Below are 57,307 nucleotides of genomic sequence, written 5' to 3'. Positions count from 1 at the left end.
ATGATATTTTAGATGGTGGAATTGGAAATGATTATTTAGATGGAGGAGTAGGAAACGACACGTATGTATTCGGAAAAGGGTATGGGCAAGATATAATAGATAACAGTTCATCATCAGGTTCAGATATAGATGTATTGTTAATGAAAAATTTGAGTTTTAATGAAGTAACATTAACAATATCAAATACAGACTTAATAATAGAAGTTAATGGAACAAAGGATAGCATAAAAGTAGCAAGATATTTTGAGAACGGATACTTTTCATTAGAAAAGATAAAGTTTTCAGATAATAAGGAATTAGATGTAAAGGGAGTGCAAGATGTACTTGAAAACAATAAAAAGCAGGGTATTAAGGCTTATGCATCAGTAAATAACTATCAAGTAGCATTAGAAAAATCAATAGAAACAATAGGTGGGATTAGTGATAGTAGGATGGTTAATATAAATCAACCTTCTAATATGAATAACTCAAGTAATGATAAATATCTATTTAATTTAAGTAACAATTATTAAAATTTAAGTATGGAGACTCCTTTAGCTTGAATAAAGGAGTTTCCAAAACTTGAAAAATGTTAAGGGGAATTTAGATGATAAATGAGAAAGAAATAAATAATGAGGTTATAGATACTGGATTAGAATCATTAATGTTTACTTTTACAATATTGGGTATCGAAGTAGAGAAGGATGAATTAATACAAAAATATATTAGTCCTAATGAGATGTTTAATGATAATAAGATTGTCAGAGCACTTAAGGATAAGAAGATTAAAGCAAAAAAGAAGAAATATAATTTAGAAAAACTTAAAAATTCATCAACACCTTTTATAGTTAAAATAGATGATGAATATCATTTGGTGTTAAAGATAGTTGGAGATAGTATGGCTTTGCTAAATACTAAAGAAAGGAAAACAGAAAAGTTAGATTTACTTGAATTTAATAAAAGGTGGAGTGGCGAAGTTATAGCTTTAAAGAAGGATATCAATGAAGTTAAGGAAGGCTTGTTTAATATTAAGTGGTTTATACCTACTATTAAGAAATTTAAAAAACCTTTAATTGTTGTATTGTTAGCATCATTAATGATACAAGTACTATCTATTATAATGCCAATGGTTATGCAGGTGATAATAGATAAGGTTTTAATACATAGGACTCAATCAACTTTAAATGTTTTATGTTCTATACTAGTTTTTGTCTTAATATGTGATATAATTCTTAATCTTTCGAGAACTTATATCTTTACACATACTACAAGTAAAATAGATATTATACTTGGTTCAAGACTAGTTAATCATTTATATAGATTGCCGTTAAAGTATTTTGAATCAAGGAGGGTAGGAGATACTATTGCAAGAGTAAGAGAAATAGATAATATAAGGCAGTTTCTAACTGGAGCACCTCTTACTTCTATATTAGATGTATCATTTATTTTTGTATATTTTATAATCATGTTTTTTTATAGTAAATCATTAAGCATAATAGTTTTGTTATCATTACCTGTTTTTGCAGCTTTATCTTTAATCATTACTCCATTACTTAAGAGTAGGATTGATGAAAGGTTTTATAGAGGGGCAGAATCTCAATCATTTTTAGTTGAGTCTGTTAATGGTTCACAAACATTAAAAGCTTTTGCATTAGAAGATGAGTTTCAAAGGAGATGGGAAGGATATTTATCTAAATATGCTAAAGCAAGTTTTAAAACTGTTATATTAGGAAATTATGCATCTAATGTTGCTCAGTTTATACAAAAAATATTGGATGTGATTATACTATGGTATGGGGCGATTCTTGTAATGGATAATAGTATAACTATTGGACAACTTGTTGCTTTTAGAATGTTATCATCTAGGGTTAGTGAACCCGTTTTAAGATTGGTTCAAATGTGGAATGATTTTCAACAGACAGGTGTATCTTTAAATAGAATAGGAGATATATTTAATACTCCAACAGAAGATTCTATAGATACTAAAAAAATAAGGGTTCAGAATATGCAGGGGAAAGTAGAGTTTGAAAATGTATTCTTTAGTTATAATGCTGGACAAGCGCCAGTATTAAAAGATGTTTGTTTTGAGATAAAAAGTGGAGAGATAATAGGTATTGTTGGTAAAAGTGGTTCTGGAAAGAGTACAATATCAAAATTAATACAACGCCTATATATAGCAGATGAAGGTAGAATATTAATTGATAATATTGATATAAATATGATTGATCAATTTTGGTTAAGAAGGCAAATTGGAGTAGTGTTGCAAGAGAATTTCTTATTTACTGGAAGTGTAAGGGAAAATATTGCTATTAACAAAAGAAATGCAACCATGTCTGAAATAGTAAATGCATCAAAAGTAGCAGGAGCTCATGAATTTATAAGTAGATTATCAGAGGGATATGATACTGTTATTGGAGAAAATGGTATTGGATTATCAGGAGGTCAAAAACAAAGACTAGCAATAGCTAGAGCACTGATTACTAATCCTAGAATATTAATATTTGACGAAGCTACGTCAGCATTAGATTATGAATCGGAAAGAATAATTCAGAATAATCTTAAGGAAATATGTAAAGGTAGGACTGTTATAATTATAGCTCATAGATTATCAACTTTAAGTGATGCAAATAGAATCATATCTATAGATAGAGGAAAAATAGTTGAAATGGGAACACATCAAGAGCTTATGCAAAATAAAGATGTATATTATAATTTATATATGCAACAAAGTAGAGGTGATATTAGTGTTAGGATGGACTAAAAGAAAAAATAAGCTAGATTATGAATTTTTGCCTGATACTATTGAAGCTATAGAAACTCCTCCGTCACCCCTAGGAACCTTTTTTATTTTACTAGTATCATTTATTATTGTGGCAGCTTTTATGTTTAGTTATTTTGGAAAAGTTGATAAAGTTGTTTCTGGAACTGGTAAGGTAATTCCGAATGGTGATGTTAAATTGATTCAGCCAATTACTATGGGAAAGATAAAGGAAATAAAAGTTAAAGAAGGGCAGGCTATAAAAAAGGGTGATGTTATAATTGATTTAGAATCTAAAGAATTGGATATACAGGTATCAAAGTTAGAGACAGATATTACTAATGCTAAGATAGAAGAACAAATTCTTTTAAACGATAAGAATGGTAAATATCTTGATGAAGGTATAGATTTTAATAATGTAAGTGAGTCACTAAAAAAGTATTATGATGATTATAAAAATAGCAAAGCTGATTTATATCAAAAGAGTAAAAGTAGTGATGAAAGAAATTTAAATGAAATACAAGATAAATATAATCAAGAAAAAAAGAAGTTAGATGATTTAAAGAATAAGTTAGACAATGATAAGAAAAATAAAGAAACTGAATTGCAAGCAACTTATTCGCAAAAAGAGTATGATCTTCAAGAGAAAGTTGTAAGTGATATACAAAAGAACATAGATGATCAAAAACAAAGAATTAAAGAAAATGAATCAAAAAGACAAAATTCTATATTACAAGAGTTAATAGAAAAGAAAAAAAATATTAAAAATTTAGAATTTCAGTTGGAATCACTAAAAAATCAAAAAACAAGTTCACAAATAATATCTTCTGTAGATGGATATATTAGTACATTAAATTATAATACAGTTGGAATACCTGTTACTCCAGATAAGCTAGTAGCTACAGTTATACCAGAAGAAACTGAAATGATAATGGAAGCCTTTATAGCTAATAGGGATATATCAGAGATTACCGTAGGACAAGAGGTGGCGCTAAAATTTGAGGCATATTCTTATCAGAAATATGGTGTAATAAAGGGTAAAGTTGATTATATTGCTAATAATGCTATGCAAGATCCTAAACTAGGTGGTGTATATAAGGTAAACATAAAACTTAATAAGCAGTATATAGAATTTAAAGATGAGAAATTAAAAATATTACCAGGAATGAATGCACAGGTAGAGATTATGTGTGGTAAGAGACGTATTTTAGATTACTTCTTGGATCCATTTAAAGATGCAGTGAAAAACACATTTACAAAATAAAATAAGAGGAAAAAAGAAGTCTCATTTTTAATAAAAGACTTCTTTTTTTATTTCTATATGATTATATATAAATGTATTACTATATATTTTCAAAGGCAGGAATTGGACATGGCTAATATCTTTGATGTTTTTATATATTTAGATGAAGGCTTAATTAAAAATTTATGTTCTTCTATGTTAGAAGGTTATATAGAGATAAGAACTAGCAAAGTTACATATGACAGAGCATTAACAGGGAGAGTACATCTAGAAAATAGGCAACAGTTATTTGGAGAAGAAAGGAGTGCTAGAGATGAAAGAGAGGGCTATAAAGGGAAAAATACTTCAGAAGCTTGTAGTAATCAACAATCTGTTGATAGAGATACTGGGGTAGAGCAGAGGGATTGTGAGAGGGTTGAGGAGGAAGTAAAAAAGATATATACAATATTCACATTTCATAATAGGATATTAGATGTTCTTTCCAATAATAATATGCTTACAAGGCCTAGTGAGTCCCAGCTTATAAATAGTAATATAATTGTAGGAAGTTTTATAGAAGTAACTGGTACAATAACAACTACTTCAGTATTATCATATTTAGATATAATAATAGATATTATAAATTGTTATGGAGAAGAATACTTAAATAGTTTAATTAAAGAAGATTTTAAGGGAAATATGAATTTTTCGTCAATATTAAATATGGAAAAACGCTTAAGAGACATATTAGCCTTAAATGGAACCCAAGATTTAATAGTAGTAAAAGGGAATACTATAATTATCTTAACGGTAAATACAAAATTTTTTATGAATAATGATGCATATATATATGATAAAGTAAATTGCAATTGCAAGATAATGGGGAAGGTTTTAAGTGTATCAAAAAACATAAGTTTATTTAGGAAGGCTTCAAGCTATGAATATTATGAAAAGTTAATTGCTTCTTTTGAGCCGTTAATGAAGGCTTTGGAAAGTAAAGGGATAATAGTTCCTAAAATGCCTAGGATTAGGTTAGAGGGAAATATAGTAGAGTTATTACCAATAAGTATATGTGTATAGCTAAGTAGCTTTTAGAACCTGAAACTTCAAAGAAAGTAATCTCTAAAATAGCTAAAGGGATTAATTCACTTGAATATATGGAGATTTTTGATAATTCACTTGACAGATATAATATTAATATTATAATATTAATATAAATTTAATATTTGAAATTAGCAGTGAGAAAGAGGAGTAAAACTTAAGTTAAGTATTAAGAGAGGAAAGCACATGGCTGTAAGGTTTTCTATATTTACAAGTTTGAAGGTAGCTTTTGAGCTTCTTTGCTGAATTTTTAGTAGGTAAAGACGGCAGTCGTGTCGTTATAGAATAAGAGCCCATGATTTTGTGGGAATAAAGGTGGTACCGCGAGTCTTCGTCCTTTTTGGATGTAGACTCTTTTTTTATTTCTAGAATAATATTTTTACTTATATATCTATAAGTAAGAATCCAAATTTTAATTTGGTTAATTCGAACTTACTCATACGAATGAAATGAGTAGGAGTTTACTTAAATTTATTATTTTTGCCTAAGTTCACATAGTTAAATCAAATATTTAGATTTTTATTTTAGAGATTATATTCTAACTTAGATAGTTTTGAAGATTTACATCTAAGGATAAGATAAATAATGTTTTAGGAGGAATTTTATTATGGAAAAGAAAAATATTGCAACAACTTATAATCCAAAAGAATTTGAAGCAAAACTTAATAAAATGTGGGAAGAAAAGAAGTACTTTACTCCAGTAATTGATAAGAATAAAAAACCTTATACAATTATAATGCCACCACCAAATATAACAGGTCAGCTTCATTTAGGTCATGCTCTTGATAATGCTCTTCAAGATACACTTATAAGATTTAAGAGAATGCAAGGTTATTGTACTTTATGGCTTCCAGGTGAAGACCATGCAAGTATAGCTACTGAAGTTAAGGTTGAAAATGAGTTATTAAAGCAAGGCTTAAAGAAAAAAGAAATGGGAAGAGAAGCTTTCCTTGAAAAAGTATGGGAATGGACAGATGAATATAGAGCAATAATAAGAAACCAACTTAAGACTATGGGATGTTCAGCTGATTTCACAAGAGAAGCATTTACTATGGATGAAAGATTAAGTAAGGCTGTAAGACATGTTTTTGTTAAGCTTTATAATGAAGGATATATATATCAAGGAAATAGAATAACTAACTGGTGTCCTAAATGTCAAACTGCATTATCAGATGCTGAAATTGAATATGAAGAACAAGAAGGGAGCTTTTGGCATATAAAATATCCAGTAGTAGGATCAGATGAATTTTTAGAAATAGCAACTACTAGACCAGAAACAATGCTTGGTGATACTGCTGTTGCTGTAAATCCTAATGATGATAGATATAAACATTTAGTTGGAAAGATGCTAAAATTACCTCTTACAGATAGAGAGATACCTGTAATAGCTGATGAATATGTAGATCTTGAATTTGGAACAGGTGCTGTTAAGATAACTCCAGCTCATGATCCTAATGATTATGAGGTAGGTAAGAGACATGGACTTCGTGAAATAAGAATCATGGATGATAAGGGAATAATAAATGAACTTGGTCTTAAATATCAAGGACTTGAAAGATACGAAGCTAGAAAACAAATGGTAGCTGATTTAGATGCACAAGGTCTTTTAGTTAAAATAAAACCACATACTCATAATGTAGGTGTTCATGATAGATGTTCTACTGTAGTAGAACCTATAATATCTAAGCAATGGTATGTTAAAATGGAAGAATTAGCAGGCCCAGCTATAGATGTAATCAAGAATAAAGAAACAAAATTTGTTCCAGAAAGATTTGAGAAGACTTATTTTAACTGGATGGAAAATATTCAAGATTGGTGTATATCAAGACAATTATGGTGGGGACATAGAATCCCAGTATTTTATTGCCAAGATTGTGGAGAAATAATGGTATCAATTGAAGATCCTACTTGTTGTAGTAAATGTAAATCTACAAAGCTTAAACAAGATGAGGATGTATTAGATACTTGGTTTAGTTCAGCGTTATGGCCTTTTTCAACTTTAGGTTGGCCAGATAGAACTGATGATTTAGAATTCTTCTACCCAACGTCAACACTTGTAACAGGTTATGATATTATATTCTTCTGGGTAGCTAGAATGATATTCTCAGGACTTCATAACATGGAAAAATCACCATTTGAAAATGTATTAATCCATGGACTTATAAGAGACTCTCAAGGAAGAAAAATGAGTAAATCTCTTGGAAATGGTGTTAATCCATTAGAAGTAATTGAAGAATATGGTGCAGATGCATTAAGATTTATGCTTCTTACAGGAAATGCTCCTGGAAATGACTTTAGATATTATCCAGAAAGAGTAGAAGCTGCTAGAAACTTTGCAAATAAGATATGGAATGCTTCAAGATTTGTTATGATGAACCTTGATAGAGAGGTTATGGATAAATATAAGGATTCAAAAGATTATAGCTTAGCTGATAAATGGATACTTTCAAGACTAAATACTTTAGTTAAAGAAGTAACTGAAAACATGGATAAGTTTGAACTTGGAATAGCTCTTCAAAAGGTTTATGACTTCCTATGGACAGAATTCTGTGACTGGTATATAGAACTTGTTAAACCTGTTTTATATAGTGATGATGAAGCTAAGAAGGGTGTAGTATTTAACGTGCTTTACAAAGTATTAACTACAGGACTTCAATTATTACATCCAGTAATGCCATTTATAACAGAAGAGATTTATACTCACTTAGATGCAGAATATGAATCAATAACTATATCAAAATGGCCAGAATATGATGAAAACTTAAATAACGAAATAGCTGAAAAAGATATGAGCTTTATAATGGAAGCTATAAAATCTTTAAGAAACTTAAGAGCTGAAATGAATGTACCACCTTCAAGAAAAGCTAAGATAATGGCTTATGTATCAGAAGATGCTAAGGCTGCATTCGAAAATGGTAAAGCTTATTTAGAAAAGTTAGCTTCAGCTTCAGAAGTTGTATTACTAGATAGTAAAGAAAACTTAGAAGAAAACTTAGTTTCTGTAGTAGTTAAGGGCGGAGAATTATTCTTACCACTTCTTGATTTAGTTGATAGAGAAAAAGAACTTGAAAGATTAAATAAAGAAAAAGCTAAATTACTTTCAGAAATAGATAGAGTAGAAAAGAAGTTAAATAATGAAAGATTCGTATCTAAAGCTCCAGAAGCAGTAGTTGCAGAAGAAAAAGCTAAGGGTGAAAAGTATAAAGAAATGTATAAAGCTGTTGAAGAAAGAATAAATGCTTTAATGAAATAAAATATTAAATTATTAGTTTTGAACCTCTTAATGTTGGTAATTATCAACATTAAGAGGTTTTTTATAATAATTTGATAAACAAAATACGGTCGTTATGGTATAATTTTGAATATATAATATTTTTTGAGGTGATTAAATGAATGATCTTGAAATACATAAATTAAAAAAGATAAAAAAGATTTATGATAAGAAAAATATAAGAGATAAAAGCTTAATTAAGTTGCTTTCAAAAATTATAATAGGGCTTATTATATTTTCAGCTATAATTTTATATTTAGGGGCTGATAAAATAGAAACCATAGTACAAAAGGTTATTAAAATTTAAAGAGGTGATTAAGATGAAAAAAGAAATTTATGTAGATGATGAATTTAAAAAAATTAAAAGATATTATAAAATTAGAAATTTTAAAAATAAATTAATATTATCTATAATGTTAGTTTTAGTTATTACGCTTACGTTTTCTATAATCACTTTTTTAATTATTTTTAACTATGAAAATAATTATAACACAGGGGTAAAGGGAGGAAGATATAATTATTTAAAACTTTAAAAAGTATTAATTTTTAATTAAATAATATAAGTGTACTTGAATTTTAAAATAAAGGAGATATAATTTTACTATATGGAAACTGAAAATAAAAAAATAGTTTCCAAGGAGGTATTTATGACAAACAAAGGTTTCAAAAAATCAGAAATAATCTTTATTTCTACATTAGGTTTTGCACTTGGTATAAGACAGATGGCTATGACTATGGTTATGCCTTTTATAAGTATATATAGTGAAACTTTAAGCTATAATACAAAGTTTTTAGCAGGAGTAGCATTGGGTATTTTTGGATTAATGCAAGCTATATTTCAAATACCTTATGGCATTTGGAGTGATAAAAAGGGAAATAAGTTAGTAATGCTTATTGGATTAATGCAGGTAATAATAGGTCTTGGAATTGCTTATTTTGCTACTAATATTTATTTTTTAATACTAGCGAGAGCTATGCAGGGAAGTGGCGCAGTTATCGCAATAGGGTATTCATGGATAGCTAGCACTGTAGATGATGAAAAAAGAACAAATGCATTAAGTATAATTGGAGTTATAATAGGTGTGGCAGCATCGGCATCCTTTGCTTTTGGACCATTAATTCATAGATATATATCAGTAAAATATATGTTTTTATATTCAGGACTTTTAATTACTCTAGCATGGATTATTATCCTAATATTTTTAAAAGATAATAGAAACAAGAAAGAAATAAATGAAATTAAAGTAAAAAAAGCTTTAAATATATTAATTAAAGATAAAAACTTTATAGCATTAAATATAATAGCTTTTTTTAATAATTTCATTATGACAGCAGTTTTTTTTGCTATTCCAGAGTATTTAGAGAAAATAACAGGAGTAGATGGAATGTGGAAGGTATTTATGCCAGCTGTTATTATAGCTATAGTTATTATGAGAATTACAGCTAAAAATTCTAAAAATGAACAATCAATAAATGCAATAATATTGTCTTTTATAATAATTAGTATAGGTATTGTATTTTATTTTAATAAAAATTCATTTATAGCTATTTTTGTAGGAACAGTATTTTTTATGGTAGGATATATAGAGATAAGCACCTTAGCCCCTTCACTTGGAAACTTTATATTAAAAGATAGTTATAGAGGAATTGGAAATGGGTTTATAAATAGCTTACAATATGTAGGTTCGTTTATGGGAGCGGTAGTTACTGCTGCAATTTGGGCAAAAAGCGAATTGTTAGCATTCATTTTAATTATAATTATTGCAATTGCTGGAGCGTATATATCAAGGAAATATATAAATAAGGAGGATTTCTATGAAGGAGAAGATATTGCAAGCCTTAGCTAATCAAATAGATATTCATGGGATAAGAAAGTTTACATTGGATTCTATAGCTAAGGATATTAAAATAAGTAAGAAAACAATTTATAAATATTATAATAGTAAGGAAGAGCTTATAGAAGAATATTTTCATGAAATAATAGAAAGTGATAAGGAAAGCGTAGAAAAGATAATTAATTCAAATTTTTCTTTAGAAAAAAAATTATATAATGTAATTCATAGTTATCATAAATATAAGTTGCCATCTAGTGTGTTGAATGATGTGAAGATATTTTATCCTAATGAGTGGAAAAAGATATTAGAATTTAAAAATTTTAAAGTGGAAGTAATAAAGCAATTATTATTAGTTTCAAAGGAAAAAGGTGAAATAAAAAAGGATATTAATTTAGAGATACTTTGCTTAATAATAGAGAAGGTTAGTGAAGAAATTTTAGATAATGAAATTATTGATAAAGCTATTTCAGTTAATTGTAAAATGGAAGAAATGCTTAAAATTATAATGAACGGAATATTAGATAGACAATAATTATTGACGTATAATAAGGATTTATGAGATTATTAATAGTCATAAACTTAATTATATAAAGGAGATTTTTTAAATTAAGTAGTTGGATAAAAGTTATATTAGCTATATAATATATTTATTGCCGGTTAAAAAGTGAAAAACTTAATCATATGAAACTTATCTTCATATAGGACTTGAATTAAGATTAAGTTTAGAAATTTTAAGGTAATATATAAGGTTGGGATGGTGAAAGATGAATTATAATGAAGCTATAAAATATATACATAATACAGCTAAGTTTGGAATGAATTTTGGATTAGAGAGAACTGAAAAAATATTAGAGCTTCTAGGTAATCCACATAAGGAATTAAGGTGCATACATATAGCTGGAACTAATGGAAAGGGATCTACCACAGCTATGATTACTTCTGTATTAAAAGAAGCAGGGTATAGTGTTGGAATGTATACATCTCCATTTTTGGAAGAGTTTGAAGAACGTATACAAATTAATTTTTGTAATATAGATAAAGATGAACTGGCTAGTGTTATTACAAAAGTAAGTGAGGCTGTAAATAAAGTTATAGAATTAGGCTATGATAGTCCAACTGAATTTGAAATAATAACTTGTGCTATGTTTTATTATTTTAATTTAAAAAATGTTGATTTTGCAGTAATTGAAGTTGGATTAGGGGGAAGACTTGACTCAACAAATGTTTTAACTCCACTACTTACAGTTATTGCATCAATAAGTTTAGATCATATGAATATATTAGGAGATACAATAGCTAAAATAGCATCTGAAAAGGCTGGAATCATAAAAGGTGGGATAGTTGTTTCGTATCCACAAGTAGAAGAAGCTAGAGAGGTTATTAGAGAAAAAGTCAGAATAACCAATAGCTCACTTATAGAAGTAGATAAAGAAAGTGTGAAGCTCATAAATGCAAAAAGTGCTGGTTTTAAACAAGAAGTAGACATAACTTTTGAAGATAATAATATTAAGGTTAAGTTACCTCTATTAGGAAAGCATCAATTATTAAATACAGCTGTAGCTATAAGGAGTGTTTATGAACTGAAAAAACTGGGGGTTAATATAACTAATGAAGCTATTAAATCTGGAATAGAAAATGTTAGATGGAAGGGAAGACTTGAAGTATTAAAGGATAAACCAGTAGTGGCAATTGATGGTGCCCATAATTTAGATGGTATTAAAAAACTTAAAGAAAGTGTTTTAGAATATTTTGATTATAAAAATTTAGTTTTAATAATTGGAATGCTTGGAGACAAAGAAGTTTATAAAATGGTTGATGAGATAAGTACTTTAGCTTGCAGGGTTATAGTTACAGAGCCACATAGTTACAGAGCTGAAAATCCAGTTAAACTTTATGATATTATAAGAGATAAAGGAATTTCTTGTGAGATTGTAGAAAACTATGAGGATGCTTATAAAAAATCATTAGCTTATGTTGATAAGGATGATATGATACTTATAACAGGTTCACTTTATATGATTGGAGACATGAGGAAAATTATAACTAGGATAGAAGCTTAAAATTTAACATTAGACAATAAATTTTAAGCTGATATAATGAGAGATAGCTTCTTTTAGAAATGGAGGATGTACTTAATGTTAAATTATAATAGAGCAAATAAAAATAGAGGCTTTTTAGGTTTAATTACAAATGGGTTTTATAATATATTAAACTCAAAATTTTTTAAATTTACGTTTTTTGTGATACTTTTAAAGTCTATATTATTTATAGCACTAATATCAGATGATAAGGCAAATGGGATAAATACTGCGAGAGTATTTTATAGTATGCCACCAATACTTGTTTATTTTAGCTTTATAGCTTTAATAATCTCTTTTGGATTTATATTTAAGGGGAGAGGGCAAATAGTTGCCTTTTTTATAATAAATCTATTAATAAGTATATTTTATATAGGAGATATATGGTACTTTAGAAGTAATAGTGCATTTTTAAGTCTTCACATGCTAAAAATGACATCTAATCTTGACAATCTGGGTAGCAGTATATTTTCAATGATAAGATTAGTAGATTTACTTTTTATTGTGGATATATTTATTCAAATATTTATAAGTGTAAAAGAATGGAATGGATATAAAAATATTAAAAGTGGATTTTTTAGCTTTTTAATATTATTTGTAGGGAGTACCATTTATTTAACCTATGCTCATATAAAAATAGATAATTACCATAGAGGGTATATAAATCAAATAATATTCCAAAAAAGCTGGGCACCTAATCAAACTATATCAAACTTAACACCAATAGGGTTTCATATATTTGATGCTTATAATTTTTATGTGGATTCAAAGCCATATAATTTATCGGATACTGAACTTAAGCAAGCAAAAGATTTCTTTGATGGCAAAAAAGAAAATTTACCAGATAATGAATATAAAGCTATGTTTAAAGGAAAAAATTTATTGCTTATTCAATGGGAATCTTTGGAGAATTTTATTATAAACCAAAAAGTTAATGGACAAGAGATAACACCAACTTTAAATAAGATACTGAATCAAAGTTTTTATTTTGATAATTTCCATGAACAAACATGGAATGGTACAAGCTCTGATGGAGAACTTATTTCAAATACTTCTGTATTTCCAGTAAGAGAAGGTTCAACTTTCTTTAGATATCCATCTAATACCTATAAAAATTCATTGCCTAATATTATGAAAAGTTTAGGCTATAGTACATTAGCTTCCCATCCAGATAAGGGTTCTTATTGGAACTGGATGCCGTCACTAAAATCTATAGGATATGAAAAATGTATAGATTCAAATGATTACAATACAGATGAAAAAATAAATTTAGGTGTTAGTGATAGAAGTTACTTAAAACAATTAGGAGAAAAGATAAAAGCGCAAAAACAACCATTTTTCACATATACAGTAACATTATCAAGTCATGCGCCTTTTGATCTTCCGCAAGAATATAAAGAAATAAAACTACCTTCAAATTTAGAAGGAACAAAACTTGGTGGATATTTTCAAAGTATACAATATACAGATAAATATATAGGCGAGTTATTAAGCTATTTAGATAAAGAAGGTCTTTTAGATAATACAGTGGTTGCTTTTTATGGTGATCATGAGGGTGTTCATAAATTCTACGAGGATGAAGTTCAAAAAGTTAAAAATCCAGAAAGCTGGTGGCTAGAAAATGATAGAAAAGTACCTTTAATAATATATTCAAAAGGTATTGAAGGTAAAAAAATATCAATAAATGGTGGACAAGCAGATACATTACCAACATTAGCTTACCTTTTTGGAGCTCAAAAAGAACAATATGAAGATCAAGCTATAGGAAGAAACTTATTAAATACAAATCAAGATTATACAGTGTTATCTACAAGAAAATATTTAGGGAAAGAAAGTAAACCAGGACAAAAGGAAGATATGCTTTCTATAATAGACTTAAGTGATAAATTGATAAGAGGAAATTACTTTAAGTAAGCATCCAAATCTTAGATTTGGCTAATGCGAACTTACTCCTACGAACGTATGTGAGTAGGAGTTTCCTTAAAAAATAAGTCGGTATTACTTTAATGCTATTGTTTTTTAAAAGGATTTTTATTTAAATAAGTAGTTTAGAATTTAGAAATGAAAATTATTTGTAAATAATACTATTACAGAGTATTCCTGAGTGTCCTCTTAAAAAATAGTTTTATTTTAAAGAATAAGTGTTTTTTAAAATGTAGTTTCTATTATTAAAATATTAAATTATTTTTATAATAATGTTTTATTTAGCGATAAGTAATTTCAATTTCGGGATATAAATTATTCTAAAAATACTCTGAAGAGTTAGAGGTGAAAAAATGGGTTCAAGTATATTTTATAAAGAGAAGAGTAAAATATTATATTTTATTTTAATATTAAATATAATATTTCCAATAATATCTATAGAAGGATTAATTCCTTGGACTATATGTATTTTCTTTATGTATAGCACTAAAAGAGCTATAAATGAAGAGGTAAATCCTATGAAAAAAGTAATTATATTTTTTATATTAAATGCTTTATCAATAGGGGCATATAATGTAATTGTAAATTTGGTATCAAATAATTTAGCAAAAATGCTTTTATAAAAAATAAGAAGTGGAAAATTTCCACTTCTTATTTTATTTCTTTTAAAGCTTTAGCTAGTTGATCAGGACAAGACGTAGTTTTATTACCACACTTAATGCCTTCTAATCTTTTGATTACTTCTGAAACTTCCATTCCTTCTAGTAGACTAGATAAGCCTTTTAAATTTCCATCACAACCGCCTAAAAAGCTAACATTTATAAGTTTGTTATCAACAACATCAAAGTTTATCTCTCTTGAACAAACACCATTAGTTTTAAAATTAATCATATAAATCCCTCCAATGTTATAATTAATCAATTAATTATAACATTATTCTTCTATAAGTGCATTTATTATTTTGGTATAAATATCCGAAGGATTTTCCTTCCATTTGTTGCACAAAGCAAGAGCTTGCTTTTTAGAAGCTACAGTCAATTTTAAATCAAGTAATAATACATCATTTTCAATGGCTTTTAAATTAATTAAAAATGAGTTGTCATTAGCTAATGTATAATCAGCAGTAATGTTCATTTCTTTTTTTATAAGTTCAGTTTTATTTTTTAAATATTCATCTATAATTTTTATTTTGCTTTTTGATATTCTATCATTAAAGAAATTTAGAACACTAAGTCCTTTATCTGTTAAATTAAAAACTTGCTTTGAATTATGTTCATTATACTTTAAAAATTCGGAACTTATAAGTTCTGATATATATTGTTGTAGTGTAAAATAATTTATAAAGCTATTTTCTAAAACTATTTCAGTTAATTGTGTATTAGAAATAGGATATTTTATAGACTTTATTATATATAAAAGTAAAAGTTTATTTTCAGCTAATTCTATTGTATTTTCATACAAGGCCAAACCCTCCAAACAAAACATGATTTATTTAATTATAACACATAACTTAAATATATGAAAAAATATTTATAAAATTATGTTATTTAGCATAAGTTTATAAGGAGTAGTATTTAATAAAAGGTGGTAAGGTGAGGAGGTTTAAAAATAAGGTAATAGTTTTTTTAGTTTTCATAATTTCTGTTTTAGTATCTATAGCTACATCTAATGATTTTGGAGTTTCTTTTACTAAGGCTGAACATAAGGTAATGCCTATATATGGTGTTGATATTAGTGAAAATGCAGTTGCATTAACATTTGATGTAAATTGGGCTGATAAAGATTATTTAGGGGATATACTAAAGATATTAGATAAACATAAGGTTAAGGCTACATTTTTTGTTATGGGTAAGTGGGTAATATATCCTGATGGAAATGTGGAAAAATTAAAAGCAATAAAGGATGGTGGGCATGAGATAGGAAATCATAGTTATGTGCATCCTGATTTTCAAAAGATAGATGAAAAAAGAATGAAGGAAGAAGTGAAAAGAACAGAAGATATTATTCTAGATAAGGTAGGAGTAAAGACTATACTATTTAGATGTCCAAGCGGTTCTTATAATGATAAGGCTATAAATGTAGTAAATTCATTAGGTTATAAGTGTATTCATTGGGATGTTGATAGTGTTGATTGGAAGGAGCAAGGGAAAGAAATAGAGTATAATAGGGTTATAAAGAAGATAAAGCCAGGTTCAATAATTTTATTTCATAATAATGCTAAGTATACGCCAGAAAATTTAGATAGATTATTAGAAGAATTAAACGAAAGACATTATAAAGTCTTGAAAGTTAGTGAAATTCTGTATAATGATAAGTATGGTATAAACAGTGATGGACGACAATATTTAATAAAGTAATGGAAAAATAAATAAATATATTGAAATTGTGGTAGCAAATGTATTATAATGGAAATGTAGAGAAATACTTAACAATTTATAATTTTATAAAGTACAAAAAAAATAATAGTATTAAATACCAAGGGAGAGAGGGGTTAAGATGGACAATTTGATGTTAAATAACAAAATTTACTTAGAAGGAACTATTGCAACTGGATTAGAATTTAGCCACGAAATGTATGGAGAGGGATTTTACACATTCGGGTTAGAAGTAATTAGATTAAGTGATTCAAAAGATTTATTAAATGTTACTATTTCAGAGAGATTAATTACAAACATGGATCTTGCAATTGGAAACGATATTATAGTTGAGGGACAGCTAAGATCCTACAATAAATTTGTAGATGGAAGTAATAAACTTATATTAACTGTATTTGCTAGAAATATAGAACCTTGTATAGAAAGAACTAAAAATCCAAACGAAATATTTTTAGATGGATATATTTGCAAAGAACCGGTCTATAGGACTACACCATTTGGAAGAGAAATTGCGGATGTTCTTTTAGCAGTAAATAGAGCTTATAACAAATCAGACTATATACCAACTATAGCTTGGGGAAGAAATTCAAGATTTTGTCAAACTTTAGAAGTTGGAGATAATATAAGAATTTGGGGAAGACTTCAAAGTAGAGAATATCAAAAAAAGGTTTCTGATACTGAAAGCATAAAGAAAATAGCTTATGAAGTATCTATTTCTAAAATGGAAAAAGTAAACAAAGAAAATGAAGAAGGAATAGACGCTGAGGTTACTTTAGAAGACCAAGGAGCAGTATAAATAAAAAAAGGGCTGTAGCTAATGCTACAGCTTATTTTCTTAAATCATCAAGAAGTTGAGTCTTATCTTTTGTCTTATCGTCTACTGATTTTATTATTTTGGCAGGTGTTCCAGCTACAACAACTCCAGCAGGAACATCAGAAACTACTACAGAACCAGCAGCAACAACAGAACCTGCGCCTATTTGAACACCTTCAAGTATAACAGCATTAGCACCTATTAGAACATCATCTCCAATAATACAAGGTGTTTTGCTTGGTGGTTCTAAAACTCCAGCGACAACAGCGCCAGCACCTAGGTGAACTCTATTACCAAGTTTACCCCTAGCACCAACAACTGCATTCATATCAACCATGGTACCTTCTCCTATTTCAGCACCTATGTTTATAACTGCTCCCATCATTATAACAGCATTTTTACCTATAGTTACTTTATCTCTTATAATTGAGCCTGGTTCTATTCTAGCATCTACGTCTAAAAGATTTAACATAGGAATAGCAGAATTTCTTCTGTCATTTTCCATTCTAAAATGTTTAATTTTTTCCTTATTAGCAAGTATTACTTTAGAGATTTCTTCACTTTCTCCAAATAAAACATAGAAATTAGAACCTCCATACCATTCTACTTTTCCAAATTCAGCACCGTCTAGATCTCCATTTACGTATACTGTTACAGGAGTAGATTTTTTTGATTCCTTAATAAATCTTGCGATTTCATAAGGATCTGTAAAATTATAACTCATAATTTATCCTCACTTTCTAAATAACAAGTATTATTTTAAAATATTAAATAACATTTAAAATGTCTAATATATTTTATTATAATAGAAAATCATTATTAGTAAAAGCATAATTTGTTTAAAATACCTATTTATATCAAGTGTAATTGTTTACATGAATAATAATCATTATTTAGGATTCAATTATTCTAACAAAAAGTTTGTAGATGTTTGTAAAGAGTGAATAGAGACTTTAAAATCATATAGAATCTTAAAGTTTACAATTTTATTATATTGTTAAGTTTTAGGTGAAATTATATGAGTTTCTAAGATTTATAATATTTATATAAGATTACTTTTTGTACGAATTTACAGTAAATAATAACTGTAGTATACTTTTAATAATTATTTAAGAGAGATTTAAAGGAGAGTCTAATAATGGGAAAACTTAAAAAAGGATATATTCAAATATACACAGGTAATGGAAAAGGAAAGACTACGGCTGCTTTAGGTTTAGGACTTAGAGCTTCGGGTGATAACCTTGTAACTTACATGATACAATTTTTAAAAAATAGTGACACGGGGGAACTTAAAGCAGTAGAAAATTTAGGAGGTAATTTCAAAATTTTTAGATTTGAATCACCTAAAGATTTTGTTTGGAATTTAAATCCTAATGAGATAGATATATTAAAAAAGGAAATAAATGAAGCTTATTTATTTGCAATGAGTGTTTTAGAAAAAAAAGAATGTGATATACTTATATTAGATGAAATAATGGGTGTTTTAGGAAATAAGTTTCTTACAGAGGAACAGGTTTTGACATTAATGGAAAAGAAACCGGATGATATTGAACTTGTTATGACAGGAAGAAATGTTCCCAAAACTATTGAAGAAAAGGCTGATTTAATAACTGAGATGAAGCCTATTAAACATTATTTTAATAAAGGGGTAGAAGCCAGGGAGGGAATAGAATATTAATGAATAAAAGAGTAGAAGCAGTTCAGATATCAGGTATAAGAAAGGTCTACAATAAGGCTTCAAAGTATGATAATGTAATATCGCTTACTTTAGGGCAACCAGATTTTCCAGTACCAGATATAATTAATAAAGCAATGATAAGGGCTATAGAAGATGGAAAAACAGTATATACATCTAATGCGGGTATATTAGAGCTTAGAAGAGAGATTTGCAATTATCTAAGAAAAATAAATATAAATTATAATCCAGAAGAAGTTATAATTACAGTTGGAGGTAGTGAAGGCTTATATGCAACCTTTATGGCTATATTAAATGAAGGGGATAAAGTTTTAATGCCTGCAATTGGTTATCCTGCTTATGAAAATATAACTAAAATGTTAGGTGGTACTATGTTAACCTATGATTTAAATGGAGATTTTTCAATAAATTTTGACAGTTTAATTCAAGGTTTAGATAATGGTGCTAAAGTTTTAGTGTTATCTTACCCAAGTAATCCATTGGGAGCTACCTTAAGCAAGGATGATAAGGAAAAACTTTATAAAATAATAAAGGATAGAGATATTTTAATAATAACAGATGAAATATACGCTTCACTTTGTTTTGAGGATGGATATAATTCCATAGCTCAGTATGAGGATATAAAAGAGAAGATAATTTATATAAGTGGGTTTTCTAAAATGTTTTCTATGACAGGCTTAAGGCTTGGTTATGTATGTGCTAATTCAAAGTATATAGATCAAATAGTAAAAGTACATCAATATGGAGTATCTTGTGCTCCATCAATAGTTCAATGGGCTGTAGTAGATGGATTAAAATATTGTATGAATGAAATTAATGTTATGAAAGCTTCTTTTATAGAAAGAAAGAATTTTGTATATAAAAAGCTTTTAGAATTGGGATTAGAAGTAAATGATCCTAAAGGAGCGTTTTATATATTTCCAAGTATAAAGAAATTTAATATGACTTCAGAGGAGTTTTGCGATAGGTTATTAGAAAGTAAAAGAATAGCTTGTGTTCCAGGAACTGCTTTTGGTGATAAAGGTGAAGGATATATTAGAATTTCTTATTGCTACTCTAAGGAATCATTAGAAAAGGCCTTAGAAGGAATAGAAGAATTTATTAAAGAACTATAAATTTTAAATACTAGATAATAATAGTAAGCAGGTTAAGGATTTTTCCTAACCTGCTTTAAGTTTAAAAATTTAAATATTTATATTTATTACATCCTCCATATTATAAATACCAGGAGCAGTAATATTAGCCATGTAAGCACAAGCTTTTAAAGCTCCCATAGCAAATACATCTCTAGACATGGCTTTGTGGTTTATTTCTATAATTTCTTGTTCACCAGCAAATATTACATCATGATCTCCAACTATAGAACCGCCTCTTACAGCATGAATGCCTATTTCATTTTTTTCTCTCTTAGAAATACCATCTCTACCTTGAACTAGCTTAGTTTGAGTATTTAATGAATCTTGAATTCCATGAGCTAATAAAAGAGCTGTACCACTTGGGGCATCTACTTTCTGATTATGATGTTTTTCTATAATTTCAATATCAAAGTTTTCATATAAAACTGGTGATATTTTTCTAAGCACCATATTTATAAGATTTATACCTAAGCTCATATTAGCAGATCTAAATAATGGTAAGCTTTTTGAAGTTTCATCTATTATAGCTAAATCTTCTTTAGTATAACCAGTAGAACAAATAACTACAGGTTTATTATTAGTTTTAGAAAAATCTAATATAGATTTTAAAGCGTCAGCTCTTGAAAAGTCTAATAATACATCATATTCTACATTGCAAGAATTTAAGTCTTCAAATACTGGATAATTAGTTAATCCATTATTGAATTTATCGATTCCTGCTACTATTTCTAGATTTGGGAACTTAAGTGCTAGATTTGAAATGACAGTTCCCATTTTGCCACAACATCCGTTTAAAATAACCTTAACCATAAAAATCTCCTTTATTATTTACATAAATTTTGTTTTATAAGCTCATTTTTAAGTTTTGAAAGGTGTGATTCTTCCATTTCATAAAGAGGAAGTCTTAAGTTACCTACATTATGTCCCATTAAATTTAAAGCGGTTTTGATTGGAATTGGATTTGTTTCTATGAACAAAGTAGTAATTAATTCTAATAAATCAAGTTGAAGTTTTAACGCTTCATTAGTTTTTCCATTCATATAAAGTTCACACATATCATGAACTTCCTTAGGCATAATATTCGAAATCACAGATACAACACCCATTCCACCAAGTGATAATATAGGAATTATTTGATCATCATTTCCAGAATAAATATCTATAGCATCGCCACAGATAGCTTTCATTTTAGCTATTTGACTAATATCTCCACTAGCCTCTTTTATAGCAACTATATTAGAAAGTTCACTAAGCTTTTTTAGCATAGTGGGGTTTATATTCATACCAGTTCTTGAAGGAACATTGTAAAGCATTATAGGAGTTTTAACAGCATCATTTATAGCTTTAAAATGTGCAAAAAGTCCTTTTTCAGAAGTTTTGTTATAGTAAGGAGTTATAACTAAAAGTCCATCAACACCTATTGATTCAGCCCATAAACTCATTTCTATACTTGCTTTAGTATTATTATTAGAAGTACCTGCTATAACAGGGATTCTTTTATTTATAGTATCTACTGTAAACTTAATAGTATCTTTCTTTTCAGTTTCAGTCATAGTAGAAGCTTCACCAGTTGTTCCGCAAACTACTATTGCGTCAGTTTTACTCTCTACATGCCATTCTAATAATTCTTTTAATTTATTAAAATCAACCCCATATTCATTAAACGGCGTCACTATAGCAACACCAGCGCCTTTAAATATACTCATATTTAATACCTCCAAAATGTGTTTCGTATTAATTTTAATATAATACAGTTCTTTACTTATATAATATATATATATATCTACTATAGTGCAAATTATATATAATAATCAAGCATTAAGTTCTATTAGGTAAATTGTGGATTTATCTAGTGGAAGTTATCCCTAGAAATGTAGTAATATAGGGGGTTGAGTGCAGTTTGTTTTAATTTTAGAATTTGACTTATGCTGATTTAAGTGTCACTATAAAGCTTTGAGTTTGAATTTTTGTTAATGTAACTTTCAATACTAAGAGGGGATGTTAATATGAGTTTTTTATTTTTAAAATTAAATAGTATAATAAAAAATTACTACATAAATATTATGAATAATAAATAATAAAAAGGCAATAATACTTAAGGATTTATTATAAAAAGTAAGTATTTATATAGAGGAGTTTTGGATATGAGTAAAACACCACTAAAAAAAGTAATAAAGTCAAAAATAAAAAGTAATAAAACTCTTACAGAAGCGGAAATATTAAGAGAAAAAATGAAATATGAGATAGCATCTGAACTTGGGCTTAAAGATAAAGTGGACGAATTAGGTTGGGGAGGGCTTACTGCTGAAGAAACAGGAAGAATAGGCGGTATAATGACCAAAAGGAAGAAAGAGAGAAAGATTCCTAGTAATGATGAGATTTTAGGAAGAAAGCCACCCATTGACGAAAAATAAAAAAATATATAATATGTATAAGTAGAAACTGGAATATGGGGGATATCTTATGGAAGCTTATAGTAAGATGGCAAAAGTGTATGATGAATTAATTTATGAGGATGTAAATTATGAAAAAATAGCTAACTTTATACTTAATTTATGTAATAAGATGGCCATTAATAAAGAAAATTATTTGGATTTAGCTTGTGGTACTGGAAATGTAGCGCAATATATAGGCAAGAATTTTAAATTGAATTATCTTGTAGATTTATCAGAAGAAATGCTTATGGAAGCAGATAAAAAGCTTAGGTTTTCAAAAGTTAAAGCAAAGATAATATGTCAAGATATGTGTGAACTTAATCTAAATAAAAAATTTGATTTAATAACATGTGTACTTGATTCTACTAACTACATATTAGAAGATTCTGAATTAGAGGATTATTTAGAAGGTGTACATCAACATTTAAATGAAAATGGAGTTTTTGTATTAGATATAAATTCTTATTATAAGCTTAGTGAAGTTTTAGGAAACAACATATATACATACAGTACAGATGAAGTGTTTTATAGCTGGGAAAATGTTTTTGAAGATGATATAGTAGATATGGATTTAACCTTTTTTGTGAAAAATGGAGAACTTTATGAAAGGTTTAATGAATTTCATCAAGAGAGAGCGTATAAAGAAGAATTTTTAGAAAAGAAATTTAAAAATGCTGGTTTTATCATAAAAGAAAAGTATAATGGATATTCAGAAGAAAAAGTTTTAAAAAATACTGAAAGAATAGTATATGTTCTAACTAAAAGTTTAGGTTATATATAATGTATATTTATGGAGGGAGTCTTAAATTATGAAAGATAAATTAATAAGAGCTACAGCTAAAGATGGTATGATAAGAATTATTGCAGCTACTACTACTGAACTTGTAAATGAAGGAGTAAAAATTCATGAGTGTACTCCAACGGCTGCAGCAGCACTTGGAAGAATGTTAACAGCAGGTTCTTTAATGGGAGCTATGCTAAAGTCAGAAAAGGAAATATTAACTCTTCAGATAAATGGAGGGGGAGAAGCTAAGGGTGTTACAGTTACATCTTATTCAGATTGCTCAGTTAAAGGATATATAGGAAATCCTAATGTAGATTTACCTTTAAATTCAAAAGGAAAGTTAGATGTAGGTGGTGCTATAGGTTTAAATGGTAGCTTAACAGTTATTAAAGACTTAGGATTAAAAGATCCATACGTAGGACAAGTACCTATATATACAGGAGAAATAGCTGAAGATTTAGCTTATTATTTTACAACTTCAGAACAAAATCCATCGGCAGTATCATTAGGAGTACTTGTAGATACTGATTATTCAATAAAAGCAGCAGGTGGATTTATTGTTCAAATGATGCCAGGGGCTGATGAACTTCTAGCAGATCTTTTGACATATAGACTAGAAGAGATACCTTCAATAACAAGTATGATAACAGAGGGTAAAGATATAAGAGAAATAATTGAATTCATATTTGAAGGTATGGATTTAAAAATAAATGAAGAAATTGCACCACTTTATAAATGTGATTGTTCAAGAGAAAAGGTAGAAAAAGCATTTATGAGTATTGGAATTAAAGACCTTACTGAAATTTATGAAGAAGGTAAAACAGAAACATTAAAGTGCCATTTCTGTAATACTAGTTATGAATTTACATCAGAACAAGTAGGAAAGCTTTTAGAACAAATAAAGAAATAAATTTGTTCTAAAATTTCAATAAAATAGGTTGACAAACTTCTTCTTAGTTCATATAATAATATTGTCCAAGGAACGAAGGAGATTTTGTTCAACTCGCGGAAGTGACTCAATGGTAGAGTGTCACCTTGCCAAGGTGAAAGTTGCGGGTTCGAATCCCGTCTTCCGCTCCATATATGGCGCCATAGCCAAGTGGTAAGGCAGAGGTCTGCAAAACCTTTATTCCCCAGTTCAAATCTGGGTGGCGCCTCCATATAGAACCCCTGAAACGACTACGTTTCAGGGGTTCTATTAAATTCATAATTTTTATTTTACTAGTCAAAACTGTCCTCTGACTGTCCTGTTAGGACACTTTTAAAATTGGAGATAGTAGCGAAGAGTAAAAAAATAACCTCCTCAGTGCGAATGAGGAGACTATTTATAAGTACATATTATTTTAGTGATTTTTTTCTATTGCTTTATCAAAGATATGAGCAGTAGATTTTTTTATTTTCATTAATTATATATATTTTAATAAAGTATCTAAAAAAGGTATTATGAGGATGCTTTTTTATAATGGTCTATACATTAAAAAATTTATTCGTTGTGACATTCATGTTCATGACAAGAATCACCAGAATCTACAAGAGATCCTTCAATCCGTTTTAAAGCTACAGTTTTTATATCTCCAGAGCATCCACGAAGTACTTCTATTTCTGCATTATTTAGTACTCGTACAGCCCCTTCACCCATATTACCTGCCAGCATAACTTTAACACCTATATCAGCAAGAGTTGTTGCTATATTTGATTTACAACCACAACCTACTGGTGATGGAACTGTTTCAGAAGAAACTATTTTTTTAGTCTTAGTATCAACTGTGAAAACAGTGAAGTATTCACAGTGTCCAAAGTGATCATCAATATTATTATTACGTGATGGTAATGCAATTTTCATAATATAAACCTCCAAAGTAGGATGAAGTAGCATAATAATAAGAGTTATTGTCATATGCCCTTTATGCATTATAATAAACTTACAAAGAATATATGTCAATAAATTAATGCAGCGAATATAACAGTTCAAAATATATATAACTAATCACATTTAAAGATATCAATAGAAAAAACTTGCGTAATAGTAATCACTGATTTATAGTATATAGTGTAATGAAAATGCAAATTACTTGCAAAAACTAGATTGATGTCGAATAAATAAAATTAAACATTGTGTGTTATATACATGAGATATATTACGGAGGCGTATAAGTATGAAAACAAAAATTGATATAATTTCAGGATTTTTAGGATCAGGGAAAACTACTTTAATAAAAAAGTTACTTAAAGAAAAATTACATAGCGAAAAGATAGTGATAATAGAAAATGAGTTTGGTGAGGTTGGAATAGATGGAAATATATTAAAAGAGTCAAAAGCTGAAGTAAAAGAAATTAATTCAGGCTGTATTTGTTGTACTCTAGTGGGAGATTTTGAAAAGACACTTAAGGAGGTTGTGACAAAGTATAAACCTGATAGGATAATTATAGAGCCATCTGGAGTTGGTAAGCTTTCAGATGTAATAAAAGCATGTAGCACAAGACAATTAAAGGATTCTATAACTATTAACATGACTATAACAGTTGTAGATGTTCTTAAATATCAAGTATATTTGGCTAACTTTGGCGAGTTTTTTGAAAATCAAATAAAAAATGCAAAGACGATTATTTTAAGTAGGACACAAAAAGTGGACAGTAAAAAGCTAGAGTCTGTTGTTGATTCCATACATAAGTTAAATAGCAAGGCAAAGGTAATAACAACAGCATGGGAAAGCATAAATACAGATATTATAATTGCTGTTGCTGAGCAAGATACGTTAATATCCTTAGAGCAACAGATTAAAAGAGCACAGAAAGTTGTTATAAAAGAACATTCTCATTCTAAAGAATGTAAATGTGGCTGTAACCATAATCATAATGCAGATGAAATTTTCGAAGTTTGGAGTATAGAAACACCAAAGTTATATAAAGAAGAAGAACTAACTGAAATATTAAATGTAATGGAAAATAATAAATCTTATGGATTTATATTAAGAGGAAAAGGAATTTTACAAGTTGATAAAGATAAATGGATACAGTTTGATTATGTTCCTGGTGAATTTGAAGTAAAAAATATAAGTCCTGATTATACCGGAAGATTATGTATAATAGGCACGGATTTAAATAAAAACGAAATTCGTAAATTATTCCATATTTTATAATAAACGAGGTTTGTAATTATGAAAATAGCGGTAGACATAATAACTGGTTTTCTAGGGGCAGGTAAGACGAAGCTTATTAACAGTATGCTTGAAAATAAGGATTTGTCAAAAGAAACAATAGTTATAATACAATGCGAAACTGGAGAAACAGAAATAACCTGTAATCTTATAGAAAATAAAAATATAGTTATTAAAAATATAAATAAAGAAATTTTGTTAGATGCTAAATATATAAATAATCTCGTTAAAGAGTATCAACCCAATAGAATTATTATAGAGGCAAATGGTATGGAGAAGCTTCAAAATTTATTAAATACTTTTGACGATCCCAACATAAATAGACTTTGTCTCCTAAATAGAATTATAAATACTATTGATGCTTTAACATTTGATATTTTTATGAATAATATTAGTTCAATACTTGTAGATCAGATTTCAAACAGTGATTTTATTGTGATAAATAATACGGATAATTTTACTAAAGAAAATTTAAAGAATATTAAAAAGACTTTAAAAAGAATAAATAAGTCTGCGAAAATAGTTAGATCAACGTTAAATGAAGAAAACATGATTATATGTGATGATAAAATTTTAAGCATAGAAAATAGTGAAAAGCTATCGAATCTCTCTGATAAACTTATTATACCCTTTTTGATTTTATGCTTTGGATATTTAATATTTTCTGCTTTAAAACCAATAGAATTTAATATGAACAGAATTTTATCATGGCTACAAGTGTTTAATACAGTATTTTTAGGTATCTTAGTTCAGGCATTTCCCTTTATATTAGTTGGTGTATTTATTTCGGCTATAATACAGGTATTTGTATCAAGTGAACTAATAACAAGATTTTTCCCGAAAAAGATGGGTTTAGGATTTGTTGTTGCTATATTTGCAGGATTTCTTTTTCCAGTATGCGATTGTGCCATAGTGCCAGTGGGCGCAAGGCTTGTTAAAAAAGGTGTGGCTTTGCCAGTAGCTATAACCTTTATGCTTACTGCGCCTATTGTAAATCCAATTGTTATTATCTCTACATTATGTGCTTTTCCAGGGCAGACTTATATAACATTGTACAGAATATATTTTGGTATTGTAATAGCACTTTTAGTAGGTTTAGTATTTAGAATCTTTCCAGAACAAAATAGCATTCTTTTAAATAAAATGGATACACTTACTTGTGGTTGTGAGTTTTGCAGTGATAATAATAGTAAGGGTATGCTTAAAAAAGTAGATACAATTTTTAAACATGCAGGAGTAGAGTTTTTTCAGGTAGGAAAATTTTTAATTATGGGTGCATTTATTTCTAGCATGATGCAGACTATAATTCCTAAAAATATTCTTGCAAGCTTAGGTGGAGGCGCTATTAGTTCACTATTAACAATGATGATGTTAGCTTTTATTCTTTCAGTATGTTCTACTTCCGATGCTTTTATAGCAAGAACCTTTATTAATCAGTTTCCTATGGGATCAGTAATTGGTTTCTTGATACTAGGGCCTATGGTAGATATAAAGAATTTACTTATGCTTTTGGGGAGCTTTGAAAAAAGATTTGTTGTTAAGCTTGTTTTGATTATATTTACAGTTTCTTTTGTAATACTATTATTTGCAACTAAATTATTTCAAGTGAGGTGATAATTGTGCAGTTAAGAATATATAAAAAAATAAATATTGAAGCGTTATTAAAACTTATAATATTAATTGGATTTGCTTTTTCCTTTTCTTATATGATAATGACTGATAAAATTCTTCTTTATGTACATCCTAGGATTGTTCCTTATGTAAAATTCGCAATTGTAGCAATGTTGTTACTTTCATTATCTATTGTACGTGATATATTTAAGCCAAAGAGAAGGGTAAATATTACTCCTTACTTATTTTTCATTATACCTTTGTTTATGGCGTTCATATTACCACAAACTTCACCAGATTCAACTTCAATGTCATTTGGAGATAGTACAAGCAATAATCAGGTTGTAAATAAAGCAGATAGTACTACTTCAAATAATAATATAATAGATCAAGGTAAAACTAAAAGTGATAACACTGGAACAAATGCAACTGCTAGTTCAAATATTAATAAGAAAAGTTTTGGGCTAGAAATGCGAGGAGATACAATAGTTATTAGCACCGATAATTTTGTCAAATGGATAAACGAGATTTATGAAAATACTGAAAAATATGAAGGTAAGAAAATTGAACTAACAGGTTTTGTATTTAAATATAAAGACTTTAGAAAAAATGAATTTTCTCCAGCTAGGCTTATGATGGCATGTTGTTCAGCAGATTTGCAACCAATTGGTCTTTTGTGCCGTTATGATAAAACTGCAGAGTTAAAACAAGATACTTGGATAAGTGTTATAGGTAAAATAAAAATAGAAGACTATAAAGGTCAAAAAACTCCTATAATTATAGCTGAAAATATACAGAATATTGAAAAGCCTAAAAATAATTATGTTTATCCATATTAAAGCTTAAAATTAGAATACAAAATAAGTAAACTAGAAAAATCCATATATAAATCTTAATTAGGAGATATGTATAGATTTGATTTTGGGACTTCAAAATAGATTGAATACAAAATATTTATTAATATAGGGGATAAATCTCAGCATTTTTAGGCTTTAAAGTACATAGATATAGTTAATTAATGCTTTTTAGTTTTTCATTTTAAAGGGGTTTTTACCTCAGATGATTTATCCTCATAGCTTGTATGAAGTAAAGATTCAGCTTTTGGACCATCATGATCATCCATATAGTTTTTATACATATCCTGAAGTTCAGGATTCTCAGCATGTGCAAACTACGCACTTATTTTTGTTAGTTTCAGCACGTCCATTTACATTATAAGCTAGTGCACCTACAGGACAGTTATCTATACAGATTCCGCAGGCTATACATTTGTAGGGGTTCCGCCTCCGTTAATACATCCACTAGGGTAAGTCATAACTTCAATAAAAACATATTCTCTCAATTTATCATTACTTAAGAATTTGTCTATTTCATATAAGCCACTTATAACGGAAACTTTCATAGGCTCATTAGTAAGAGTAACTTGAGCTAATTTTAAAAACTATGATGCTATAAAGGAAAGATTGGATAAAGATACTCCGCTAAAGGGGTATGAAAAAAATAGAAATGTATATGCTATTATGCATGACAAAACCAAAGAAGCTATGGGAAAATGCTAAAAATTCCTTTAATCTTAATATTAATAATATAGTAAGAAGTAATCCATGTACAAATATTAATGAATTAGTGAAATATATTGAGTTATTAAACGAAGGTGTTAAGTAAAAAAATATAATTTTAATAGAAATAAAACTATTTTGAAAGTGGCCTATTTAAATAATTTTTAGTTAAATTGATGATTTTTATTTTACTTGTCCCATTTGTCTTCTGACTGTCCTCTTGGGACAGTTTTAAAATTGTGGATAGTAGCAAGGAGTAAAAAATAACTCCCTCAGTACCAGTGAGGAGATTATTAAAAACTACATATTTAATGATTTTCTTTTATTTCTTCTACTGCTTTATCAAAGATATGAGCAGTAGATTTTTTTATTTCTTTATTTATATGAATGTAAATATCATCTGTAGTTGCTACACGACTATGTCTTAATCTTTTTGATATTTCATGTGAAGAGGCTCCGTTGATATATAATATTGTTGCATGGCTATGCCTCAAGCCGTGAAAGGTTATCTTTTTAAATTTATATCTTTTTACATACTTTGTGAAGGTTGCTGTTACATAAAGTGGTCTTAATTGTCTACCATCATCCCAGGAACAAACATATTCAAATTTTATTTGGTTTCCACTTTCAAGTCAAAGTAACCCAAATATGAAGAGGATAGAATTCTAAGAGTTTAAACATTAAAAAAAACCATAATGGGAAGGTGAGTTTAATGTATAAAGTAATAGGTAAGGGATCAAGTTTTTACTTTACAAGTGTTGGTGATTATATACTAGAGAAGGCTAATCTTTCGGGTAATGAACAAATAGTGTATGTTCATCTTAAAAATATTCTTCACAGGCTAATAAGTGTTTTCAAGGGATAAAATTAAAGGGGAATGTTTTAGACAATGAATATTATTTAAAGCTATCAACTAGATATCAAAGAGCCGAGATATTAATAATAGATGATCTATTTAAGGAGAAAGTTAAAAAGAATAGGTTAGTTGGTGAATTAACAGAAGCAGACATGAAGCATATATATCCAATTATTAATTATAGATATTTTAATAAACTACCTATATATAATACATAATTTACCTTCCTAGGTTGAATTGAATATACTTGCTAATTTGAGCCGTAATTTCAGTGTGAAAATGCTTTTTGGTATTTCTTTTTTTCACTATTTATATTACATTTGTAAATTGATAGTTTTACTCATCACTACCTATTACTAAAAGTATTATATATTCATCATACTCAACAAGTACTATATCAAAAATTGTGTAAGTATAGCATCTACTAATAATAGAATTACATTCATAAATAGATTTATTATCTTCATATGGCAAATTATATATTGTTATTGGTTTATATAAATAATACTGGATACTAGTCTCAAATTCTTTTGCTTCAATAATAAGTTTTTCTAAATCAACACCGTTAATACCACTACACATTTTTGTTATAATATCTGATAATTTTGTTTCATGTGACTTTTTTAATTTAAAATGAGATGAATCTATTAATTTATCTATATCTGTTGTATCGCCAGGGCTGGCTGCCCCATACCAAAAACTTTTCATTCTATTTTTTATAGAATTTTCAAATGTAATTTCATTATTTTCGCCTATATAAAATATATCTGCATCAAAGGATACATATCTAACACCAGAATTGTACATCTGAATATTAAATTCATCTGAAGCACATGAAATTATTCCACCTAAAAAACCAGTTGTCCCATTTTCATAATAAAAACTATTACAATCTAAACTCATTATAACTTACTAAATCTCCTCTATAAATTGCTATTTATCTAGTACATAGTATATTAAAACTAAGACTAAACTTATATGAATATATTACCATATAATTTGTTAGAACTATATATTAAATAGTAATTTATGTTTTATCAATTTGAAAAAACATAGATGACATGAACAAGCATTTTAAATATGGTTGCTTTTATGGGGATTATTATTTGGAATACTTCCTAGGAAATCCGTAGGAAGGTTTCTTGTATTAAGAATACCACCTGCTAAGCGGGTGATTCTAAAGGCTTTCAGCTATGAGTAGAAAATAAAAAACCTCCGTTGTAAGGTTATAGTAGGTTTGCCGACCAATACTATAAAAAACAAGGGAGGTGTGTCCGTTATTATGGACAATAGTAGTTTAGCACATAGCAAATGGAATTGTAAATATCATATAGTTTTTAAAATAATTCAAGAGGTTATTTCTAAATTTACATCTGCACCTAATGGATATGCTATAGATTTTGGATTAACGGATAAAGGTGAAACTTTGTTAATTGAAGTTAATGATGGATATGCACTAGGGTATTATGGGCTATTTAATTTAGAATATGCAAAGTTATTGTCTGCAAGATGGGCTGAATTAACAAATACAGTTGATGAATGTGATTTTTAAATAGTAAATTTAAGCTATTAGAAGCCTAATTCAAAGTGCCCAAGGCTTAATTTATATAATTACAAGAACTTTCACTAAGTGATAATCTACTCGTTTGTTTTTATTTGGACAAGATAAAAGATATGATTAACTAGGTATAAAATGAAAATATTTAGTGGAAAAACCCTGCGTATACATTTTAAATATAGTTCATGTAATAGTATAATAGATATTGATAGTAAAGATTTAAGTTTAGAATATTTAATATTAAATAATAAATCAGAAAAAGAAAATGATTTACTAATGTTTGATACAGATATAATGTTAGTAGGATTATGTAAAAAATGCAGGGGGGGATAAAAATGGCAAGACCAACTAAATTCAGAAGAGTAGAGTTTTTTCCAGAGAATAATTATTTTGTTCCGATTGAAAAGCCTAAGTGTGAACTTGAAGAGATTCTTCTAAATATAGAAGAACTTGAAGCCATGAGACTTAAAGATATAGAAGATTTAAATCAAGAAGAATGTGCGGAAAGAATGCAAGTATCTAGGCAGACATTTCAAAATATAATTGATAGTGCTAGAAAAAAAGTAGCTATTGCATTAACTGAGGGAAAGGCAATAAATATTAGTGGTGGTTATTATACCACTAATCATTGTAGATTTAAATGTATGGATTGTGAAACTCTATATGAGATAAAGTATAAGCAAGATAAATCAGTATGTCCTAACTGTGGTTCTCAAAAGGTACTTTGTAGTAAGAAGGCAAAATTTTGTGGACGGTGGTGTAACGGTCAAAATCTTAAATAATAAAAAAATCATCCTTATAATAGTTTTATTATGAGGATGATTTTTTATTAAATAATATATTGAAAAAAATTATTAATGCTGACAGTCATGTCCATGAGCATGGCAAGAGTCTCCAGAATCTACAAGAGATCCATTAAGCCAGTTTAAGGCTACAGATTTTATATCTCCAGAGCAACCGCGAAGTACTTCTATTCCAGCTCTATTTAATACTCTTACAGCGCCTTCCCCCATATTGCCTGCAAGCATAACTTTAACACCCATATCAGCAAGAACAGTTGCAATATTTGATTTACAACCACATCCTTCTGGGGATTGGACTTTTTCAGAAGAAATTATTTCTTTAGTTTCAGTATTAACTGTAAAGACAGTAAAATACTCACAATGTCCAAAATGATCATCAATTTTATTATTACGTGATGGTAATGCTATTTTCATAATATAAACCTCCAAAAATAAATTAGCATAATAACTATAGTTATTGTCATATGCCTATTATATATTATAATAAATGTGCAAGGAATATATGTCAATGAATATATAGATATTCATAAACATTATTATTAATATAGGTTTGGAAAAATAATATCTATTTATAACTTTTAGAGAGATTTATAATTTTCAATAATTTAAAATAAATTTTTATTTAATCAATATATCGTAATATTACGATATATTGATTAAATTGAAGAAAATTTAATATTTTCTTAGAAATTTCGCTTTTTATCAAATTGACTCATTAAAAAGTAAGATATTATAATAATTTCAGATACCTATATGGGGTATATTAAGAGGAGGTAATATTCATATGTTAAAACTTTGGAAAAAATATTCATATCTAATATTAATGTTATTTTTAATTGTTGGTTTATTTGATTTTAGAGTTGGATTAATTGCAACAATATGTATGTTCGCGCCTGTTGTAGTTTCTTTCTTCAAGGGAAGATTTTGGTGTGGGAATATTTGTCCTAGAGGAAGTTTTTATGATAATTTTGTTTCAAAATTTGCAAATAAGAAAAAGACACCTAAATTTTTAAAGACGGTTTATTTTAGAATAGTAATTACTGTTCTAATGCTTACTGTTTTTACATCAGGAATGATAAAAAATTGGGGTAATATTTATGGGATGGGGTTTGTAGTTTACAGATTAATAGTAGTTACTACAATAATAGGATTAATACTTTCGTTATTATATAACGAAAGAACATGGTGTAATTTCTGTCCGATGGGAAGTATAGCAGCTTTAATTTCAAAATTTAAAAATAAAGGAAATAGAAAATTGTTACTTAAAGTGAATACAAGTTGTATATCGTGTAAATTATGTGAAAAGAATTGCCCTATGGGAATTGCGCCATATCAATATAAAGATGATTCGATAAGCCATCATGATTGCATTCAATGTGGTAAATGCGTTTATAAATGTCCTAAAAAGTCTATTAAATATTAATAAATTTGAATTGACTAGTATAACGAGTTAATTTGATTAACATCTATTATACAGCTATACAAAATAAAATCTATTAAAGTATTGAAGAGGTATACACTTTAAGGGTGTTAAATACAGAGTTTTAAGGCCAGCTTTGTTAAAAATATGGTGAGCAGTTAGGCATCTTTCACATAGTATGTACTATAAAAAATAATAAAGTTTTTATGTACACGAGGTGAGAAAATGAGTAACAGACATTATGTTTTATTAGCTACAGATGGATTAATAGAATTACCATTGGATGGAGAATTATGCACTCAAAATAGAAAAGAAGTCTACATTTTTGGTTTTACAGGTGGGCTTTTAGAAGTAGATGGTATAAAAGTTAAAGAAAATGAATATTTAGATTATAAAAATTCAGATAATTGGAGTGCTATTTTAAATAAAAAAGGGACTGCTACTATTCCTTCACCATTAGTTTGGGGAGAAGTAGGTGATAATATATATATTACTCTTATTAATATAGGAATGAAATATCTGCCTGATTTTAGAGATTTCCATACAATTCACATGCACGGGGCTCATGTCGCTACTCAATTAGATGGATTTCCTGAAAGTTCATTTGGTGTTCCAATGTGGGAGGAAACTGATCCGCTTACTGCGCCGCCTAATATAACTTATTTCTTCCATCCAGAGAATCCTGGAACATTGATGTATCATTGTCACGTAGAAGCATCAGAGCACGTTCAAATGGGGATGTATGGAGCATTAGTTATATATCCATCAATGGAAAGTTTAGCTGAAAATGGAATTACAAAGTGTGAAAGTTGTGGCTATTGGAAATTAAATGATGAATATCTGTATCACATTCCTAAAACTGCTACAAATAGAAACTTTGCATATAATAATATTCATAGTTATTTTGATAAGGAGTATGTAATGCTTTTATCTGATATTGATTCTGTATGGCATGAAAGTGTTAGAGCAGGTATTCCTTTTAATGCAGTAAACTTCAAACCAGATTTCTGGTTAGTAAATGGAAGAGCTTTTCCTGATACACTTCTTCCTCATCCTTTAACACCAAGCTATTATAGTAATAAAAATCTTACTCAAATTGACTATAATTCATATGTTCATGTAAAAACTAATGAAAAATTTTTGTTAAGGATGATTAATATGGGCTATCAAGTTGTTCCATGGCATATTCACGGTTGGCATTTTACAGTAGTAGGTAAGGATAGTCACTTAAGTCCTTTCTTAAAACTAGCTGAAAATTGTGAACATTTTGATCATGAAGCTACAGAAATGGGGTTTACTAATACAATAGGTTCTGGTGAAACCTATGATTTGATTCTTAGTGCTGATGACAAGAGAGCAGTATATAGAAATTATATTGTAAATGGACAAGATGGATTCCCTTCTCTTTGTAAACAACTTAGAGAAATTCAAAAAATAGATCCAAATTCAATATTTAATATTCCAGAAGAACCAGTAAATTGTGCTAATCCAAAGACAATAAATGATATAGAGATTTGTGATCAACCTTGCGGAGATCCAAATGATAACTTTTTCCCACAATTTTATCCAATGCATAATCATGATGACTACAAAGTTACTAATAATGGAGTTTATCCAGGTGGTCAATTAACAATGATTCAAACAGATGCTCCAGATAAAATTATGCAATAACAATAAAAACAAACAATCTGTTAAAATATTTTAATTTAAAAGACAGGCTTAAAATAGCTCTGTCTTTTAAATCTGTTAGTGAATGCCATGGGAAAATTTATTATAGGAGTATTTAGAATAAATGAAATTTAAATAGGGTAGTTAGTTTATTACTTAATTAACCAAGGAATTTAGGTGTATTTACATAATCAGAGCGAATAGCCTTTTGAAGTATTGTAAGTTGTATGTTTGAATTATCTTTTGATGCGTCATAATTATACATTGTACCACACTCATCGCACTGCAAATATTCTATATTATCTATTTGTTCTCTATTGTCAAATAGGAAAGGAAGATTGCAATCATTTTTAATATTTTCTTTAGCTACATGAGTTTCTAATTTATATGAGTATAAAAATGTTGTTTCTCGTTTTACTGTAAAATGAACTCCATTGCATTTTGGGCAAGTTAATGATTCTTGTATTTTCAAAGTAATCAATCCTTTCATAAGCTATTTAAAATGAGGATAATAATATTATGCCACAGAAAAAATTTAATATTAAAGTATTAAGAAATAGAATTAATAAATAAAGATAATAAAGTGCTTCACATAAATTTGCTTATTAATTATATATTATATTGTCCAGAAAAAGTGAGGTGATTAATATACCATGTTGTTGTAAATCTAGATGTCCTGAACATAAATGCTGTAGATGCCATGAAGGATATCATAAAGAATGTCAAGAATCTTCTATTCACTGGAAGTAGTTCTATTACAACCTGTGATAATGAGGTAAATGCAGCAACATTTAATATTATAAAGATAGGATAGGTTTTATTAATAAATATTTTAAAGGATAGAAAGTATTTAAAAATGCATTCTATTCTTTTTGCATAGTAAAAGATAAAGTTATTTATTTTCTAAATTATTAAGATCATTTAAATTATAAGAAAGACCACAATTACATCTAGTGTCACCAAATTTTAGAGAATAAGCTTGGGAGAGTTCTATATTTGATTTAACTACCCCTTTAGCAAAATCTTCATTATTTTGTGATATCATACCTAGAGCATTAGCTTTTTCCTGAGTATTTATTATAGCTCCTACAGGAACATATCTATTAGAAGGAATTCTTACTCCATTTGTAATAATAGCTCCTAAATCAATATAACAGCTATCTTCAACAATAGAATTAAAGACAATGGCATTAAAGCCGACAAAAGTATTATTTCCTATAATACATGGACCATGAATTAAAGCTCCGTGAGCAATGCTAACTTCTTTTCCTATATAAATAGAATAAGTTTCCTCATTTACAGTGAATTTCATATTTTTCAATCCATGTAAGGTTACTCCGTCTTGAATATTAGTTTTATGGTCAATATAAAATGGGGTACCTTCATCAGCTCTAAGCGTTGAATTACAGCCAATAAATACTTCACTGCAAATTCTTACGTCTCCTATAATACTAGAAAAAGGACTTATAAAAGCAGTTTTATGAATGGTTGGATATATACTAACAGGATTAAAAGAGGTAATTGGATTACTGCTAATAAAATATGAATATATATTAGAATGGTCTAGAGTATTATATTTACTCATAGTATGTCTCCTAAAAATTTATTATTATATTATACTAATATTTCATAATTGTTATGAAGAAAATAAAAAAAGTATAAGAGCTTTTATTATAGTAACAAAAAGAAAATAAAAAACATATAGTTTAATTAGAGCAATAAATTTGGAGTAGTTATGAGAGCTATATTAAAAAGCATAAAAGATAAGATTTTAAATCCAGCACCTAAGATTAAAGAAGTTGCATATAAATGGTCACAACCTCTAAAGTATACCTTAAAGCCTACTATGATAGTATATCATCATACTGCAGATGATAATCTTACGCCAGAGCAAATAGATGCAATGCATAAAAAAAGAGGATGGGCAGGAATAGGTTATCATTTTTATATAAGAAAAGATGGTACAATATATAGAGGTAGGCCAGAGAATGCAGTAGGAGCTCATGCTCCAGGAGTAAATGATAAAGCATTTGGGATTGCAGTAGAAGGAAATCTTAACAACGAAAAATTAACTCCACAACAAATGAAGAGTCTAATTGCATTATCTAGATATCTAATGAAAAAATATAATATTAAAGATTTAAAGAGACATAAAGATGTTAAGCCTACTACAGAATGTCCAGGGGCAAATTTTCCTTTTGAAGAAATTAAAACAAAATTAAAGGATTTACTATAATATAAGTATTTTTAGATTGTACTTTAAGTGTTAATTTATATTGAATTATAGTTATATAAGTTAAACAAAAAGATATTTTATATATTAATATAATATGTAGAATATCTTTTTTGACGTTTCTGCCATTGAATTAAATCTAAATCTTTTTATAAGATGAGCGTCAATGAATTGAAGTAGTCTTTCTACCTTGCCTTTAGTTTTGTAATATAGGAATTTAAATAATATGCTAATCTAAGAGTATTAATATTTTAAATAACGTCTTCTGCTTTTTTATTGCTTTTGCTTGAAAAGTGTTATAACAAGGAGTAAAATATAAAATATGGAAAATAAAGAAAAAAAGGGAAAAGAAAAATGAATGATATTTTTACAAAAAAAGAGAAAAAGTTTTTAATAGCTATGGGACTGGTTATGGGATTTAGGGAGTTGTCAATGACAATGTTGAATCCTTTTATAACTATATATGCTGCTACATTGAAGTGGGATACGCCTTTCTTATGTGGATTGTCTTTAGGGATTTACGGGTTAACAAATGCGCTTTTTCAAATTCCATATGGAAGTCTTAGTGATAGAATTGGAAGGAAGCCTGTAATTCTAATTGGGTTGATTCAACTATCTGTAGGCTTATTTTTAGCTGGCTTGGCTAAGAATATATATATTTTGATTTTTGCAAGAGCATTACAGGGATCTGGTGCTGTTATGGCAATAGCTTATTCATGGGTGGGTGATAGTATAGAGGATGAAAAAAAGAGTAGAGCAATGGGAATATCAGGAGTAATTGTTGCTTTGGGAGCAGTATTGGCATTTGCATTAGGACCAATGCTTTATAATTTGATATCTGTTAATAATATGTTTATAGGTTGTTCCTTTTTAATCTTTTTATCTATAATATTTATATTGTTTTTTATTGAAGAAAAAAGAGATGGAGATAAGATAGCAGATACTAAAAATTCAATTTTTTTAGATATAAAGCTTTTGTTAAAAAATAAGACTGTACTATTTTTAAGTATTTGTGGTTTTATTTTTAATTATATTATGTCAGAAATGTTTATGATTGTACCAGATGAATTAAAGATTAAAATAGGTGCTAATCATATGTGGTATGTATTTTTACCTGCTATTATTGTTGGGATTGTGACACTTAAAATAGCTACTAATATAGCTGATAAGAAGAATTTTGTTAATGTAACTGTAGGTGCTTTTCTGGCTATGAGTTTAGGATTTATATTGATATATCTAAAAATGTTTATTTTTATATTTATAGGGACTATATTTATTTTATCTGGATTTATGTGCCTTACATCGATATTCCCATCTGTTATAAATAAAGAGATAGAGAAGGATATGCGAGGAACAGCTAATGGTGTGTTTCAAACTATGACATTTTTGGGTTTTTTTGTTGGTCCTACAATAACAGGTTATTTTTTAGAGTACAATTTTAGTTTGCTAATTTATATTATTCCTATTACTGCAGCAATATTTGGAGCTGTATTAGTTTATAAATTAGGTCTTATTAAAAGTTACTCTAAATCATAACAGAGTATATAGTTTGTTTGTAGAGTATAAGTATATTAACAGTTTCTATATTCCATATAGTTAAATGAAACGACGTTCATTTAACTAAGAAATGATATGATTATATGTAAAATTTATCAATAAAAGTAAATAAAAGGAGGGTTAATATGGTTAAATATGATACATTAATAAAATTACTTTGTTCTTTAGAAAAAGAAAAAGAAAAAGGTATAACTTTTATTAATGAAAATTCAAAAGACTATTTTATATCTTATTCTGACATGTATGAGGAAGCACTTTTTTTATTAGGATATATACAACAAGTTGGAATAAAATCAGGCGATAAGATTCTGCTCCAATTAAACAATAATTTTGATTTTATACGAACTTTATGGGCCTGTATATTAGGAGGTATTATACCAGTTACAGCACCTTTGGGATATAGTGAAGAACATAGAATAATGATATTTAAGTTGCTCAAAATGATGCAAAATAGTTACTTGGTAGTTAATAAGGAATTAATTGAATATATGAATGATGTTTTGGCAAATAAAGGTTTTGTGAATGAATTTGAAAGTATGCAGTCAAGAATTATAATGATTGATGCTGTAAATTTAACTCCTAAAAAAGGGGTGATTCAAAATAAAATAGATGTGGATAAAGCTTTAATTCAATTTTCTTCAGGTTCTACCGGAAATCCTAAAGGGGTAGTACTTACTTATAGAAATTTAATGTCTAATATTTACGCTATAATAAAGGCATCAAAACAAGTTAATACGGATTCTACATTGAGTTGGATGCCGTTATCACATGGTATTGGATTAATTGGTTTTCATTTAACGCCTCTTGCAGCTAATATAAATCAACATATTATGGATACACGTATGTTTTTAAACAAACCAATATCTTGGTTAAAGAAAGCTTCTGAGTATAAAGTTACATTTACCTCATCACCAAACTTTGGATTTAAATATATTTTAGAAAATTTTAATACTGAAGTTATGTCTGGAGTAGATTTATCAGCCATAAAATTAATTTATAATGGTGCAGAACCTGTATCTGTAGAATTATGTAAAAACTTTCTAAATATAATGTCCAAATATAAATTAAAAAATTGCGTAATGTTTCCTGTATATGGAATGACGGAAGCAAGTTTAGCAATTTCTTTTCCTTTAGTAGGTGAAACTCTCAATGAAGTAACTTTAAATAGAAAAAATCTATCAATTGACAATAAGATAAAAATTGAAAATTTTGAAGAACCTAATTTAACTGCGACATTTGTAAATTTAGGTTATCCGGTTGAAGATTGCCAGGTAAGAATATGTAATGATTGTGATGAAGATGTTGGTGAAGAAGTAATAGGGAATATACAAATAAAAGGAAAGAATGTATTTCTAAAATATTTTAATAATGAAGATAATATGAATAATTATTTTACAAAGGATAAATGGTTTAAAACAGGAGATGTAGGATGCATTATCAATTCAAGGCTTATAGTTACTGGTAGAAAAAAAGATATAATTTTTGTAAATGGAAGTAATTTTTATCCTCAGGATTTAGAAAGAATAGCAGCAAAACAAAGTGGAATAAAACAGGAATTTATAATAGCAACATCTATTTTTAATGAATTGTTGCAGAAAGATGAAATTATATTATTTATAGCATCAAGTCTTTCTAAAGAAGAATTTTGTAAAGTTATAAAGAAGATAAAGAAGGGAATGTTAAAGGAAATAGGTTTAGAACTTAAAGTTGTTATTCCAATATCAAATATACCTAAAACTAATAGTGGAAAGCCACAAAGGTTTAAATTAGCTAAGAAATATTTAAATAAAGATTTTGATAGCATTATACAAGAATATGGAGAGTATATTCTATTTAATGAGAATAGTGAATGTGTTGAAGTAATTTATTCAGAAACAGAAAAACAAATATTAGATATTTGTATAGAAATATTAGGAGATACTGATATTGGTTTAAATAATAACTTAATAGAATATGGAGGAAATTCTATTAAGTTAACTCAGATTCATTCTAAATTAGAGAAAATCTATCCTAATAAAATTACTATAGGAAATATTTTTTCTTATCCGACTATTAAAAAATTAGCAGAATTTATTGACCAACAGAATAAAGAATTAATAGAAACTATACAAAAACCAATAGATCTTGTTAATAGAACCATAAGAGAAGAGTCTAGATATGATAAAATAAGATCTTTTATTGTAGATGAAAGATTATCGAATTTAATTAATATGTCAAATTATTTGGATGTACATGTAAAAGATATATTAACAGGTATATTCATATATTCATTGTACGTAGCAACAGACAATCCTATAGTTAGTATACAAACTTTACTGACATCTGAGAATATGATTGTACCTATTTCTGTAAATATAAATAACATTGAAAATATGATGGAAATATTTACTGTTATCAAAAGGAATTGTGAAGAAAATAATGGACAAACTATTTTTTCAGAAATAAGCCAGAATAGTAGTATTACTGAAAATCACCTAGAATTACAATATATAATATGCGAAAAAAAGTTAATTAATAATAATCAATTTTTAAATATATATGATGTCATCTTAACTCTAGATATTACTGATAAATATATTAATTTAGAATGGAACTGCAATAATAAAATGATGTTAAAAGAACTAATAAGTGATTTATGCAGATTGTTTGATGAAATACTCGATAATATGATTGCTAACTTTAATTTATTGGTAGAATAGAATGTTATGTAAGGATGTGAGTGAATTGAAGACCGATTTTTTAAATTTAAAGAATATAAGTTCTAAGAATTTCACTTCAAGAGAAGTTGCAGGAAAAGAAATGGATAATCAAATAGCTATTATTGGAATTGGTATAAAAATGCCGATGGCTGATACTCTTCAAGAGTATTGGGAAAATATAAAAAATGGGGTAGATTGTATTAGAACATTGCCTGAAGAAAGGCAAGAGGATGTATTAAATTATTATAAAACAGTATACAGTGATGACGATAATATTAAATTTCTTAAAGGTGCATATATAAATGATATTGATAAATTTGATTGTAATTTTTTTAATATGTCCCCACGAGAAGCGAAGTTGATGAATCCCCTACAACGACTTTTTTTACAAACTACTTATAGTGCTTTAGAAGATGGTGGATATGGCGGTGATGATTTAAGAGGAAGTAAAACTGGAGTGTTTTTAGGACTTGTTAGTGACTTGGAAGGATATAAATACAAAGAAATCATCCATAATGTAGACAAATCTTCTTTACCAGTTTCTACAACAGGAAATTTATCATCAATAATTGCATCTAGAATAAATTATTTATTAGATTTTAAAGGACCAAGTATGCTTATCGATACGGCCTGTTCATCATCAATGGTAGCTGTTCATATTGCTTGTGAATCATTAAAAAGAGGAGAATGTGAATATGCGATTGCTGGTGGTATAAAGGTGAACTTTACACCTATTGATTCTAAATACTATAAGATCGGTATAGAAGCGGAGGATGGTATTACAAGGACTTTTGATAATAATGCCAACGGTTCTGGTATGGGTGAAGGGGTTGCTGCAATATTGTTAAAACCTGTAAATAAAGCTATAGAGGATAAAGATAATATCTATGCAATTATAAGGGGAAGTTCAATAAATCAGGATGGAACTTGCATGGGTATTACTGCACCAAACCCTCTTGCTCATACAGAGCTGTTAAAAGCAACATGGAATAATGCAAAGATTAATCCGGAAACCTTGTCATATATTGAGGCTCATGGAACAGGAACATCAATTGGTGATCCTATAGAAATAGATGGATTAATTGGAGCATTTAGAGAGTACACTAGTAAAAAGCAATTTTGTGCTATAGGTTCTGTTAAATCCAATATTGGTCATTTATATGAATGTGCTGGACTAGCAGGATTAATTAAAGCAGTTTTGATGATTAAAAATAAGACTTTACCCCCAACAATTCATTTTAATGAACCCAGTAAAAAAATAAATTTTTTAGATTCACCATTTTATGTTAATTCTAAACTTGCTAGCTGGGATAGCAAATTTAGAAGATGTGGTATTAGTTCTTTTGGTATAAGTGGCACAAATTGTCATATTGTTTTGGAAGAATATAAGCAAAGTAATCAAAAGTTAATGAAAGAAAGGGATATTAAAAAAGAAGAAAAACATATATTTACTTTGACGGCTAAAAGTTTAACTTCATTGCAAAATATGATTAAGCAATATAAAACTTTTCTTGAATATAACTCTGATATAAATATTAAAGATTTATGTTATACAATAAATTGTGGAAGAGGACAATATAATTATAGAATAGCGGTAATTGTTAGAAACGCAAGTGAGTTGCGAATAAAATTAAGTAGTATAAATGAGAAAGATTTATGTAGATCAGAAGACAATGTATATATGTATGGGGAATATAGAGTTGTTTCTGAAGAAGAAAAAAAATTAACTGGTCAAGGGATAACGATTAGGGAAAAAGAAAAAAATAATATTTTGTATGACTACAAATTAAGAAATTATTCTATTGAAAGTTTATTTACTGAGCAAACTGTTAAAGAAATTTGTTATGAGTTTATCAAAGGTACTGATATAAACTGGAAGTATTATTATAAAAACCAAGATTATCATAAGATTTGTTTGCCTACATATCCATTTGACAAACAAAGATTCTGGTTGGATCTAGATTGTAATATGAATAAAAATGGTGAATCTTCAGAAAAATCTTTATATTATAAAATTAATTGGTTAAAGGTAGAGGCTAATATAACTGAGAATGAAGATGTGATTGATGATTATGTATTTATATATCGGAATAGTAATTTAATTGATGATACTATTAATATTCTTCAAAGTAGAGGTAAGAAAATAATTACTGTTAAATTAGGACTTGAATTTGAGAAAATAAGCGACCATTCTTACATTATCGGAAATAGCATGGAAGACTATGAGAAGTTATTTTGTTCTATGAATATTGTTTCAAATATAGCTATCGTATACGAACCTACTATTAATTTATATAAAGATTTAGACGACATTAATTCAATAAATGGAGCTGTATTAAACCTTATATATTTAACTAAAGTAATTTCTAAATACTATACAGATGAGAAAGTATATATTTTTTTGATATCTAGGTTTGCATATGAAGTAACAAGCAATGAAAGTATGATATATCCCTATAATGCAGCGCTAATAGGATTGAGTAAAGTTATAAATATAGAAAATGAAAGCATTAAGTGTAAAGCTATCGATTTAGATGAAAAAACTAATAACTCAGTTATTCTAGATGAAATCAAAAATACTTCTGATTACAAAATAGTTTGTTATAGAGAAGGTTCAAGATATGTTCAGCTATTAGAGGAAACTAGTATTGAAAATGAAATTGTTAAGGAAATACCAATAAAGAAGAATGGCGTATATGTTATTACAGGCGGGGCAGGTGGAATAGGTCTTGAAATTTGCAAATATTTAGCAGCAAAGAGCGAGATAACATTAATTTTAGTAAATCGTACTAAGTTCCCTGAAAAAGATCAATGGGATGAAATTGTTAAAAGTAATAAAAATTTCAAATTGGTAAGTAAGATTAAGAATATACAAAATTTAATAAGAACTGGTACAAATATAGAGTTAAGATGTGCTGATGTTACAAATTTTATTGAAATGAGAGAATTGATAAATGATATTAGAGAAAAACACGGTGAAATTAATGGGGTTATACATGCTGCTGGAGTAGGAAGTTTCAGAACTATAAAAGAAATTGATGTGAAAAATTTTAGTGAAGTATTTGATCCTAAAGTTAAGGGAACTGTTATTCTAGATCAGCTAACCATGGAAGATCCATTAGATTTCTTTGTACTTTTTTCTTCTATAGCAACAGTTTTTCCCGCATTTGGACAAAGTCATTATGTAGCTGCTAATGCATTCATGGATTCTTACTCAGTATATAGAAATAAAATAGGAAAATATACGTTATGTATTAATTGGACAACATGGAAGGATACTGGTATGGCCTGTGATAATGGAATAAATATTGATACTATTTTTAAAGCTATACCTAATGATAAAGCTATTTCTGGTTTTAAAAATGCATTGAAAGCAGGAATTAAGCAGATAATAATCGGGCAGTTAAATTATAATAGTTCAAAGGTTAACTTAATAGATAAAAAGTCTATTAAACTTTCAGATGAAATAGAAAAAAAGATTAGTTTTAGAAAAAAGAATGATACTTTAGAAAAACACATGAAAAATAAAAATATTAAAAAAGAAGTGAAAATAATAGGTAAAGATAATGGAAAATATAATAAAGTAGAGAGAACGCTGGCAGAAATATGTTCGGAACAGTTGGGCTTTTCAGATATAAATATATACGAGAGTTTTTTTGAGCTTGGTGCAGACTCTATTATGATAAAAAAAATTCATGAAGAAATAAATAATAAATTCCCAAATATAGTGGAAGTTGTAGATTTATTTGAGTATTCTTCTATAAATAAGTTGGCACAGTTTATAATGCAAAAGCTTGAATTTACTTCATCTCATATCTTAATTGAAAAAAATGAAAATAAATTAGTAAATTATAATTATGATGATATATCAATAAAAATTACAGATGACAATTATGATGATAGAGATGTAGCAATAATAGGAATGGATGTAAAGCTACCTATGGCAAATAATTTAGAAGAGTTTTGGGAGAACATAGAGAATAAAATAAATAGTATTACAAATTTTCCAATAGAGAGACAAAAAGAGGTAGAAAAATATTTGATTCACAATAATAAGGATTTTAAAAATGTTAAGTACAATCCTGGTGCCTATTTAACTGATATTGATAAGTTTGATTATAGTTTCTTTAAAATAGCTCCTAATGAAGCTAATCTAATGGATCCTTGTCAGAGGTTGTTTATTCAAAGCGCATGGAAAGCGGTAGAAGACGCAGGATATGGCGGTAATAAATTGAAAGGTACGAATACAGGAGTATTTGTAGGATTTTCAAATAATTTAAGAGATAGTTACGGAAGATTATTTTTTGAAGATGATTTTATTGAACCAGCAGCTATTGTAGGAAATATGCAGACCATATTAGCAAATAGGATTTCCTACTTAATGGGGATAAATGGTCCAAGTGTTGTATTAGACACAGCATGCTCCTCTTCATTGGTTGCGGTTCACTATGCTTGTAACAGCATATTAAGCAAAGATTGTGACATGGCTATTGTCGGAGGAGTCCGACTGAATATATTACCCATTTGTAATGAAAATGAAACTATGGGTATTGAATCATCAGATGGTGAAACACGAGCATTTGATAATAATTCAGACGGAGCCGGTGTAGGTGAAGGTATAGCAACTATTGTTGTTAAAAAAATATCCAAAGCTATAAAAGATAGGGATCATATTTATGGTGTGATTAAAGCAACTTCAATAAATCAAGATGGTAGATCTAATGGATTAACATCTCCGAATCCATTTGCCCACGGAGAATTGATTAAGACAGCATGGAGTAAAGCTAACATAAATCCTGAAACTATAACTTATATTGAAACTCATGGTACTGGAACTAATTTAGGAGATCCGATAGAAATTCAAGGAATAAAGCATGCATTTAAAGGTTATACCGATAAAAAACAATTTTGTGCTATAGGATCAGTAAAAACAAATATAGGACATTTATTTGAAGCTGCAGGAATCGTTAATTTGATTAAGGTTGTATTAGCAATGAAAAATAGAAAATTGCCACCTACTATAAATTTTATAAATCCAAATAAAAATATTTCTTTTGAAAACTCACCGGTTTATGTAAATACTAAGCTTTCTGAGTGGAGACCTGAATGTAATATATTGAGGGGAGGAGTCAGTGCATTTGGTTTTGGTGGTACAAATTGTCATGTGACTATTGAAGAACCTCCAGTAATACGGAAAGATAGAAAAGTAAATGACATTGATAGTTTTGAAGTTTTAACTATATCAGCTAATAGCAAAGAGTCTCTTAAGCAATTAGTATTAGAATATAATGACTTTTTCAAAAGACAAATCGACTTTAACTTGAAAGATGTTTGTTATACAGCAAATACAGGAAGAGGTCATTATAAATTTAATATAGCAATGATTTTAAAGGACAAAGAAGATTTATTAAGTAAACTAGAAGAACTTAATTTGAATGGGTTTGAAAGTTTGGAAAAAGATTTGATATATTTTGGAGAAGTAAATCCTCAAAACGATATTGACATAAATAAGTATAGTAAACAAGATGTATTGATAGCTGATAAAATTTCTTTAGGTAGTTTCAAAGAACTTTGTAAACTTTATGTAGCAGGAGTAAAAATAGATTGGGATAGTATGTATAAGAATGAGGAAGTATTTAGAACCAAACTTCCAACATATCATTTTGAAAAGAAAAAATGCTGGTTAGAATTTTCAGATGTAATAAATAAATTTGATAACAATAACTCTTTATACTATGGAACAAGGTGGATAGAGCATTCTATTAAAAACAATGAAAGTAAAGAAAAAAATGAAGTTATACTTATATTTAGCAGTTTGAAGTCTATAAATAAAGAGCTAATTGACGAATTAAGAAAAACAAATGCTATTGTTTATGAAGTATACATGGAAGATAAATTTTATAAGATAGATGACCAAAAATATATTATAAGTAATAAAGAAGAAGATTATGAAAAACTTCTTAAAATATTAGAAGATAAAAATATCAAAAAAATAATCCATAGTTTTACTTTGGATTGTAATTTAAAGGATGTAGATAGTCTTGATGTGTTAAAACAATGCCAAGAAAAAGGTGTATATAGCTTGTTTGCTCTGTTAAAATCTGTAAATAAAATGAAATTTAGTAATAAAATAGACATGATAATAATTTCGTCAAATGTTTATGAGATTACTGGTGAGGAGGAAAATATAAATCCACATAATGCTACTGTATTTGGATTAGGAAGGGTCATATCACAGGAGTTTCCAAATATAAAATGTAGGAGTATAGACGTAAGTAGTGATATTTCAGTGAAAGAAATTTTTAATGAAATATTTATTTCTGAAGAATTTTATCAAGTGGCTTACAGGAATGGAAAAAGGTATGTTGAAGAGTTCTGTGAAATAAATCTAGATAGCTTTGAGGAAAATTCAACTACTTTAAAAGAAGATGGCATATATGTAATAACTGGAGGAACAGGTGGAATAGGCTTAGAAGTAGCAAAAGATTTGGCAACTAGAGCAAAAGTGAATTTGGCATTAATTAATAGAACACCAATACCAAGTAAAGAAAAATGGAATGAAATTCTTTCTAATTCTAGAGATGCAAAGTTGTGTAAAAAGGTAAGAAGGTTAAAAGAAATTGAAAGTATTGCGGCTACTGTACAGTGTTTTTCTGCAAATATATGTGATTTATCAGAAATGACTAATCTTATAGATAATTTAAGAGAAAGGTATGGGAATATAAATGGAATTATACATTGTGCAGCTGTTCCAGGAGATGGGTTTATAATAAATAAGCAAAGGGAAGTTTTTGATGAAGTTTTATGCCCAAAAGTGCAGGGAACTTGGGTTTTAGATAAAGTTACTGAGAAGGATAACCTAGATTTCTTTCTTATATTTTCTTCAGCTTTATCAATGATAGGTGAGGCTGGACAGGGAGATTATGTTGCGGCTAATTCTTATTTAGATGTATTCGCAAAATATAGAAATAGAAAAAATAAGAGAACAATTACCATAGATTGGGTTTCTTGGAAAAGTGCAGGTATGTCAGTAGAGTATGGGTTTAATGTTGATAAAATATTTAAAGCAATTTCTACAAATGATGCTTTGGAAGCATTAAATAAGGTATTACACAAAAATGTAAAGCAAATTCTTATCGGCGAGTTAAACTTTGATGGAGAATATATATATATCATGAATGAGTTTCCGATGAAAGTAAGTGAAAAAATTATGGATTTAATTTCGCAAAAAGAAAGTTTGTATGTGAATAAGAAGAAAGTTTTAGCAAGTAATAGTAAAAAATCCGTTATTTTAAAGGGAATAGATAATGATAAAATTACTGATACCTATTTAAAGATTGGAAATATATGGTGCGAAGTTCTTGGAATTGAAGAAATACATGTTGACGAGAGTTTCTATGAGTTAGGAGGTAACTCAATACTAGCTATAAGACTACTGCGAAAAATTCAAAAGGAATTTTCAAAGATAACTGAAATTTCATTAAATGATATTTTATCTTTATCTACAATTAATCAATTAGCGCAGTATATAGAGAGTAAACTTATCAAACAAGATTTTGAAAATAATAATATATCGGGTATAGAGTCTAAGAATATTAAAAAAGGTGAATTAACTATAAAGTGCTTTTCAAATGGAATGCTTACTTCTAATTGTTATTTACTTGAGTCAGAAGGAGAAGGAGTACTGATAGATGCTGGAACAAATAGTGACATAATCATGAAGGCTATAAGTGAAAGTTCGATACGGCTAAGATATATAATTATTACTCATGCTCATATAGACCATATGCTTTCTATGGATGAAATTAGAGAAAAAACAGGAGCACGGATATTGATACATGAAGATGATAAGGATGGATTAGAAAATTGTTTGGGAGCTTTAATAATTAATAAAAGGTATTCTTTGAAAGAAAGTGATAGATGTATAAAGGAGGGAGATGTAATTAAATTTGGGAATGTAAAGCTTGAAGTTATACACACTCCTGGACATACAAAGGGATGTATTTGTTTAAAAACAGGCAACAAGATTTTTACTGGTGATACCCTTTTAAAGGGTGGGTATGGAGCACCTGATGAAGAATATGGAAATGAATCTGACCTTATGAATTCAATTTTAAATAAACTTATGACTTATGAAGACGACATTATAATTTATCCCGGACATGGTGAATATTCAACTATAGGAAAAGAAAGAAACAATGAGTTTTATAGAAGTTATACTATACATTAATCAGGAATGAGGTTAGTAATATGACAAAAATAAAGTTATTTTGTTTAGTCTATGCTGGAGTTAGTTCTTTTATATTTTTTAAGTTGAAAAATGGATAGATAGTAGAATTCAAATTTGTCCTATTGAGTTATCAAGTAGAGAAATGAGATATAAGGAGCCATTGTATGGCTCCTACCAAGATGCGGGTGAAGATGCTTACTCTATTATGAAGTCAGAAATAACTAATAGTGAATTTGTAATTTTGGGCCATAGTATGGGGGATGGGGTGCTTATGAATTGTATTATAGGATAACAGAAAATTGTTTGATTAAACCTAAACATATGTTTTTTTCTGGTAGGGATGCTCCTAATATTTAATTTGAAAGATAGTAGTATTTGTTTATTATCTGATTATGATTTAATAGAAGAGTTATGCGAAGTTATAAATAATAATTTACTTTGAAATACGAGGAGGTTAATTTATGAGTAAAATTGGTGTAATTGGAGCAGGTATAATGGGAACAGGAGTGGCCCAAAGATTTGCTCAATTTGGACATAATATAAAATTAATAGATATATCTGAAGAAGTTCTTGAAAAGGCAAGGGAACAGATAGTTAGAAATATAAGGTTTCATAATATGGTAAGCAAAAATGATGCTTCAATTGATTTAAATAATGTATTGGAAAAGATTAAATTTACTGTAGATTATTCAGAACTTGAGGATGCAGAGTTTATAATTGAAAATGTTCCTGAAATCTGGAGTATAAAAGAAAAAGTCTACAAGAAGTTAGATACTGTTTGTAAAAAAGATTGTATTTTTATGGTTAATACATCATGCATATCAATAACTAAGGTAGCTTCTATAACAACTAGAAGAGATAAGGTTATTGGAACTCATTTTATGAATCCTGTGCCAATGAAAAAAGCAACAGAAACTATAAAAGGATATCATACTTCGTCTGAAACTATTAAAGCTGTAGAAAATTTACTTAATAGCGTAGGTAAAGAAAGTATTCTTGTTAATGATTTGCCTGGTTTTGTTTCAAATAGAGTTTCACATCTTTTAATGAATGAGGCCGCCTACGTAGTTCAGGATAATGTTGCATCACCTGAGGATGTAGATCTTATATTTAAAAAGTGTTTTGAGCATAAGATGGGCCCACTTGAAACAGCAGATTTAATAGGACTCGATACTGTTGTTAATTCGTTAGATATATTATATGAAAGCTACCAAGACCCTAAATTTAGATGTTGTCCATTACTAAGAAAAATGGTAGATGCAGGATTGTTTGGTAGGAAAAGCGGAAAAGGATTTTATGATTATATTTAAGCAACATTATAATAAACAAAGAGGAGAGTATTAATATGGAAGTTAAAGAAAAAGTAAAAAGTTTTTTAGGAAGATTTTTTAGGAAGCATGAGATTGATGACGATGAAGATATATTTTCTTTAGGATTTGTTAACTCACTATTTGCCATGCAATTAGTTATGTTTGTAGAAAAGGAATTTGGTATATTAATTAGCAATGAGGATCTAGACACAGAAAATTTCAAAACTGTAAATAAGATAACTAGCCTTATTGAGAGTAAAATAAAATAGGGGATGATTTTATGGAATTTCTATTAAAAGAAAATAATATTAAGTTGCAGGAATCTCTTAAACATTTTGTAGAAAATCAAATAATCCCATTTGCAGACATATGGGATAAAGAACAAAAATTGCCTAAAACAATTGTGAATAAGCTGGCGGCAAAAGGATATTTGGGAGCTACAATTTCAAAAACTTATGGTGGAACAGAAATGGACAATCTATCTTTAGCAATACTGAATGAAGAAATTGGGAAGGGGTGTTCTGCAACTAGAAGCTTATTAACCGTACATGGAATGTGTTCACTTGCTATTTCAAGATGGGGAAGTAAGGAAATCAAAGAATTTTATTTACCCCAAATGTCAAGTGGAAAACTAATAGGAGCTTTTGCACTTACAGAGCCTAACGTAGGAAGTAATGCTAAAGGTGTAGAAACTACTGCAGAACCGGATGGTGATTATTATATTTTAAATGGCAGAAAAAAGTGGATTACAATGGCACAAATTGCAGATGTTTTTGTAGTATATGCAAGATGTGATGAGGGAGTTACAGCCTTTATTGTAGATGGAAATTCACAGGGGGTTACTATAAAACCAATGTTTGATTTGCTGGGGGTTAGAGCTTCAATGATAGGTGAAATTTCTTTCGAAAATTGCAGAGTGCCTAAAAAGAATTTACTTGCAAAAGAAGGATTTGGACTTTCTCATGTAGCTTTAACATGTTTGGATTATGGAAGGTTTTCTATTGCATGCGGTTGCGTAGGGGTATCTCAAGCTTGTTATGAAGAAAGTATTAAATACTCTAAAAGTAGAAAACAGTTTGATAATTATTTAAAAGATAATCAATTAATACAAAAAATGATAACAGAGATGACTGTAAAAATAAATGCTGCTAGGTTACTTTGTTATAAGGCAGCTTATCTTAAAGAAATTAATGATCCTGATTCAATAATGGAAACTTGGCAGGCAAAATATTTTTCATCTAAAATATTAACGAAAATTGCTGAGGACTCGGTTCAAATCCATGGAGGTAATGGAATATCTCCAGAATATAAAGTTGCAAGGTTATATAGAGACTCAAAGTTAAATGAAATAATTGAAGGAACAAGTCAGGTACACGAAATGTTGATAGCTAAAAGTGTATACAGGTTTTATTAATTATGATAATCAGAAATATGTGATAAGGGAAAAAATAAATTTATTAAACTTTAGAGTATTTATACTTAAAACTCTTAAAAAATTTTATAAGATAAGGAGAATAATAGTATGAGTTGTAATAAAGTTAAGTGCGTGGTATGGGATCTTGATAATACTATTTGGGATGGGACTATTATTGAAGATGATAACGTAGTACTAAATAATAAGGTAGTTGATATAATAGAAACCTTAGATAAAAGGGGTATTCTTCAGTCCATCTGCAGTAAGAATGATTTTGACTTAGCTATGAATAAACTTAAGGAATTAAGACTAGATAAATATTTTTTATATCCACAAATAAATTGGAATCCTAAGTCAGAAGGAATAAAAAATATAGCAAAGAGTATAAATATTGGAGTAGATACATTAGCTTTTGTGGACGATCAGGAGTTTGAGTTAGATGAAGTAAAATATTCTTTACCGGAAGTATTATTAATAAATGCAAAAAACATTAAAGAAATTCCAAATATGCCAGAAATGAATCCAAAATTTATTACTAGTGATTCTAAGAATAGAAGATTACTATATCAGAATGATATTAAAAGAAATAAAATTGAAGAAGAGTTTTTAGGAACAAAAGAGGATTTTCTTAAATCATTAGATATGAAATTTACATTAAGTAAACTAGAAGATGAGGATTTAAAGAGAGCTGAGGAGTTAACTGTAAGAACTCATCAATTAAATGCTACCGGATACACATATTCTTACGAACAATTATATGAGATGAGCAAATCTGATAAATATTTTATTTTGATGGCACAATTGGATGATAGGTATGGCACATATGGTAAAATAGGACTTGCTGTAATAGAACTTGGAGAAAATTTATGGACACTCAAACTTCTACTTATGTCTTGCAGAGTAGTATCAAGAGGAGTAGGAACAATTATATTAAATTATATTGCTAGGTTGGCACAAAAGAATAATGTAAGATTATTGGCTGAATTTGTTAAGACTGATAGAAATAGAATGATGTATATAACATATAAGTTTGGTGGATTTAAAGAAATTTTAAGTGAGAATGAAAAAATTATTTTGGAAGCAGATTATTCTAAGCTTAATCCAATGCCAGATTATATAGAAGTTATAGAAAAGGAGGAGCTGGCATGCATAAGTTAGCATTTCTTTTTCCAGGTCAAGGATCTCATTTTGTTGGTATGTGCCAAAGTATGTATAATGAATTTTCGATTGTAAGAGAAACTTTTAATGAAGCAGAAGAAGTACTTGGTATTGATTTGAAGAAATTGTGTTTTGAAGGGCCTTTATCTCAGCTCTCAAAGACGGGAAATGCACATATGGCTATCTTTACTTCCAGTGTAGCTATCTTCAGAACTTTTATGAAAGAAATAGGATATAACCCACAATTTCTTGCAGGACATAGTTTAGGTGAATATTCTGCTTTAACTTGCTCGGGAATATTTAGTTTTAAAGATGGATTAAATATTGTAAAATATAGAGCAGAAATTGCAGCAATGGCAGAGCATGATAAGGATGGTGGAATGACCATAATAGATAATATTGATAATTCCATTGTGGAAGAACAATGTTTAAAAGCTCAAAAGGAAGGTAAAAAAGTTTATATCAGTTGCTATAATACAAAAAAACAAACATCTATATCTGGCTTGAAAAATGATGTAATGGAAGTGGAAGAAAAAATTTTGGACTTAGGTGGTCAAATTACTCCATTATTTGGGAGTGCACCATATCATAGTTCTTTAATGGATGAAGCGTCTTTGAAGTTAGAAGAGTATTTAAACAAAATTCATATTGGAAATTTTAGGTATCCGGTTGTTTCTAATTTTACTGGCGCTTTATATAAAGATCCAAAGGAAGTGATATTTTATCTGAAAAATCATTTTACAAATCCTGTAAAGTGGATTGATACAATAAGATTTATGGATAACAAAGGAATTACAATGTTTGTTGAAATGGGAGTTAAAAACTTATTAACAACTATGATAAATAATAATAAAATTCAAATTCAGTGTTTTGGGCAGAAAGATGAAAGACATAATTTAATTCAGTTATTCACAAAGACCGAAGGATATAAGAAACATTTGCCTACATTTATATCAAAGTGTTTAGTTGCAGCTGTTTCAACGGAAAACCACAATTGGAATAATAATGAATACGAAGAAGGTGTAATTAAACCATATAAAAGAATTGTAGAGATTCAAGATTATTATGGAAGTGAAAAATGTGAATATGAGGTATTTCATATGGAAGAGGCATTAAAATGTTTAAAGCAGATTTTCGAAACCAAAATTGTAAGTAAGAAAGAACAAAAGGAGTGGATAACACAAATACTTGAAGAAACTGGCACAATATATTTATTTAGAGACTTTCAGTAGATTTTTGAGGAATATATATGAATATTTATGCAGTTGAGATAGTAGATGAGTCACACAATCAATATTTCTACAATTTGATAAGATATATATCTAAAGAAAAGTATAAAAAAGTAGAGAACTTTAAATTTATAGAGGATAAACTTCGTGCAATTTATGGAGAATTATTAATAAGAAATTCAATTATTGAAGAATGCAAATTAGACAATAGTAATTTAAGCTTTCAATATAGTAAATATGGAAAACCATATGTAAAAAATATAAATAATTTTCATTTTAACATTTCTCATTCAGGAAAATGGGTGGTTTGTGCTACAGATAAAAGAGAAATTGGAATAGATATTGAAGAAGTGAAACCTATTGATGTAAACATTGCAAAAAAAATTTTTTGTGAAGAAGAATATATGGAGATTTTAAAAAATGATGTGAAGGATAGAGTGGCAAAATTTTATGATTATTGGACTTTAAAAGAAAGTTTCATAAAAAATATAGGAGAAGGTCTATCTTTTCCGCTTAATTCATTTTATATAAGAGAATGTAATTATGGTATGTATACAACATTCTTAGAAAAAAACAATAAACAGTATTTTTTTAAGAAGTATAAATTGGATTATAATTATAAAATGTCTGTGTGTTCATCATGCCAATATTTTATAGATGAAATAAAAGTATATGATGTTATTCAAATAGTTAACAATATTAAAAGAAGTATAATGTATAACTAATTTTGAATTTAGATTATACTAATTTAGAAGTTTATAATAAGTAATATAGTTCATATTCAAATTAATTATAATTCATATATTCATGTAAAAATTAATGAAGAAATATAATATTAAATATTTAAAGAGACAAAAAGATATTTTATATATTAATATAATATGTAGAATATCTTTTTTGACGTTTCTGCCATTGAATTAAATCTAAATCTTTTTATAAGATGAGCGTCAATGAATTGAAGTAGTCTTTTTTATTGTTTTTACTTGAAAAGTGTTATAACAAGGAATAAAATAAAAAATTTCATAACTGAAACCATAATAAAAAAATTGCGAATTTATAGAGAATAAATTATTAAAACTTATCTAACACTATAATAGGCATTTATATATAAACTAGATAAGGAGTAATATTTATGGATATTCATAATGTTCAACGTCAAGAAATAGAAAATATTTATGGTAAGATTAGTCCTTTTGAGTTCAAGGAGAAATTAATAAATCTTGCTAAAGGACAAAGAGAGAAGAGTGCTCATACTCTTTTAGATGCAGGAAGAGGTAATCCAAATTGGACAGCAGCAACGCCTAGAGAAGCCTTTTTCACTTTTGGTATGTTTGCTGTAGAAGAAACTAAGAAGGTTTGGAATGATGGTGATTTAGCTGGAATGCCAAGAAAAGAAGGAATTACTGAACGCTTTTATGATTATGTACAAAAGCATAA

Annotated in this window: 54 protein-coding genes, 2 tRNA genes, 1 pseudogene and 1 other annotated feature (1 of these 58 running past the window's edge); of the genes and pseudogenes, 43 read left to right on the top strand and 14 right to left on the bottom strand. The window is 28.1% G+C overall.

The annotated features are described in order from the left end of the window. The 12 genes from BUB01_RS11555 to BUB01_RS11500 all read left to right on the top strand — a co-directional run. A partial coding sequence (locus tag BUB01_RS11555; RefSeq protein ID WP_278337132.1) for a calcium-binding protein occupies window positions 1-512 on the top strand: 512 nt, incomplete at its 5' end. Window positions 513-586: 74 nt separating this feature from the next. Next, window positions 587-2,740 carry a peptidase domain-containing ABC transporter gene (locus tag BUB01_RS11550; RefSeq protein ID WP_072987578.1) on the top strand — a complete coding sequence of 718 codons (2,154 nt, stop codon included), beginning with the start codon at window positions 587-589 and terminating at the stop codon, window positions 2,738-2,740. Further along, a complete protein-coding gene (locus BUB01_RS11545) occupies window positions 2,724-4,001 on the top strand; it encodes a beta-barrel domain-containing protein (RefSeq protein ID WP_072987575.1) in 1,278 nt (425 codons plus the stop codon). The genes BUB01_RS11550 and BUB01_RS11545 overlap by 17 nt, the downstream gene beginning before the upstream one ends. Before the next feature lie 108 nt (window positions 4,002-4,109). Continuing rightward, window positions 4,110-5,039: a DUF6414 family protein gene (locus tag BUB01_RS11540; protein ID WP_072987572.1), complete on the top strand. Its 930-nt coding sequence runs from the start codon at window positions 4,110-4,112 to the stop codon at window positions 5,037-5,039. A 149-nt stretch (window positions 5,040-5,188) separates the two neighbouring features. Continuing rightward, window positions 5,189-5,402 (top strand) — a binding site (T-box leader). A 265-nt stretch (window positions 5,403-5,667) separates the two neighbouring features. Further along, on the top strand, window positions 5,668-8,313 hold the full coding sequence (locus tag BUB01_RS11535; protein WP_072987569.1) for a valine--tRNA ligase: 2,646 nt from the start codon (window positions 5,668-5,670) through the stop codon (window positions 8,311-8,313). A gap of 136 nt (window positions 8,314-8,449) precedes the next feature. After that, window positions 8,450-8,638, top strand: coding sequence for a hypothetical protein (locus BUB01_RS11530; protein WP_072987566.1), 189 nt, complete (start codon window positions 8,450-8,452; stop codon window positions 8,636-8,638). Window positions 8,639-8,651: 13 nt separating this feature from the next. Further along, complete coding sequence (locus tag BUB01_RS11525) at window positions 8,652-8,864, top strand: hypothetical protein (protein ID WP_072987563.1); 213 nt, start codon at window positions 8,652-8,654, stop codon at window positions 8,862-8,864. A gap of 114 nt (window positions 8,865-8,978) precedes the next feature. Further along, window positions 8,979-10,178, top strand: coding sequence for an MFS transporter (locus BUB01_RS11520; RefSeq protein ID WP_072987599.1), 1,200 nt, complete (start codon window positions 8,979-8,981; stop codon window positions 10,176-10,178). Next, window positions 10,147-10,698 (top strand): TetR/AcrR family transcriptional regulator, encoded by a 552-nt coding sequence (locus tag BUB01_RS11515; RefSeq protein ID WP_072987560.1) that lies wholly within the window; start codon window positions 10,147-10,149, stop codon window positions 10,696-10,698. Before BUB01_RS11520 ends, BUB01_RS11515 begins: the two co-directional genes overlap by 32 nt. Before the next feature lie 232 nt (window positions 10,699-10,930). After that, complete coding sequence (locus BUB01_RS11510; RefSeq protein ID WP_072987557.1) at window positions 10,931-12,226, top strand: bifunctional folylpolyglutamate synthase/dihydrofolate synthase; 1,296 nt, start codon at window positions 10,931-10,933, stop codon at window positions 12,224-12,226. A 75-nt stretch (window positions 12,227-12,301) separates the two neighbouring features. Next, window positions 12,302-14,158 carry an LTA synthase family protein gene (locus tag BUB01_RS11505; RefSeq protein ID WP_159433240.1) on the top strand — a complete coding sequence of 619 codons (1,857 nt, stop codon included), beginning with the start codon at window positions 12,302-12,304 and terminating at the stop codon, window positions 14,156-14,158. A 362-nt stretch (window positions 14,159-14,520) separates the two neighbouring features. Further along, the gene (locus BUB01_RS11500; RefSeq protein ID WP_072987551.1) at window positions 14,521-14,790 is read left to right on the top strand and encodes a hypothetical protein; all 270 of its coding nucleotides are present in this window, start codon (window positions 14,521-14,523) and stop codon (window positions 14,788-14,790) included. 28 nt (window positions 14,791-14,818) lie between these two features. Here BUB01_RS11500 and BUB01_RS11495 read toward each other — a convergent pair whose 3' ends face one another. Both BUB01_RS11495 and BUB01_RS11490 read right to left on the bottom strand, forming a co-directional pair. Beyond that, window positions 14,819-15,058, bottom strand: coding sequence for a TIGR03905 family TSCPD domain-containing protein (locus BUB01_RS11495; RefSeq protein WP_072987547.1), 240 nt, complete (start codon window positions 15,056-15,058; stop codon window positions 14,819-14,821). Between the two features lie 42 nt (window positions 15,059-15,100). Then, window positions 15,101-15,628, bottom strand: coding sequence for a DUF4364 family protein (locus BUB01_RS11490; protein ID WP_072987544.1), 528 nt, complete (start codon window positions 15,626-15,628; stop codon window positions 15,101-15,103). A gap of 131 nt (window positions 15,629-15,759) precedes the next feature. Here BUB01_RS11490 and BUB01_RS11485 point away from each other — a divergent pair, with 131 nt between their 5' ends. Both BUB01_RS11485 and BUB01_RS11480 read left to right on the top strand, forming a co-directional pair. Continuing rightward, window positions 15,760-16,524 carry a polysaccharide deacetylase family protein gene (locus BUB01_RS11485; RefSeq protein WP_143152487.1) on the top strand — a complete coding sequence of 255 codons (765 nt, stop codon included), beginning with the start codon at window positions 15,760-15,762 and terminating at the stop codon, window positions 16,522-16,524. A 139-nt stretch (window positions 16,525-16,663) separates the two neighbouring features. Next, the gene (locus BUB01_RS11480) at window positions 16,664-17,338 is read left to right on the top strand and encodes a single-stranded DNA-binding protein (protein ID WP_072987538.1); all 675 of its coding nucleotides are present in this window, start codon (window positions 16,664-16,666) and stop codon (window positions 17,336-17,338) included. A gap of 31 nt (window positions 17,339-17,369) precedes the next feature. Here the strand turns inward: BUB01_RS11480 and dapD are convergent, their stop codons facing one another. Then, window positions 17,370-18,080, bottom strand: coding sequence for a 2,3,4,5-tetrahydropyridine-2,6-dicarboxylate N-acetyltransferase (gene dapD, locus BUB01_RS11475; protein ID WP_072987535.1), 711 nt, complete (start codon window positions 18,078-18,080; stop codon window positions 17,370-17,372). A 414-nt stretch (window positions 18,081-18,494) separates the two neighbouring features. Between dapD and BUB01_RS11470 the strand changes: the two genes are divergently transcribed. Both BUB01_RS11470 and BUB01_RS11465 read left to right on the top strand, forming a co-directional pair. Next, on the top strand, window positions 18,495-19,034 hold the full coding sequence (locus tag BUB01_RS11470; RefSeq protein ID WP_072987533.1) for a cob(I)yrinic acid a,c-diamide adenosyltransferase: 540 nt from the start codon (window positions 18,495-18,497) through the stop codon (window positions 19,032-19,034). Further along, the gene (locus BUB01_RS11465) at window positions 19,034-20,167 is read left to right on the top strand and encodes a pyridoxal phosphate-dependent aminotransferase (protein ID WP_072987530.1); all 1,134 of its coding nucleotides are present in this window, start codon (window positions 19,034-19,036) and stop codon (window positions 20,165-20,167) included. Before BUB01_RS11470 ends, BUB01_RS11465 begins: the two co-directional genes overlap by 1 nt. Window positions 20,168-20,236: 69 nt before the next feature. Here the strand turns inward: BUB01_RS11465 and dapB are convergent, their stop codons facing one another. Then, window positions 20,237-20,998: a 4-hydroxy-tetrahydrodipicolinate reductase gene (gene dapB / locus BUB01_RS11460; protein WP_072987527.1), complete on the bottom strand. Its 762-nt coding sequence runs from the start codon at window positions 20,996-20,998 to the stop codon at window positions 20,237-20,239. Window positions 20,999-21,012: 14 nt separating this feature from the next. Then, window positions 21,013-21,894, bottom strand: a complete 882-nt coding sequence (dapA, locus tag BUB01_RS11455) for a 4-hydroxy-tetrahydrodipicolinate synthase (RefSeq protein WP_072987524.1) — start codon at window positions 21,892-21,894, stop codon at window positions 21,013-21,015. Between the two features lie 438 nt (window positions 21,895-22,332). Between dapA and BUB01_RS11450 the strand changes: the two genes are divergently transcribed. From BUB01_RS11450 to BUB01_RS11430, 5 genes are all read left to right on the top strand, one after another. Then, complete coding sequence (locus tag BUB01_RS11450) at window positions 22,333-22,602, top strand: alpha/beta-type small acid-soluble spore protein (protein ID WP_072987521.1); 270 nt, start codon at window positions 22,333-22,335, stop codon at window positions 22,600-22,602. Between the two features lie 49 nt (window positions 22,603-22,651). Then, window positions 22,652-23,404, top strand: a complete 753-nt coding sequence (locus BUB01_RS11445) for a class I SAM-dependent DNA methyltransferase (protein ID WP_072987518.1) — start codon at window positions 22,652-22,654, stop codon at window positions 23,402-23,404. Between the two features lie 28 nt (window positions 23,405-23,432). Continuing rightward, window positions 23,433-24,317 (top strand): Hsp33 family molecular chaperone HslO, encoded by an 885-nt coding sequence (gene hslO, locus BUB01_RS11440; protein WP_072987516.1) that lies wholly within the window; start codon window positions 23,433-23,435, stop codon window positions 24,315-24,317. A 95-nt stretch (window positions 24,318-24,412) separates the two neighbouring features. Continuing rightward, window positions 24,413-24,487 (top strand) — tRNA-Gly (locus BUB01_RS11435). Between the two features lie 5 nt (window positions 24,488-24,492). Continuing rightward, window positions 24,493-24,567: transfer RNA gene (locus BUB01_RS11430), tRNA-Cys, on the top strand. 323 nt (window positions 24,568-24,890) lie between these two features. Here the strand turns inward: BUB01_RS11430 and BUB01_RS11425 are convergent. Then, complete coding sequence (locus BUB01_RS11425; protein ID WP_072987513.1) at window positions 24,891-25,250, bottom strand: NifB/NifX family molybdenum-iron cluster-binding protein; 360 nt, start codon at window positions 25,248-25,250, stop codon at window positions 24,891-24,893. Between the two features lie 313 nt (window positions 25,251-25,563). Between BUB01_RS11425 and BUB01_RS11420 the strand changes: the two genes are divergently transcribed. From BUB01_RS11420 to BUB01_RS11410, 3 genes are read left to right on the top strand one after another with little or no spacing between them, the layout of a single operon-like run. Then, window positions 25,564-26,547: a CobW family GTP-binding protein gene (locus BUB01_RS11420; protein ID WP_072987510.1), complete on the top strand. Its 984-nt coding sequence runs from the start codon at window positions 25,564-25,566 to the stop codon at window positions 26,545-26,547. A gap of 18 nt (window positions 26,548-26,565) precedes the next feature. After that, window positions 26,566-28,179 carry a permease gene (locus BUB01_RS11415; RefSeq protein WP_072987508.1) on the top strand — a complete coding sequence of 538 codons (1,614 nt, stop codon included), beginning with the start codon at window positions 26,566-26,568 and terminating at the stop codon, window positions 28,177-28,179. A 5-nt stretch (window positions 28,180-28,184) separates the two neighbouring features. Further along, entirely contained in the window at window positions 28,185-29,015 is an 831-nt protein-coding gene (locus tag BUB01_RS11410) for a TIGR03943 family putative permease subunit (protein WP_242958399.1), read from the top strand. 194 nt (window positions 29,016-29,209) lie between these two features. Here the strand turns inward: BUB01_RS11410 and BUB01_RS11405 are convergent. From BUB01_RS11405 to BUB01_RS11395, 3 genes and pseudogenes are all read right to left on the bottom strand, one after another. Beyond that, a pseudogene (locus tag BUB01_RS11405) lies at window positions 29,210-29,323 on the bottom strand (iron hydrogenase small subunit); the annotation flags it as partial. Window positions 29,324-29,333: 10 nt separating this feature from the next. Beyond that, window positions 29,334-29,441, bottom strand: a complete 108-nt coding sequence (locus BUB01_RS23970) for a hypothetical protein (protein WP_084108691.1) — start codon at window positions 29,439-29,441, stop codon at window positions 29,334-29,336. Then, a complete protein-coding gene (locus tag BUB01_RS11395; protein WP_084108682.1) occupies window positions 29,438-29,578 on the bottom strand; it encodes a [Fe-Fe] hydrogenase large subunit C-terminal domain-containing protein in 141 nt (46 codons plus the stop codon). Before BUB01_RS11395 ends, BUB01_RS23970 begins: the two co-directional genes overlap by 4 nt. An 89-nt stretch (window positions 29,579-29,667) precedes the next feature. Between BUB01_RS11395 and BUB01_RS23215 the strand changes: the two genes are divergently transcribed. Continuing rightward, window positions 29,668-29,841, top strand: coding sequence for a hypothetical protein (locus tag BUB01_RS23215; RefSeq protein ID WP_159433238.1), 174 nt, complete (start codon window positions 29,668-29,670; stop codon window positions 29,839-29,841). A gap of 202 nt (window positions 29,842-30,043) precedes the next feature. Here the strand turns inward: BUB01_RS23215 and BUB01_RS22725 are convergent, their stop codons facing one another. Beyond that, the gene (locus BUB01_RS22725) at window positions 30,044-30,349 is read right to left on the bottom strand and encodes a tyrosine-type recombinase/integrase (RefSeq protein ID WP_084108679.1); all 306 of its coding nucleotides are present in this window, start codon (window positions 30,347-30,349) and stop codon (window positions 30,044-30,046) included. A gap of 98 nt (window positions 30,350-30,447) precedes the next feature. On the opposite strand from BUB01_RS22725, the gene BUB01_RS23210 reads away from it, so the two are divergent. Then, window positions 30,448-30,600, top strand: coding sequence for a hypothetical protein (locus tag BUB01_RS23210; protein WP_159433237.1), 153 nt, complete (start codon window positions 30,448-30,450; stop codon window positions 30,598-30,600). A gap of 327 nt (window positions 30,601-30,927) precedes the next feature. Here the strand turns inward: BUB01_RS23210 and BUB01_RS11385 are convergent, their stop codons facing one another. Next, window positions 30,928-31,494: a hypothetical protein gene (locus tag BUB01_RS11385; RefSeq protein ID WP_072987501.1), complete on the bottom strand. Its 567-nt coding sequence runs from the start codon at window positions 31,492-31,494 to the stop codon at window positions 30,928-30,930. A 379-nt stretch (window positions 31,495-31,873) separates the two neighbouring features. Here BUB01_RS11385 and BUB01_RS11380 point away from each other — a divergent pair, with 379 nt between their 5' ends. From BUB01_RS11380 to BUB01_RS11370, 3 genes are all read left to right on the top strand, one after another. Then, on the top strand, window positions 31,874-32,143 hold the full coding sequence (locus tag BUB01_RS11380; RefSeq protein ID WP_084108676.1) for an ATP-grasp domain-containing protein: 270 nt from the start codon (window positions 31,874-31,876) through the stop codon (window positions 32,141-32,143). Window positions 32,144-32,284: 141 nt separating this feature from the next. Next, complete coding sequence (locus BUB01_RS11375; protein WP_242958398.1) at window positions 32,285-32,482, top strand: Fur family transcriptional regulator; 198 nt, start codon at window positions 32,285-32,287, stop codon at window positions 32,480-32,482. Window positions 32,483-32,484: 2 nt separating this feature from the next. After that, window positions 32,485-32,931, top strand: coding sequence for a DUF134 domain-containing protein (locus BUB01_RS11370; RefSeq protein WP_072987499.1), 447 nt, complete (start codon window positions 32,485-32,487; stop codon window positions 32,929-32,931). 72 nt (window positions 32,932-33,003) lie between these two features. On the opposite strand, the gene BUB01_RS11365 is transcribed toward BUB01_RS11370, so the two are convergent. Further along, a complete protein-coding gene (locus tag BUB01_RS11365) occupies window positions 33,004-33,366 on the bottom strand; it encodes a NifB/NifX family molybdenum-iron cluster-binding protein (RefSeq protein WP_072987497.1) in 363 nt (120 codons plus the stop codon). Between the two features lie 370 nt (window positions 33,367-33,736). On the opposite strand from BUB01_RS11365, the gene BUB01_RS11360 reads away from it, so the two are divergent. Beyond that, on the top strand, window positions 33,737-34,375 hold the full coding sequence (locus BUB01_RS11360) for a 4Fe-4S binding protein (protein WP_072987495.1): 639 nt from the start codon (window positions 33,737-33,739) through the stop codon (window positions 34,373-34,375). A gap of 222 nt (window positions 34,376-34,597) precedes the next feature. After that, window positions 34,598-36,043: a multicopper oxidase domain-containing protein gene (locus BUB01_RS11355; protein WP_072987492.1), complete on the top strand. Its 1,446-nt coding sequence runs from the start codon at window positions 34,598-34,600 to the stop codon at window positions 36,041-36,043. A 157-nt stretch (window positions 36,044-36,200) separates the two neighbouring features. Here the strand turns inward: BUB01_RS11355 and BUB01_RS11350 are convergent, their stop codons facing one another. Together BUB01_RS11350 and BUB01_RS11345 are read right to left on the bottom strand one after the other, a co-directional pair. Beyond that, entirely contained in the window at window positions 36,201-36,512 is a 312-nt protein-coding gene (locus BUB01_RS11350; protein ID WP_072987488.1) for a hypothetical protein, read from the bottom strand. A 420-nt stretch (window positions 36,513-36,932) separates the two neighbouring features. Further along, entirely contained in the window at window positions 36,933-37,625 is a 693-nt protein-coding gene (locus BUB01_RS11345; protein WP_072987485.1) for an LbetaH domain-containing protein, read from the bottom strand. Window positions 37,626-37,775: 150 nt separating this feature from the next. Between BUB01_RS11345 and BUB01_RS11340 the strand changes: the two genes are divergently transcribed. The 12 genes from BUB01_RS11340 to aspD form a co-directional block, all read left to right on the top strand. Continuing rightward, the gene (locus BUB01_RS11340; protein WP_072987482.1) at window positions 37,776-38,276 is read left to right on the top strand and encodes a peptidoglycan recognition protein family protein; all 501 of its coding nucleotides are present in this window, start codon (window positions 37,776-37,778) and stop codon (window positions 38,274-38,276) included. 351 nt (window positions 38,277-38,627) lie between these two features. Beyond that, window positions 38,628-39,809 (top strand): MFS transporter, encoded by a 1,182-nt coding sequence (locus BUB01_RS11335; RefSeq protein WP_072987479.1) that lies wholly within the window; start codon window positions 38,628-38,630, stop codon window positions 39,807-39,809. A 146-nt stretch (window positions 39,810-39,955) separates the two neighbouring features. Next, entirely contained in the window at window positions 39,956-42,529 is a 2,574-nt protein-coding gene (locus tag BUB01_RS11330) for a non-ribosomal peptide synthetase (protein ID WP_072987477.1), read from the top strand. Window positions 42,530-42,554: 25 nt separating this feature from the next. Then, window positions 42,555-50,759, top strand: coding sequence for an SDR family NAD(P)-dependent oxidoreductase (locus BUB01_RS11325; protein ID WP_159433236.1), 8,205 nt, complete (start codon window positions 42,555-42,557; stop codon window positions 50,757-50,759). Window positions 50,760-50,901: 142 nt separating this feature from the next. Next, window positions 50,902-51,051, top strand: a complete 150-nt coding sequence (locus BUB01_RS23205; RefSeq protein WP_159433235.1) for a hypothetical protein — start codon at window positions 50,902-50,904, stop codon at window positions 51,049-51,051. Between the two features lie 169 nt (window positions 51,052-51,220). Then, complete coding sequence (locus tag BUB01_RS11320) at window positions 51,221-52,069, top strand: 3-hydroxyacyl-CoA dehydrogenase family protein (RefSeq protein WP_072987470.1); 849 nt, start codon at window positions 51,221-51,223, stop codon at window positions 52,067-52,069. Window positions 52,070-52,104: 35 nt separating this feature from the next. Next, a complete protein-coding gene (locus BUB01_RS11315) occupies window positions 52,105-52,338 on the top strand; it encodes an acyl carrier protein (protein ID WP_072987468.1) in 234 nt (77 codons plus the stop codon). A gap of 11 nt (window positions 52,339-52,349) precedes the next feature. Continuing rightward, entirely contained in the window at window positions 52,350-53,483 is a 1,134-nt protein-coding gene (locus tag BUB01_RS11310; RefSeq protein WP_072987466.1) for an acyl-CoA dehydrogenase family protein, read from the top strand. 108 nt (window positions 53,484-53,591) lie between these two features. Then, entirely contained in the window at window positions 53,592-54,641 is a 1,050-nt protein-coding gene (locus BUB01_RS11305; protein ID WP_072987464.1) for an HAD-IIIC family phosphatase, read from the top strand. Next, the gene (locus tag BUB01_RS11300) at window positions 54,629-55,873 is read left to right on the top strand and encodes an ACP S-malonyltransferase (RefSeq protein ID WP_072987462.1); all 1,245 of its coding nucleotides are present in this window, start codon (window positions 54,629-54,631) and stop codon (window positions 55,871-55,873) included. Before BUB01_RS11305 ends, BUB01_RS11300 begins: the two co-directional genes overlap by 13 nt. 17 nt (window positions 55,874-55,890) lie before the next feature. Continuing rightward, on the top strand, window positions 55,891-56,595 hold the full coding sequence (locus tag BUB01_RS11295; RefSeq protein WP_072987460.1) for a 4'-phosphopantetheinyl transferase family protein: 705 nt from the start codon (window positions 55,891-55,893) through the stop codon (window positions 56,593-56,595). 407 nt (window positions 56,596-57,002) lie between these two features. Then, window positions 57,003-57,307, top strand: the start of a protein-coding gene (aspD, locus tag BUB01_RS11290) for an aspartate 4-decarboxylase (protein ID WP_072987458.1). The gene runs 1,324 nt beyond the window's last position; 305 of the gene's 1,629 nt are visible here — the first part of the coding sequence; its start codon is at window positions 57,003-57,005; its stop codon lies beyond the right edge, outside the window.

This window comes from Clostridium cavendishii DSM 21758 (assembly GCF_900141845.1).
In the GTDB taxonomy this organism is placed as follows: Bacteria; Bacillota; Clostridia; order Clostridiales; family Clostridiaceae; genus Clostridium_AG; species Clostridium_AG cavendishii.
The sequence above is the reverse complement of the archived record's forward strand: the minus strand, read 5'-3'. Positions and strand labels throughout refer to the sequence as shown.

Excerpts from the sequence above, each read along its gene's own strand:
- BUB01_RS11550 (WP_072987578.1), top strand. The coding sequence starts at position 587 with ATGATAAATGAGAAAGAAATAAATAATGAGGTTATAGATACTGGATTA.
- BUB01_RS11540 (WP_072987572.1), top strand. The coding sequence starts at position 4,110 with ATGGCTAATATCTTTGATGTTTTTATATATTTAGATGAAGGCTTAATT.
- BUB01_RS11535 (WP_072987569.1), top strand. The coding sequence starts at position 5,668 with ATGGAAAAGAAAAATATTGCAACAACTTATAATCCAAAAGAATTTGAA.
- BUB01_RS11530 (WP_072987566.1), top strand. The coding sequence starts at position 8,450 with ATGAATGATCTTGAAATACATAAATTAAAAAAGATAAAAAAGATTTAT.
- BUB01_RS11525 (WP_072987563.1), top strand. The coding sequence starts at position 8,652 with ATGAAAAAAGAAATTTATGTAGATGATGAATTTAAAAAAATTAAAAGA.
- BUB01_RS11520 (WP_072987599.1), top strand. The coding sequence starts at position 8,979 with ATGACAAACAAAGGTTTCAAAAAATCAGAAATAATCTTTATTTCTACA.
- BUB01_RS11515 (WP_072987560.1), top strand. The coding sequence starts at position 10,147 with ATGAAGGAGAAGATATTGCAAGCCTTAGCTAATCAAATAGATATTCAT.
- BUB01_RS11510 (WP_072987557.1), top strand. The coding sequence starts at position 10,931 with ATGAATTATAATGAAGCTATAAAATATATACATAATACAGCTAAGTTT.
- BUB01_RS11505 (WP_159433240.1), top strand. The coding sequence starts at position 12,302 with ATGTTAAATTATAATAGAGCAAATAAAAATAGAGGCTTTTTAGGTTTA.
- BUB01_RS11500 (WP_072987551.1), top strand. The coding sequence starts at position 14,521 with ATGGGTTCAAGTATATTTTATAAAGAGAAGAGTAAAATATTATATTTT.
- BUB01_RS11495 (WP_072987547.1), bottom strand. The coding sequence starts at position 15,058 with ATGATTAATTTTAAAACTAATGGTGTTTGTTCAAGAGAGATAAACTTT.
- BUB01_RS11480 (WP_072987538.1), top strand. The coding sequence starts at position 16,664 with ATGGACAATTTGATGTTAAATAACAAAATTTACTTAGAAGGAACTATT.
- dapD (WP_072987535.1), bottom strand. The coding sequence starts at position 18,080 with ATGAGTTATAATTTTACAGATCCTTATGAAATCGCAAGATTTATTAAG.
- BUB01_RS11470 (WP_072987533.1), top strand. The coding sequence starts at position 18,495 with ATGGGAAAACTTAAAAAAGGATATATTCAAATATACACAGGTAATGGA.
- BUB01_RS11465 (WP_072987530.1), top strand. The coding sequence starts at position 19,034 with ATGAATAAAAGAGTAGAAGCAGTTCAGATATCAGGTATAAGAAAGGTC.
- dapB (WP_072987527.1), bottom strand. The coding sequence starts at position 20,998 with ATGGTTAAGGTTATTTTAAACGGATGTTGTGGCAAAATGGGAACTGTC.
- dapA (WP_072987524.1), bottom strand. The coding sequence starts at position 21,894 with ATGAGTATATTTAAAGGCGCTGGTGTTGCTATAGTGACGCCGTTTAAT.
- BUB01_RS11450 (WP_072987521.1), top strand. The coding sequence starts at position 22,333 with ATGAGTAAAACACCACTAAAAAAAGTAATAAAGTCAAAAATAAAAAGT.
- BUB01_RS11445 (WP_072987518.1), top strand. The coding sequence starts at position 22,652 with ATGGAAGCTTATAGTAAGATGGCAAAAGTGTATGATGAATTAATTTAT.
- hslO (WP_072987516.1), top strand. The coding sequence starts at position 23,433 with ATGAAAGATAAATTAATAAGAGCTACAGCTAAAGATGGTATGATAAGA.
- BUB01_RS11425 (WP_072987513.1), bottom strand. The coding sequence starts at position 25,250 with ATGAAAATTGCATTACCATCACGTAATAATAATATTGATGATCACTTT.
- BUB01_RS11420 (WP_072987510.1), top strand. The coding sequence starts at position 25,564 with ATGAAAACAAAAATTGATATAATTTCAGGATTTTTAGGATCAGGGAAA.
- BUB01_RS11415 (WP_072987508.1), top strand. The coding sequence starts at position 26,566 with ATGAAAATAGCGGTAGACATAATAACTGGTTTTCTAGGGGCAGGTAAG.
- BUB01_RS11395 (WP_084108682.1), bottom strand. The coding sequence starts at position 29,578 with ATGAAAGTTTCCGTTATAAGTGGCTTATATGAAATAGACAAATTCTTA.
- BUB01_RS23215 (WP_159433238.1), top strand. The coding sequence starts at position 29,668 with ATGAAAAAAATAGAAATGTATATGCTATTATGCATGACAAAACCAAAG.
- BUB01_RS23210 (WP_159433237.1), top strand. The coding sequence starts at position 30,448 with ATGTATAAAGTAATAGGTAAGGGATCAAGTTTTTACTTTACAAGTGTT.
- BUB01_RS11385 (WP_072987501.1), bottom strand. The coding sequence starts at position 31,494 with ATGAGTTTAGATTGTAATAGTTTTTATTATGAAAATGGGACAACTGGT.
- BUB01_RS11380 (WP_084108676.1), top strand. The coding sequence starts at position 31,874 with ATGGACAATAGTAGTTTAGCACATAGCAAATGGAATTGTAAATATCAT.
- BUB01_RS11375 (WP_242958398.1), top strand. The coding sequence starts at position 32,285 with ATGAAAATATTTAGTGGAAAAACCCTGCGTATACATTTTAAATATAGT.
- BUB01_RS11370 (WP_072987499.1), top strand. The coding sequence starts at position 32,485 with ATGGCAAGACCAACTAAATTCAGAAGAGTAGAGTTTTTTCCAGAGAAT.
- BUB01_RS11365 (WP_072987497.1), bottom strand. The coding sequence starts at position 33,366 with ATGAAAATAGCATTACCATCACGTAATAATAAAATTGATGATCATTTT.
- BUB01_RS11360 (WP_072987495.1), top strand. The coding sequence starts at position 33,737 with ATGTTAAAACTTTGGAAAAAATATTCATATCTAATATTAATGTTATTT.
- BUB01_RS11355 (WP_072987492.1), top strand. The coding sequence starts at position 34,598 with ATGAGTAACAGACATTATGTTTTATTAGCTACAGATGGATTAATAGAA.
- BUB01_RS11345 (WP_072987485.1), bottom strand. The coding sequence starts at position 37,625 with ATGAGTAAATATAATACTCTAGACCATTCTAATATATATTCATATTTT.
- BUB01_RS11340 (WP_072987482.1), top strand. The coding sequence starts at position 37,776 with ATGAGAGCTATATTAAAAAGCATAAAAGATAAGATTTTAAATCCAGCA.
- BUB01_RS11335 (WP_072987479.1), top strand. The coding sequence starts at position 38,628 with ATGAATGATATTTTTACAAAAAAAGAGAAAAAGTTTTTAATAGCTATG.
- BUB01_RS11330 (WP_072987477.1), top strand. The coding sequence starts at position 39,956 with ATGGTTAAATATGATACATTAATAAAATTACTTTGTTCTTTAGAAAAA.
- BUB01_RS23205 (WP_159433235.1), top strand. The coding sequence starts at position 50,902 with ATGAGATATAAGGAGCCATTGTATGGCTCCTACCAAGATGCGGGTGAA.
- BUB01_RS11320 (WP_072987470.1), top strand. The coding sequence starts at position 51,221 with ATGAGTAAAATTGGTGTAATTGGAGCAGGTATAATGGGAACAGGAGTG.
- BUB01_RS11315 (WP_072987468.1), top strand. The coding sequence starts at position 52,105 with ATGGAAGTTAAAGAAAAAGTAAAAAGTTTTTTAGGAAGATTTTTTAGG.
- BUB01_RS11310 (WP_072987466.1), top strand. The coding sequence starts at position 52,350 with ATGGAATTTCTATTAAAAGAAAATAATATTAAGTTGCAGGAATCTCTT.
- BUB01_RS11305 (WP_072987464.1), top strand. The coding sequence starts at position 53,592 with ATGAGTTGTAATAAAGTTAAGTGCGTGGTATGGGATCTTGATAATACT.
- BUB01_RS11300 (WP_072987462.1), top strand. The coding sequence starts at position 54,629 with ATGCATAAGTTAGCATTTCTTTTTCCAGGTCAAGGATCTCATTTTGTT.
- BUB01_RS11295 (WP_072987460.1), top strand. The coding sequence starts at position 55,891 with ATGAATATTTATGCAGTTGAGATAGTAGATGAGTCACACAATCAATAT.